The 54,826-nt window shown below is 70.0% G+C and carries 55 protein-coding genes (2 of these 55 only partly in view); 31 read left to right on the forward strand and 24 right to left on the reverse strand.

Annotated elements, in window-relative coordinates:
* Both DJ74_RS07255 and DJ74_RS07260 read left to right on the forward strand, forming a co-directional pair.
* Window positions 1–904: the 3' portion of a DNA topoisomerase IV subunit A gene (locus DJ74_RS07255; protein ID WP_094526813.1), read on the forward strand. The gene continues 182 nt to the left of window position 1, outside the view; the window shows 904 of its 1,086 coding nt (coding positions 183–1,086); its start codon lies off the left edge, out of view; it ends in the stop codon at window positions 902–904.
* Between the two features lie 13 nt (window positions 905–917).
* On the forward strand, window positions 918–1,940 hold the full coding sequence (locus DJ74_RS07260; RefSeq protein ID WP_141212681.1) for a PfkB family carbohydrate kinase: 1,023 nt from the start codon (window positions 918–920) through the stop codon (window positions 1,938–1,940).
* Window positions 1,941–1,981: 41 nt separating this feature from the next.
* Here DJ74_RS07260 and DJ74_RS07265 read toward each other — a convergent pair whose 3' ends face one another.
* Window positions 1,982–2,218, reverse strand: a complete 237-nt coding sequence (locus tag DJ74_RS07265; protein WP_094525514.1) for a CDGSH iron-sulfur domain-containing protein — start codon at window positions 2,216–2,218, stop codon at window positions 1,982–1,984.
* A gap of 104 nt (window positions 2,219–2,322) precedes the next feature.
* Here DJ74_RS07265 and msrB point away from each other — a divergent pair, with 104 nt between their 5' ends.
* Window positions 2,323–2,742 carry a peptide-methionine (R)-S-oxide reductase MsrB gene (msrB, locus tag DJ74_RS07270; protein ID WP_094525515.1) on the forward strand — a complete coding sequence of 140 codons (420 nt, stop codon included), beginning with the start codon at window positions 2,323–2,325 and terminating at the stop codon, window positions 2,740–2,742.
* Between the two features lie 138 nt (window positions 2,743–2,880).
* On the opposite strand, the gene DJ74_RS07275 is transcribed toward msrB, so the two are convergent.
* The 5 genes from DJ74_RS07275 to DJ74_RS07295 form a co-directional block, all read right to left on the reverse strand.
* On the reverse strand, window positions 2,881–3,669 hold the full coding sequence (locus DJ74_RS07275) for a sensor histidine kinase KdpD (RefSeq protein WP_094526815.1): 789 nt from the start codon (window positions 3,667–3,669) through the stop codon (window positions 2,881–2,883).
* Window positions 3,670–3,745: 76 nt separating this feature from the next.
* Window positions 3,746–4,900: an acyl-CoA dehydrogenase family protein gene (locus tag DJ74_RS07280; protein WP_094526816.1), complete on the reverse strand. Its 1,155-nt coding sequence runs from the start codon at window positions 4,898–4,900 to the stop codon at window positions 3,746–3,748.
* Window positions 4,901–5,056: 156 nt separating this feature from the next.
* Window positions 5,057–6,205: an N-methyl-L-tryptophan oxidase gene (gene solA, locus DJ74_RS07285; protein WP_094526817.1), complete on the reverse strand. Its 1,149-nt coding sequence runs from the start codon at window positions 6,203–6,205 to the stop codon at window positions 5,057–5,059.
* A gap of 90 nt (window positions 6,206–6,295) precedes the next feature.
* Window positions 6,296–7,438 (reverse strand): pyridoxal phosphate-dependent aminotransferase, encoded by a 1,143-nt coding sequence (locus tag DJ74_RS07290; RefSeq protein ID WP_094526818.1) that lies wholly within the window; start codon window positions 7,436–7,438, stop codon window positions 6,296–6,298.
* On the reverse strand, window positions 7,435–7,923 hold the full coding sequence (locus DJ74_RS07295) for an Lrp/AsnC family transcriptional regulator (RefSeq protein WP_094525520.1): 489 nt from the start codon (window positions 7,921–7,923) through the stop codon (window positions 7,435–7,437). The genes DJ74_RS07290 and DJ74_RS07295 overlap by 4 nt, the downstream gene beginning before the upstream one ends.
* Window positions 7,924–8,057: 134 nt before the next feature.
* Between DJ74_RS07295 and DJ74_RS07300 the strand changes: the two genes are divergently transcribed.
* Together DJ74_RS07300 and DJ74_RS19110 are read left to right on the forward strand one after the other, a co-directional pair.
* Window positions 8,058–8,924, forward strand: coding sequence for an aldo/keto reductase (locus DJ74_RS07300; RefSeq protein WP_094525521.1), 867 nt, complete (start codon window positions 8,058–8,060; stop codon window positions 8,922–8,924).
* A gap of 676 nt (window positions 8,925–9,600) precedes the next feature.
* On the forward strand, window positions 9,601–9,738 hold the full coding sequence (locus DJ74_RS19110; RefSeq protein WP_176451321.1) for a hypothetical protein: 138 nt from the start codon (window positions 9,601–9,603) through the stop codon (window positions 9,736–9,738).
* Window positions 9,739–9,925: 187 nt separating this feature from the next.
* Here the strand turns inward: DJ74_RS19110 and DJ74_RS19115 are convergent, their stop codons facing one another.
* Window positions 9,926–10,114, reverse strand: a complete 189-nt coding sequence (locus tag DJ74_RS19115) for a hypothetical protein (protein WP_176451110.1) — start codon at window positions 10,112–10,114, stop codon at window positions 9,926–9,928.
* On the opposite strand from DJ74_RS19115, the gene DJ74_RS07305 reads away from it, so the two are divergent.
* On the forward strand, window positions 10,046–10,714 hold the full coding sequence (locus tag DJ74_RS07305) for a helix-turn-helix domain-containing protein (protein WP_094525616.1): 669 nt from the start codon (window positions 10,046–10,048) through the stop codon (window positions 10,712–10,714). The two genes, DJ74_RS19115 and DJ74_RS07305, sit on opposite strands and share 69 nt — an antisense overlap.
* Before the next feature lie 160 nt (window positions 10,715–10,874).
* On the opposite strand, the gene DJ74_RS07310 is transcribed toward DJ74_RS07305, so the two are convergent.
* Window positions 10,875–12,230, reverse strand: coding sequence for an adenylosuccinate synthase (locus DJ74_RS07310; protein ID WP_094526819.1), 1,356 nt, complete (start codon window positions 12,228–12,230; stop codon window positions 10,875–10,877).
* Between the two features lie 336 nt (window positions 12,231–12,566).
* Between DJ74_RS07310 and DJ74_RS07315 the strand changes: the two genes are divergently transcribed.
* Complete coding sequence (locus DJ74_RS07315) at window positions 12,567–12,872, forward strand: hypothetical protein (RefSeq protein ID WP_004045854.1); 306 nt, start codon at window positions 12,567–12,569, stop codon at window positions 12,870–12,872.
* 163 nt (window positions 12,873–13,035) lie between these two features.
* Here the strand turns inward: DJ74_RS07315 and DJ74_RS07320 are convergent, their stop codons facing one another.
* The 3 genes from DJ74_RS07320 to DJ74_RS07330 all read right to left on the reverse strand — a co-directional run bounded on the left by DJ74_RS07320 (window position 13,036) and on the right by DJ74_RS07330 (window position 17,194).
* Entirely contained in the window at window positions 13,036–15,474 is a 2,439-nt protein-coding gene (locus tag DJ74_RS07320; protein WP_094526820.1) for a hypothetical protein, read from the reverse strand.
* Window positions 15,475–15,618: 144 nt separating this feature from the next.
* On the reverse strand, window positions 15,619–16,092 hold the full coding sequence (locus tag DJ74_RS07325; protein WP_094525524.1) for an NUDIX hydrolase: 474 nt from the start codon (window positions 16,090–16,092) through the stop codon (window positions 15,619–15,621).
* Window positions 16,093–16,222: 130 nt separating this feature from the next.
* Window positions 16,223–17,194: a transcription initiation factor IIB family protein gene (locus DJ74_RS07330; protein WP_094526821.1), complete on the reverse strand. Its 972-nt coding sequence runs from the start codon at window positions 17,192–17,194 to the stop codon at window positions 16,223–16,225.
* Window positions 17,195–17,505: 311 nt separating this feature from the next.
* Between DJ74_RS07330 and DJ74_RS07335 the strand changes: the two genes are divergently transcribed.
* Both DJ74_RS07335 and DJ74_RS07340 read left to right on the forward strand, forming a co-directional pair.
* Entirely contained in the window at window positions 17,506–18,693 is a 1,188-nt protein-coding gene (locus DJ74_RS07335; protein WP_094526822.1) for a Xaa-Pro peptidase family protein, read from the forward strand.
* 108 nt (window positions 18,694–18,801) lie between these two features.
* Window positions 18,802–19,971, forward strand: a complete 1,170-nt coding sequence (locus DJ74_RS07340; RefSeq protein WP_094526823.1) for a nitrate/nitrite transporter — start codon at window positions 18,802–18,804, stop codon at window positions 19,969–19,971.
* A 34-nt stretch (window positions 19,972–20,005) separates the two neighbouring features.
* Here the strand turns inward: DJ74_RS07340 and DJ74_RS07345 are convergent, their stop codons facing one another.
* Window positions 20,006–20,242 carry a hypothetical protein gene (locus DJ74_RS07345; protein ID WP_092566076.1) on the reverse strand — a complete coding sequence of 79 codons (237 nt, stop codon included), beginning with the start codon at window positions 20,240–20,242 and terminating at the stop codon, window positions 20,006–20,008.
* 378 nt (window positions 20,243–20,620) lie between these two features.
* Between DJ74_RS07345 and DJ74_RS07350 the strand changes: the two genes are divergently transcribed.
* The 13 genes from DJ74_RS07350 (at window position 20,621) to DJ74_RS07410 (ending at window position 34,037) form a co-directional block, all read left to right on the forward strand.
* Window positions 20,621–21,214, forward strand: a complete 594-nt coding sequence (locus DJ74_RS07350; protein WP_141212682.1) for a hypothetical protein — start codon at window positions 20,621–20,623, stop codon at window positions 21,212–21,214.
* Window positions 21,215–21,268: 54 nt separating this feature from the next.
* The gene (locus DJ74_RS07355) at window positions 21,269–21,691 is read left to right on the forward strand and encodes a universal stress protein (RefSeq protein WP_094525531.1); all 423 of its coding nucleotides are present in this window, start codon (window positions 21,269–21,271) and stop codon (window positions 21,689–21,691) included.
* 377 nt (window positions 21,692–22,068) lie between these two features.
* The gene (locus DJ74_RS07360) at window positions 22,069–22,707 is read left to right on the forward strand and encodes a hypothetical protein (RefSeq protein ID WP_094526825.1); all 639 of its coding nucleotides are present in this window, start codon (window positions 22,069–22,071) and stop codon (window positions 22,705–22,707) included.
* Window positions 22,707–23,456 (forward strand): ubiquinol-cytochrome c reductase iron-sulfur subunit, encoded by a 750-nt coding sequence (locus DJ74_RS07365; RefSeq protein WP_094526826.1) that lies wholly within the window; start codon window positions 22,707–22,709, stop codon window positions 23,454–23,456. The genes DJ74_RS07360 and DJ74_RS07365 overlap by 1 nt, the downstream gene beginning before the upstream one ends.
* Window positions 23,456–24,961, forward strand: coding sequence for a cytochrome bc complex cytochrome b subunit (locus DJ74_RS07370; protein ID WP_094526827.1), 1,506 nt, complete (start codon window positions 23,456–23,458; stop codon window positions 24,959–24,961). The genes DJ74_RS07365 and DJ74_RS07370 overlap by 1 nt, the downstream gene beginning before the upstream one ends.
* Window positions 24,954–25,151, forward strand: a complete 198-nt coding sequence (locus DJ74_RS07375) for a hypothetical protein (protein WP_094525538.1) — start codon at window positions 24,954–24,956, stop codon at window positions 25,149–25,151. The genes DJ74_RS07370 and DJ74_RS07375 overlap by 8 nt, the downstream gene beginning before the upstream one ends.
* The gene (locus tag DJ74_RS07380) at window positions 25,148–28,138 is read left to right on the forward strand and encodes a molybdopterin-dependent oxidoreductase (RefSeq protein WP_094526828.1); all 2,991 of its coding nucleotides are present in this window, start codon (window positions 25,148–25,150) and stop codon (window positions 28,136–28,138) included. Before DJ74_RS07375 ends, DJ74_RS07380 begins: the two co-directional genes overlap by 4 nt.
* Window positions 28,138–29,238 carry a 4Fe-4S dicluster domain-containing protein gene (locus tag DJ74_RS07385; RefSeq protein ID WP_094526829.1) on the forward strand — a complete coding sequence of 367 codons (1,101 nt, stop codon included), beginning with the start codon at window positions 28,138–28,140 and terminating at the stop codon, window positions 29,236–29,238. Before DJ74_RS07380 ends, DJ74_RS07385 begins: the two co-directional genes overlap by 1 nt.
* On the forward strand, window positions 29,228–30,079 hold the full coding sequence (locus DJ74_RS07390) for an ethylbenzene dehydrogenase-related protein (RefSeq protein ID WP_094526830.1): 852 nt from the start codon (window positions 29,228–29,230) through the stop codon (window positions 30,077–30,079). The genes DJ74_RS07385 and DJ74_RS07390 overlap by 11 nt, the downstream gene beginning before the upstream one ends.
* Window positions 30,076–30,885, forward strand: a complete 810-nt coding sequence (locus DJ74_RS07395; protein WP_094526831.1) for a molecular chaperone TorD family protein — start codon at window positions 30,076–30,078, stop codon at window positions 30,883–30,885. Before DJ74_RS07390 ends, DJ74_RS07395 begins: the two co-directional genes overlap by 4 nt.
* Window positions 30,882–31,805 (forward strand): phosphate ABC transporter permease, encoded by a 924-nt coding sequence (locus tag DJ74_RS07400; protein ID WP_094526832.1) that lies wholly within the window; start codon window positions 30,882–30,884, stop codon window positions 31,803–31,805. Before DJ74_RS07395 ends, DJ74_RS07400 begins: the two co-directional genes overlap by 4 nt.
* A complete protein-coding gene (locus DJ74_RS07405) occupies window positions 31,802–32,638 on the forward strand; it encodes a HEAT repeat domain-containing protein (RefSeq protein WP_094526833.1) in 837 nt (278 codons plus the stop codon). Before DJ74_RS07400 ends, DJ74_RS07405 begins: the two co-directional genes overlap by 4 nt.
* Before the next feature lie 70 nt (window positions 32,639–32,708).
* A complete protein-coding gene (locus DJ74_RS07410; protein ID WP_094526834.1) occupies window positions 32,709–34,037 on the forward strand; it encodes a P-loop NTPase in 1,329 nt (442 codons plus the stop codon).
* A 566-nt stretch (window positions 34,038–34,603) separates the two neighbouring features.
* Here the strand turns inward: DJ74_RS07410 and DJ74_RS07415 are convergent.
* From DJ74_RS07415 to DJ74_RS07435, 5 genes are all read right to left on the reverse strand, one after another.
* Window positions 34,604–35,206: a CDP-alcohol phosphatidyltransferase family protein gene (locus DJ74_RS07415; RefSeq protein WP_094525554.1), complete on the reverse strand. Its 603-nt coding sequence runs from the start codon at window positions 35,204–35,206 to the stop codon at window positions 34,604–34,606.
* Between the two features lie 26 nt (window positions 35,207–35,232).
* Complete coding sequence (locus tag DJ74_RS07420; RefSeq protein WP_094526835.1) at window positions 35,233–35,841, reverse strand: adenylate kinase family protein; 609 nt, start codon at window positions 35,839–35,841, stop codon at window positions 35,233–35,235.
* Complete coding sequence (gene hisC, locus DJ74_RS07425) at window positions 35,838–36,932, reverse strand: histidinol-phosphate transaminase (RefSeq protein ID WP_094525558.1); 1,095 nt, start codon at window positions 36,930–36,932, stop codon at window positions 35,838–35,840. Before hisC ends, DJ74_RS07420 begins: the two co-directional genes overlap by 4 nt.
* Before the next feature lie 61 nt (window positions 36,933–36,993).
* Complete coding sequence (gene hflX / locus DJ74_RS07430; RefSeq protein WP_094526836.1) at window positions 36,994–38,388, reverse strand: GTPase HflX; 1,395 nt, start codon at window positions 38,386–38,388, stop codon at window positions 36,994–36,996.
* 396 nt (window positions 38,389–38,784) lie between these two features.
* Window positions 38,785–39,528: a fumarylacetoacetate hydrolase family protein gene (locus DJ74_RS07435; protein WP_094526837.1), complete on the reverse strand. Its 744-nt coding sequence runs from the start codon at window positions 39,526–39,528 to the stop codon at window positions 38,785–38,787.
* Window positions 39,529–39,622: 94 nt separating this feature from the next.
* Here DJ74_RS07435 and DJ74_RS07440 point away from each other — a divergent pair, with 94 nt between their 5' ends.
* Entirely contained in the window at window positions 39,623–40,450 is an 828-nt protein-coding gene (locus DJ74_RS07440) for an enoyl-CoA hydratase/isomerase family protein (RefSeq protein WP_094526838.1), read from the forward strand.
* Between the two features lie 74 nt (window positions 40,451–40,524).
* On the opposite strand, the gene DJ74_RS07445 is transcribed toward DJ74_RS07440, so the two are convergent.
* Both DJ74_RS07445 and DJ74_RS07450 read right to left on the reverse strand, forming a co-directional pair.
* Window positions 40,525–41,664: an acyl-CoA dehydrogenase family protein gene (locus DJ74_RS07445; RefSeq protein ID WP_094525566.1), complete on the reverse strand. Its 1,140-nt coding sequence runs from the start codon at window positions 41,662–41,664 to the stop codon at window positions 40,525–40,527.
* Between the two features lie 70 nt (window positions 41,665–41,734).
* A complete protein-coding gene (locus DJ74_RS07450; protein WP_094526839.1) occupies window positions 41,735–42,808 on the reverse strand; it encodes a zinc ribbon domain-containing protein in 1,074 nt (357 codons plus the stop codon).
* 175 nt (window positions 42,809–42,983) lie between these two features.
* Here DJ74_RS07450 and DJ74_RS07455 point away from each other — a divergent pair, with 175 nt between their 5' ends.
* From DJ74_RS07455 to DJ74_RS07465, 3 genes are all read left to right on the forward strand, one after another.
* The gene (locus DJ74_RS07455) at window positions 42,984–43,706 is read left to right on the forward strand and encodes a metal-dependent hydrolase (RefSeq protein WP_094525568.1); all 723 of its coding nucleotides are present in this window, start codon (window positions 42,984–42,986) and stop codon (window positions 43,704–43,706) included.
* Window positions 43,707–44,018: 312 nt separating this feature from the next.
* The gene (locus DJ74_RS07460; RefSeq protein WP_094526840.1) at window positions 44,019–45,416 is read left to right on the forward strand and encodes a sugar porter family MFS transporter; all 1,398 of its coding nucleotides are present in this window, start codon (window positions 44,019–44,021) and stop codon (window positions 45,414–45,416) included.
* Between the two features lie 123 nt (window positions 45,417–45,539).
* Entirely contained in the window at window positions 45,540–45,938 is a 399-nt protein-coding gene (locus tag DJ74_RS07465) for an OsmC family protein (RefSeq protein WP_094525572.1), read from the forward strand.
* Between the two features lie 80 nt (window positions 45,939–46,018).
* Here DJ74_RS07465 and DJ74_RS07470 read toward each other — a convergent pair whose 3' ends face one another.
* Together DJ74_RS07470 and DJ74_RS07475 are read right to left on the reverse strand one after the other, a co-directional pair.
* A complete protein-coding gene (locus tag DJ74_RS07470) occupies window positions 46,019–48,583 on the reverse strand; it encodes a PAS domain S-box protein (protein ID WP_094526841.1) in 2,565 nt (854 codons plus the stop codon).
* A 50-nt stretch (window positions 48,584–48,633) separates the two neighbouring features.
* Complete coding sequence (locus DJ74_RS07475) at window positions 48,634–48,819, reverse strand: hypothetical protein (RefSeq protein ID WP_094525576.1); 186 nt, start codon at window positions 48,817–48,819, stop codon at window positions 48,634–48,636.
* Window positions 48,820–49,022: 203 nt separating this feature from the next.
* On the opposite strand from DJ74_RS07475, the gene DJ74_RS07480 reads away from it, so the two are divergent.
* From DJ74_RS07480 to DJ74_RS07500, 5 genes are all read left to right on the forward strand, one after another.
* Complete coding sequence (locus tag DJ74_RS07480) at window positions 49,023–49,307, forward strand: hypothetical protein (RefSeq protein WP_094526842.1); 285 nt, start codon at window positions 49,023–49,025, stop codon at window positions 49,305–49,307.
* A gap of 79 nt (window positions 49,308–49,386) precedes the next feature.
* Entirely contained in the window at window positions 49,387–49,941 is a 555-nt protein-coding gene (locus DJ74_RS07485) for a thioredoxin family protein (RefSeq protein ID WP_094525580.1), read from the forward strand.
* A gap of 97 nt (window positions 49,942–50,038) precedes the next feature.
* On the forward strand, window positions 50,039–50,731 hold the full coding sequence (locus DJ74_RS07490; RefSeq protein ID WP_094526849.1) for a hypothetical protein: 693 nt from the start codon (window positions 50,039–50,041) through the stop codon (window positions 50,729–50,731).
* A gap of 2 nt (window positions 50,732–50,733) precedes the next feature.
* A complete protein-coding gene (locus tag DJ74_RS07495; RefSeq protein ID WP_094526843.1) occupies window positions 50,734–51,147 on the forward strand; it encodes a hypothetical protein in 414 nt (137 codons plus the stop codon).
* 110 nt (window positions 51,148–51,257) lie between these two features.
* The gene (locus tag DJ74_RS07500) at window positions 51,258–51,581 is read left to right on the forward strand and encodes a hypothetical protein (protein WP_094525584.1); all 324 of its coding nucleotides are present in this window, start codon (window positions 51,258–51,260) and stop codon (window positions 51,579–51,581) included.
* Between the two features lie 4 nt (window positions 51,582–51,585).
* Here DJ74_RS07500 and DJ74_RS07505 read toward each other — a convergent pair whose 3' ends face one another.
* From DJ74_RS07505 to DJ74_RS07515, 3 genes are all read right to left on the reverse strand, one after another.
* Window positions 51,586–51,891 (reverse strand): PRC-barrel domain-containing protein, encoded by a 306-nt coding sequence (locus tag DJ74_RS07505; RefSeq protein ID WP_094525585.1) that lies wholly within the window; start codon window positions 51,889–51,891, stop codon window positions 51,586–51,588.
* A 175-nt stretch (window positions 51,892–52,066) separates the two neighbouring features.
* On the reverse strand, window positions 52,067–54,301 hold the full coding sequence (locus DJ74_RS07510) for an LUD domain-containing protein (RefSeq protein ID WP_094526844.1): 2,235 nt from the start codon (window positions 54,299–54,301) through the stop codon (window positions 52,067–52,069).
* Window positions 54,294–54,826, reverse strand: partial view of an LUD domain-containing protein gene (locus DJ74_RS07515; RefSeq protein WP_094526845.1) — the 3' portion only. The gene runs 16 nt beyond the window's last position; the window shows 533 of its 549 coding nt (coding positions 17–549); its start codon lies off the right edge, out of view; its stop codon occupies window positions 54,294–54,296. The genes DJ74_RS07510 and DJ74_RS07515 overlap by 8 nt, the downstream gene beginning before the upstream one ends.

Here is a 54,826-nt window from a genome sequence, read left to right on the forward strand (position 1 = left end):
CTCGGTTCGGGGCGCTCGGAAGCTTTTGAAGGCGGCGTACACGATCGAGTTCCTCGCCAATCAGCTCGACGAGGGGCGCTCCTCGACGCTGCGGGAGCTGTACTACCTCTCGGAGTCGTGGGACAACGACGAGGCCCAGTTCAAGTCGCAGGACGAGTCCAACGACCTCGTGGAGGACCTGGAGATCGTCACGGGGGTCACCCGCGAGGACTTCCACATGCGTCCGGAGGAGTCGGGGGCGACCCTGATGGGACCGCTGGAGATCCGCGAGCAGACCCGCCGCGGCGAGCGCGAGATCCACTGCCAGGAGGACGTCGGCGAGGGCGGGTACCAGATCCCGAACAACCCGGACATGATCGAGTTCCTCGACGACGACATCGACTTCGCGCTCGCGGTGGAGACCGGCGGGATGCGCGACCGGCTCGTCGAGAACGGGTTCGACGAGGAGTACGACTGCCTCGTCATCCATTTAAAGGGCCAGCCGGCGCGAGCGACCCGCCGCATCACGAAGCGCGTCCACGACGAGCTCGACGTCCCCATCGCCGTCTTCGCCGACGGCGACCCGTGGTCCTACCGGATCTACGGCTCCGTGGCGTACGGCTCGATCAAGTCCGCGCACCTCTCGAAGTACCTCGCGACCCCGGAGGCGCAGTTCGTCGGGATCCAGCCCGAGGACATCGTCGAGTACGACCTCCCGGCCGACCCGCTCTCCGACTCGGACGTGAACGCCCTCGAGTCGGAGCTGGAGGACCCGCGCTTCCAGACCGACTACTGGGAGGAGCAGATCGAGCTCCAGCTCGACATCGGGAAGAAGTCCGAACAGCAGTCGCTCGCGAGCCGCGGGCTCGACTTCGTCACCGACACGTACCTCCCCGAGCGGCTCGGAGCGATGGGCGTGCTCTGAACGGAGGTGTCGCATGCCCTACGATCGGCTGCGGCGGCGTCTCACTGAGTCGGGGTCTCCGACTGTGACGACGCTCCCCGACGGAAGCGTCGACCACTTCTGTACGGTCGCCGAAGACGACGCCGAGTCGCCGGAGACCCGCGACGCGTTCGGCCGGGAGATCCTCGGAGATCGGTCGTCGTTCTCGTTCGCCGTCGAGGCGACCGAGCCCGGCGGCCAAGCGGTCAACGCGGCGAAACAGCTCCACGCGCTCGGCGGATCGGTCACCTGTTACGGCCACCTCGACGCGCCGGTATTCGAGTCGCTACCCTTCGATACCGTGTCGATGGGGGCTCCGGCGGTCGTGTACGTGTTCGGCTTCAGCGATCGGGACGTGATGTTCGTCGAGGCCGCCGACGTCGCGGAGTGGACCCTCGCGGAGGTACGCCGAGTCGCTGATCTCCCGGACGTGTTCGGGGGTGACGCCGTCTGCTGTAGTAACTGGGACTCCGTGGCGGGGCTCGAAAGCGCGTTCCACCGGCTGAGCGACGCGGACGTCCCGCGGATCCCCTTCGTTTTCGACCCGGGCGATATCGTCGGGTGCGGGCCCGACGAGATCGGTGCGTTGCTCGACGCAATGGCCGCTCTCCAAGACGCGTTCGACGTGGTGTACTCCGCCAATCGGCAGGAAGTCCGGGCGACGGCCGCGCCCCTGTCCGGACCGTTCGACCACGACCTCGCCCGACTCGCCGCGATCCGAGCGGAGACGGGCGTCACGGCCGCGGTGATGCACGCGAGAGACGAGGCCGCCGCCGCCGTCACGTCCGACGATCGTCTGCGGGTCAGCAACTACAGCGTCGAGCGTCCGGTCCGACACACCGGTGGCGGCGATCGATTCACCGGCGGGCTCGGCCACGCGCTGGCGTGCGGGTGGGATTGGGACGTCGCGCTGGCGTGTGGAAACGCCTGTGCGGTCTCCTACGTCGAATCCGGCAGTACCGGCGGTCCGAACGAGATCGCCGCATTCCTCGACGAGAGGCCTCCCGTCGACTCCTGAGCGAACGCCTCCCCGCTACCACCCGACCGTCTCAGGTTCGCTTACCGGTCTTCGGACGCGATCTCGTCGATCTCGCGCCGCTCGCCGTCGGCGTCGTCGTTCGCGTACTTATATACGACGCCGTCCGCCTCGTCGGCGGTCGCGTTGTGCGACCCGTCACAGAGCGGCTTCGAGTCGGAGAGGCCGCACTGACAGACGTATATCTTGCCGTCGTCGCCGGTGTCGGACTCGTCGAGTATCGCCGGACCGCGCTCCTCGTGGGTGACTTCGCGCGCCATGTCACGTCGATCCGTGCCCGCAGGCATACGGTTTGGGGCCGGTCCGGGCGGGGCGACCGAGACCCCGCCGGAACCGCCTTGGGCGTGGGGCCCGTACTCGGCGTATGAGCGAGACCGAGGAGGGAGACGCGGTCGACCCGGGAGAGCTGACCGACGAGGAGTGGCGCGAGCGGCTCTCCGAGGAGGAGTACCGCGTGCTCCGCGAGAGCGGCACGGAGGCGAAGTTCTCGGGCGAGTACGTCGACCACCACCCCGACGACGGGGAGTACCGCTGTCGGGCCTGCGGGACCGTCCTCTTCGACGCCGAGACGAAGTACGAGTCCGGCTGCGGCTGGCCCGCGTTCTACGCGGCCGAGGAGGAGTCGGTGACGACGACGGTCGACACGAGCCACGGGATGCGCCGCACCGAGGTGCGGTGCGCGAACTGCGATTCCCACTTGGGCCACGTGTTCGACGACGGCCCCGAGCCGACCGGGAAGCGGTTCTGCATCAACTCGGTCGCGATGGAGTACGACGACGAGTGAGCGCGCTCGGTGCGCCCGGGGAACCGACGCTGGTGGCGTTGATCACGCTGGCGGCGTTGATGACGCTGGCGGCGTTGGTGGCGGCGCTGGCGGCGCGGACGGAGAGACTGGCGGAGAGACCGGCGACGCCCTCGCGCCCTACTCCGCCAGCGAGAGCCTGACGACGAACACCGCCCCCTTCGGCTCGTTGTCCTCGATCCACACGTCCCCGTCGTAAATCTCGACGAGCGACCGGACTAGGTACAGCCCGATACCGGCGCCCGGGCTGTCGAGTCCCTTCTCTCCTTTCCCGAACACCTCGTCGCGCTGGCCCTCGGGGATCCCGGGCCCGTTGTCGGCGACGCGTACCTCGACGACGCCCTCGCCCTCGTCGAGGGTCGCCGACACCGTCACCGTCGGCGGCGTCTCGTCGTTGTGCTGGACCGCGTTCCGCAGGAGGTTCCGGAACACCGAGCTCAGCATCTCGTCGGCGACGACCTCCTCGTCGGGGAACGATCCCTCGACGGTGAACACCGCCTCCGAGTACGCCGAGCGGACCTCCTCGACCTGCTGGGAGAGGACCCTATCGAGCGCGACGCGGCTCGGGTCGGTGTCCTCCCGGAGCATGACCTCGGCCAGGTCGCGGACCGTCGTGGTCAGCGAGACCGCGCTCTGGGTGTTGCGCTTTATGACCTCTAGGTACTCCTTCCCGTCCTCGTCGACGTGGTCGTCGAGCAGTTCGGCGTACGCCCCGACCAGCTGGAGGTCGTTGCGGATGTCGTGGCGCATCACCTGGTTCAGCAGGCGGAGGTCGTCGCGCTGGCGCTTGAGGCGTTCCTCCGGGGTCACGCCGTCGGCGTCCGCGTCGCCGCTCGCGCTCCCGGCCGACTCGGCGTCCGCGCCGTCGCTCGCGCTCCCGGCCGGCTCGGCGTCCGCACCGTCGCTCATGTCAGTGACGAAGGGCCGCCGCCGGTTTTTATATACCGGTCGCGAGCGGGGGGCGCGAGCGACCCGACGGAGTCGCTCACAACCCCTCGTCGAGCAGTTCGCGAGCGATGATGTTCTTCTGGATCTCGGTGGTCCCCTCGTATATCTGGGTGATCTTCGCGTCGCGGTAGAGCCGCTCGACGTCGTGATCGTTGACGAAGCCGGCGCCGCCGTGGACCTGGACCGCCTCGTCGGCGACGTCGACGGCGACCCGCGAGGCGAACTCCTTGGCCATCGACGCGAGCGCGGTGAGATCGGCGGCCTCGTTGTCGACCGCCCACGCGGAGCGGTAAGTGAGCCAGCGGGCGGCCTCCGTGTTCGTGTGCATCTCCGCGAGCTTGTGTTTGATCGCCTGGAAGTCGCTGATCGGGCGGTCGAACTGCTCGCGCTCCTCCGCGTACTCAAGTGCGCGCTCGGCCGCGCCGCGGGCGATCCCGACGCCCTGCGCGGCGACCGCGGTGCGTGTCTCGTCGAAGAACTGCATCAGCTGGAGGAATCCCATCCCGCGCTGGCCGATCAGGTTCTCCTCCGGCACCCTGACGTCGTCGAAGCGGAGCTCCGCGGTGTCGCTCGCTCGGATACCGAGCTTCCCGGTGATCTTGTCGCGGGTGAGCCCGTCGCGGTCGCCCTCGACGAGGATCTGCGAGTAGCCGGAGTAGCGGTCGTCGATCTCCGGGTCGGTCTCGCAGACGACGACGAAGTAGTCGGCGACGGTGCCGTTCGTGATCCACATCTTCGACCCGTTGATCACCCACTCGTCGCCGTCCTTCTCCGCGCGGGTCTCGACCGACGTCACGTCCGAGCCCGCCTGCGGCTCCGAGATCGCCGAGCCCATCACCGCGTCGCCGGCGGTCACCTCCGGGAGGACGCGCTCCTTCTGTGCCTCCGTACCGAACTCCATCAGCGCCTCGGCGCCGAACCCGGCGCTGGAGACGCAGAGGCCGATCCCGGGGTCGGCCGCGAACAGCTCCTCGGTCAGGATCGCGTTCTCCACCGACGAGTACCCGACGCCGCCGTACTCGACCGGGACGTGCGGCGCGAGCAGGCCCATCTCGGCGGCCTTCTCCATGACCTCGTGCGGGTACTTTTCATCGACGTCGTACTCCGTCGCGACCGGCCGGATCTCCTCGTCGGCGAACTTCCGCACCTCGTCGCGAAGCTGTCGTTGCTCGTCGGTCAGCTGGAACTCCATGTTCACCCGATCCGCCGAATTCATCATAATTATTCGTAAATGACGAGGAATCCGGAGCGCGTTTATCACGGCGTCCCGGCACGGCGGGCGTCGGATCGCGCCGTGTCTTCCGGTCGGCGCCCGTGTCGACGGATCGTCGACCGCGAGCGGTCGGGGTTACCCCCGTCCGTCACCGACCCCGTCGAACCGATCGAGAGCGAACGGGTCTGCGTCGACCGGCGGGTCCGAGTCCGTGGCGAGCGCGGCGGCGACCTCGCCGACGACCGGCGCCGTCTTGAACCCGTGTCCGGACATCCCGACCGCGACGACGACGTTCCCACCGTCGGGGAGCGTGTCGATGATGTAGTCCCCGTCCGGCGTCTGCGACAGCACGCACGCCCTCGTCCCCAGCACCGCCCCGTCACCGGTCGGCGCGAAGTCGCGGGCGAACCCGCGCGCCGCCTCCGTCTCGGCCAGTCCCGCGTCGTGAATCTCGTCGGGATGGACGGCGCTCCCCTCGGCGTGGGTCGCCCCCACCTTGAATCCGGGAACGCGATGCCGGGGGAGGCCGTAGAAGTGCCGGCCGTCCTCGGTGTCCATCACGAACACCGGAAACGAGTCGGGCGCGAACGCGGCCGGGGTCCGCGGCCGGATCCGACAGGCAACGTGCCGCTCGCGCTCCACCAACCCCTCCACCGCGGCGACGTGGTCGGCGGCCCAAGCGCCCGACGCGACCACGAGCGAGTCGGCGTCGTAGTCCCGTCGCGGCGTCCGAACGCGGACCCCGTCCTCGCCCGCGGTCCAGTCGACTACCGGCTCGCGGGCCCGCAGCTCGGCGCCGTCCGCCATCGCCGCCTCGGCGAGCGCGACGAGACACCGCTCCGGGTCGAGGAGCCCGCCGTCGGGCTGGAACACGGCTCGGTACCCCTCGGGGAGGTCGTAGGCCGGAAACCGGTCGTTGACAGCGGCCGCGTCCAGCACCTCGTGGTCGATGTCGTGGGTGTGACAGGTCGCTCGCGCGCCGGTGAACGAGTCGCCCGACTCGGGCCCGACGGTCAGGGACCCGGTTCGATAAAAGAGGTCGGCCTCCGCGTCGCGGTCGAGTCGCTGCCACGCCCGTCGGCTCCGGCGAAGCATCGGCACGTACATCTCGCCCTCGTGGTAGGCGAGTCGGAAGATGCGGCTCGGTCCGTGCGAGGTCGCCCGCGGGTTCGGGAAGTCGCCTCGCTCCAACAGCAGCACGTCTCGACCCTCGCCGGCGAGCGCGCGGGCGGCCGCACACCCCACCACGCCCGCACCGACCACGACTGCGTCGTACTCGCCCATACCCGCTCGTGGCGGGCGACCGCGTTAGTCGTTTGGCTCCGAGAAGCGAGACCGACCGGGCGCGCTCGGCGGGCGCTCGGCGGACGCTCGTCAGTTACGCCCGTTGACGAACGTCGCGATCCGGTCGGTCGCCTCCTTCAGCTCGCGCATCGAGGTCGCGTACGACACCCGGAGGTGGCCCTCGCCGCCCGCGCCGAAGACGGAGCCGGGGACGACGGCGACGCCCTGCGCCTCCAGCAGCTCCTCGGCGAAGACCTCGTCGTCGCCCCCGCAGTCGGGGAAGGCGTAGAAGGCGCCGCCGGGCTCGAACGTGTCGAGGCCCATCTCGTTGAACCGGGAGACGACGAGTCGGCGGCGGCGGTTGTACTCGTCGACCATCTCGGTCACTTCGTCGTCGCAGCGGTCGAGCGCCTCGATCGCCGCGTACTGCGGCGTCGTCGGCGCCGACAGCATCGTGTACTGGTGGATCCGGTTCATCGCGTCGATCGCCTCGGTCGGTCCGAGCGCGTACCCGAGCCGGAGGCCGGTCATCGCGTACGCCTTCGAGAAGCCGTTGACGACGACGGTGCGCTCGCGCATCCCCGGCCGCGTGACGATCGAGGCGTGGTCGGTCCCGTACGTGAGCGCGGCGTAGATCTCGTCGGCGATCACCCGGATGTCGTTCTCGCGACAGAAGGCGGCGACCGCCGCGTACTGCTCGTCGGTCATGGTCGCGCCGGTCGGATTGTTCGGGTAACAGAGGACGAGGAGGTCCGCGTCGGCGGCGCCCGACGCCTCCAGCGCGCTCCGCGTGAGCGCGAAGTCGTCCTCGGCCCGCGTGGGGACCGTCAGCCGCTCGCCGCCGGCCAGTTCGATCCCCGGGCCGTAGGAGATGTACGTCGGCTCGTGGACCGCGACCGTGTCGCCGGGGTCGACGAGCGCGCGGAAGGCGAGGTCGACCGCCTCGCTCGCGCCGGTGGTGACGAGCACCTCCTCGGCCGGGTCGTACGGCTGGTCGTAGCGCTCGTGTTGGGCCGCGATCCGCTCGCGGAGGGCGGCCATTCCGCGGTTCGACGTGTAGGAGGTCTTCCCGCGTTCGAGCGAGTCGATCGCGGCGTTCCGGGCCGCCCACGGCGCCGAGAAGTCCGGCTCGCCGACGCCCAGCGAGATCACGTCGTCGCGCGCCTCCGCGAGCTCGAAGAACTTCCGGATCCCCGACTCGGGGAGGTCGCGCGCGCGCTCCGAGAGCCTCATGGCGAGACGGAGAGGCGGTCGTCGTCGTCGCCGTCCTCGAACCGCACCCCGCCGTCCTTGTACGTCTCCATGATGTAGTGAGTCACCGTCTGGGTGACCTCCGGCATGGGCGCGACCTGCTCGGAGATGAACCGGGAGACGTCCTGCATCGTCTCGCCGAGCACCTCGACGGCGAAGTCGTAGTCACCGGAAACGAGGTGGAGGGCGTCGACCGCCGGGAACTTCGCGATTCGGTCGGCGACCTGCTCGTACCCCGTTTCGCGGTCGAGCTCCACGTTGATCTCGACGACCGCCCGGATCTTCCCCTCGTCGACGCGGTCCCAGTCGATGACCGCCTGGTAGCCGTGGACCACGTTGTCCGCCTCCAGCGCCGCGATGGCCTCCTCTACCGCGGCGGCGTCGAGGCCCGTCTGGGCCGCGATGTCGTCGATGTCCTCGCGGGCGTTCCGCGCCAACACGTCGAGTACCTCGCGCTCGGCGTCCATACTTTACGATCACGCGGGGGCGGTTTATGAGTAGCGACGCGCGCAAGACGGGCCGTCGGCCGCGGCGCGCCGGTCGGCGCTCTCCCCCCTCCGCTATCCTTACGACTTTGGGGGCCGCACGCGTACGCCCGGCCATGTCACCAGCGACGACGACCCGGAGCGAGACGTTCGACGTCGGCGGCGACCTGACCGTCAATCGCCTCGGCTTCGGCGCGATGCGAGTCACGGGCGAGGACATCATCGGGCGGCCGGCCGACGAGGAGGAGGCCAAGCGGGTCCTCCGGCGGGCCGTCGAGCTCGGCGTCGACTTCGTGGACACCGCCGACTCCTACGGGCCGGGCGTCAGCGAACGCCTGATCGGCGAGGCCCTCGGCGACCCCGACGACGTGGTCGTCGCCTCGAAGGCCGGGCTGCTCCGCAACCGCGAGGGCGACTGGCTCCCCCACGGCGACCCGGACTTCCTGAAGAATCAGGTGCTGTGCAGCCTCGACCGGCTCGGGGCCGACACGATCGACCTCTACCAGTTCCATCGGCCCGACCCGGACACCGACTTCGAGGCCTCCGTCCACGCCTTCGCGGAGATGAAGGACGCCGGGCAGATCGCCCACGTCGGCCTCTCGAACGTCACCGTCGAACAGCTGGAGACGGCGACGGAGATCGTCGATATCGCGACCGTCCAGAACCGGTACAACGTCGGGCACCGAGACGACGAGGACGTGCTCCGCGCCTGCGAGCGCGACGACGTGGGGTTCATCCCGTGGGGGCCGATGTACGCGGTCTTTCAGGAGGGGCCGGCCGCCGTGCTCGACGAGGTCGCCGAGCGTCGCGACGCCACGCCACAGCAGGTCGCGCTGGCGTGGCTGCTCGAACACTCCGACGTGACGCTCCCGATCCCGGGCACGTCGAGCGTCGAACACCTCGAAACGAACGTCGCGGCCGCCGACCTCTCGCTGACCGACGAGGATATGGCAGCTCTGGACGAGATCGATCTGCGGGCGTAGAGCGCCGACGAGCGATGCGCCCCGATTCCTGAGCCCTCTCACGGCGTCCGGCCTCGGGTGCGTCGGCGTCAGTTCCCCGCGCTCGGGACGGCAGTCGCCGTGCCGGGGTGTCCAGGATCGTTCGGCGGCTAGCGGCGCGGGCGCTCGGACCTCACGGTCCGGAACGGCCGTCTTCGGCGACGACCGGCGCGGGCCGTTCGCGTGGACCGTCGATACCCGCCGCCGCTTCAGGAGCACCGTTCGGGCGGCCAGAGCGGCCGTCGCCGACGAGTGTGTCGAGCGAGCTAGCACCGCGGACGGAGGTACGCACGGCCCGCGTCGGAGGACTCACGTCGAACGACGCGACCCCCGTACCGTGAACGACGGCGTCCGGGTGCGGGTCGGTAACGACGGAGCCGATCGAGCCCGTTGGAGCACCCGATCGCTTTGACGTCGAAGGTCTCTCTCGGTCGGAGACGCGCCGACCCCCGGGCGATGACGGTCGCGACCCACACCCCTCGTTCGCCGTCCGTTGTCACGATGGCCGCCGTTCTCACCGACCTCGACCGCCCCGCCATCGTGTACGGCAGGTGGCCGCCAGTGGCGGCCGGCAGGGGCGCGATCGGCCGTTAGTATATAAGTGAGTTATACTCATAAGCCGGAGACCGATGGGCCGAGGGCTCCACGTTCCACCCGTATGACACGGAACGACCGCGTCCGCGACGGCGACGACAGAACCGAACCGAAGTTCTACCTCCCTGCCGCGTCCGCTCGCCCGGCCGCACTCGATTGGTTTGACCGGGTCCGCGCGACGCTGTTCAAGCCGCCACGGTGACGAGTCGAGAACGCTGCGAACGGGTCCGCCGGAGGGTCTTCGAACAGCCGAACCGGACCGGTCGGTTCGGGCCGACACCGTGTCGGTCCCCAAGTCGCCCTCCCGGTCCGAACCGCACACGTATGAGACATAGGTATATCACCGCGACCCGCGTATCCGAAGGCCGTGCCCAACCGGGCGACGGGACTCACCGAACGACCGCCGCACTGACGCCGGTCGCGAGCGTTCGATCGTCGATTTGCGCCGACCACCTCGGCACCCGTCGCTCACGGAGGTGGAACTCCGGAGGCAGTTCCCTCACAGAACGATGAGCGATATTAAAGCGGTCGTCCGAGTCGAGCACGCCGACATCGTCCTCACGGGCGCGGTCCGTCACGACAGCAGTGCGAGCGTCGAATCGGTATCGGAGGCGGGCACCGATCCGACGTCCGGGCGGTTCTTTTACCGCGTGGAATCGTCCGATCTCCGTCGGTTCGAGAGGGGATTGCGGAACGATCACACAATCGGGGCGTTCGAGCGCCTGCGTGAAACCGGCGACGGGAGGGCGATTTACAGCGTGGAGTATTCGGACGAAGCAACGATCGTCTCGCCGGTCGTCTCGGCGGCGAGCGGTGTCATCCTCGACATGGAAAACGAGGGTGGCGCGTGGAACCTGACGGTGTGGCTGCCCGAGCGAGCGAATCTGACTCGCCTGTGGGACTACGCACGACGGAATGACATCAGTATCGAGCTCGTGCGTGTCAACGAGTACGATGGCATCGGTACCACGGACGCGGGACTGACCGACAGCCAGCGGGAGGCGCTCCTCGTCGCGGTCGATGCGGGGTATTTCGAAGAGCCCCGAGACGTGACTCTCAGTGACGTCGCCGCCGACCTGGACATCTCTCAGCCCGCGGCTAGCGGGCTCCTTCGGCGCGGAATCAAGCGACTGATCATCTCCTCTCTGATGGACGACAGCGAAGAGCCGAACAGGTGAGCCCCCGTCGCAAGTGCGAGCGTGTCGCGAGGACTCCGGGACGTACCGTGCGTGTGACCTCAGTGTCCGGAAAGTCGGATGGCCAGAGAGAGCCGTCTGAACGGCCAGTTCACACCCGTCGAACGCGTCGCACCAAACGACGTATGCCCGCGACGGGGGCCTACGCGTCGAACGGGTTCACCAGCTCGACCGTCTCCTCGCGGTCGGGACCGACGCCGACCGCGTAGACGGGCGTGTCGGTCTCGTCGGCGACGAACTCGAGGTACTCGCGGGCCGCCTCGGGGAGCGCGTCGTAGCCTTCCTCGGCGACCGCGGCCGAGTCGAACTCCGCCCAGGTGTCGAGGGACTCGTACACCGGTTCGCACCGCTCCCATCGGTCGGTCGTGGTGGGGACGGTATCGATCTCCTCTCCATCTAGCTCGTAGCCGGTACACACCTTCAGCCCGTCGAGCCCGGCGAGCACGTCGACGTGATTGACCGCGAGCCCCGTGAAGCCGGAGACGCGCGCCGCGTGGCGCAGCATCGGGAGGTCGAGCCAGCCGATCCGACGGGGGCGACCCGTCACGGTGCCGAACTCACCGCCCTTCTCTCGGATGTCGTCGGCGAGCGCCTCCTCGTCGGCGTCCCCGTCGAGCTCGGTCGGCATCGGCCCCTCGCCGACGCGGGAGAGGTACGCCTTCACGATCCCGACGACCTCGCCGTCGCCGACCTTCGTGACCCCGAGCCCGGAGCCCACCGCGGCGGCGCCGGCGGTCGGATTCGAGGACGTGACGAACGGGTAGTTCCCGTGGTCGACGTCGATGTGCGTCCCCTGAGCGCCCTCGAAGAGGATCTCGTCGCCGGCCTCGTGGCGGCGGTGGAGGTAGTCCGAGCAGTTGACCGTCATCCCCTCGTCGGCGAGGCGCTCTCCGATCGCGGCGAACTCCTCGTGGAGCGCGTCGACGTCGAACGCCTCGGCGCGCTCTTCATCGCCGTCGATCTCGAGCCCGTACACGTCCTCGACGATCGCGCGCTTCTGCGGGACGGCGTACTCCAGTTTCTCTCGGAGCACGTCGGGGTCGAGCAGGTCGGCGACCCGGACCCCTCGGCGGCCCGCTTTGTCCTCGTACGTCGGCCCGATTCCGCGGCCGGTCGTGCCGACCTCGTCGCCGGCGTCGTCGTCGGCCTTGACCTCCTCTTCGATCCCGTCCAGCACGCGGTGGTACGGCAGGATCACGTGCGCCCGGCGGGCGACCCGCACGTCCGGGTCGAGCCCGCGCTCGCGCAGGCCGTCTATCTCGCTGAACAGCGTGCGCGGGTTGACGACGCAGCCGTTGCCGAGGACGCCGACCGTGCCGCGGACGGCGCCGCTCGGTACCAGCGAGAGCTTGTACTCCGCGCCCCCCTCGACGACGGTGTGGCCGGCGTTGTCGCCGCCCTGATAACGGACTACGACGTCCGCGTCCCCTCCCCACCGGTCGACGAGCGCGCCCTTGCCCTCGTCACCCAGCTGGGAGCCGACGATGGTGAGTGTCATACGGCCCGGTGGTTCCTTCCGGGGGGTAAAACAGATTACGGTCCGCGGACGCGATCACCCCACGAACGTGCATCAGATTGCGGCGTACTCATATGAGGTATGCCCGTTCGTGCGATAGATCCCCGTCTGACGGGCTCGCGACGGGCGAAGCGACGAACTCCGCCACCGATTCGCGGGGCCGCTGCTCGCGGAGTCGGCCGTCGATTCGCACGACCACTCGGTCCCCGATCGATCGAACACGTTAACTACTGCCACGTCGAAGTCGGGGATCGAGCGACCCGGGGGCGGCCGACGACAGCAACTTTTAAACAGGGGCATGACGAGTTAACATGTGCCATGATAGATCGACTAGAGAAGGAGGTAGACATGCTGGAACGACACCTCCAAGTCCTGCGGATGGTCATCGAAAACGAGCCGATCGGCATCGTGAAGATGTCGAACGAGACGGGATACCCCCATCACAAGGTCCGGTACTCCCTGCGCGTGCTCGAGGAGGAGAACCTCATCGAGCCGTCGAGCCAGGGCGCCATCACCACCGAGCGAACCCACGAGTTCGTCGACGAGCTCGACGAGAAGCTCGACGAGACGGTCGACAAGCTCGGCTCCATGCGGATCGACGACGCCGCCGAGCTCGAGAACTGAACGCCTCCGTTCGTACGCGCCGCCGGCCGCGGGTCCGCGTTTCGATCTCGGGTCACCGCAGCCGCAGTTGTCTCGCGCCCCGACTCTGATTACCCGCCGCGGTTTCTCTCGCCGCCCGCCCGGAGTCACGGGTCGCCGTCTCTCCGCCGCGAACAGCGCCGAGCTACAGGTCGGGGACGGTCATGTGGAAGCCGCCGTCGCGGGCCTCGACCAGACAGAGGTGGTACCCCTGCTTGCGCGAAAGCTTCACGAAGCTGGCGCGCTTCGACCGGCTGAACAGCCCGCCGCCGACCGCGTCGCTCGCCGTCTCTAACGCGCCCGGCTCGAAGAAGCTCTCAGTCACCGCGAACGCAGCCGCGAACGAGTCGTTCGACTCCGCGATGTCGCGGCCGTTGCCCACGAGGGACTCCAGCGTCCCCTCGGCGGTCGGGTCCCGGCTGTCGTTGAGATCGGCGACGAACAGGGGGTTCCCCATCCGGTCGCGCAACACGAGGTCGAACGCGCGCTGCTCTCGCGTCTCCTCGCCGTTCTCGCGGATCGCTATCGACACCGAGCCGCCGATCTCCGCCCGGTCGACCTCGGGGATCGCGTCGTACAGGTCGCGGAGAACGCTCTGGTTGCCGGTCCCGCTCACCTCGAACGGGAGGTCCTCGACGAGCCAGCGGGTGAAGCCGTACTCGATCGTGTCCCGCAGGAACTCCTCGTACGGCCGCCCGTCGACCGTGAGCCCGTCCGTCTCGAAGCTCGTGTGATGCTCGATCCGCAGGTTCTCGCTGAGCGCGTCGCGGTCGACCGCCCCGTCGTGGGCGTCCTCGAGCGTCGCGCCGCCCTTGGAATCGTACCGCACGAAGAGGTTCGTCCCGCTCCGCGCCTCCGCGGGAGACAGCGAGCGGTCGCCCTCGGGGAGCCGGTCGCGGGCCGCGGCGAGCTCCTCGCGCAGGCGGTCGCGCTCCTCGCGGAGCGTCGAGAGCTCCGACTCCAAGCGGTCCACCTCGGCGGCCAGCTCGTCGCGCTCGGCCTCGACGTCGTCCCGGTCCGCGACGGTCTCGTCCAGCTCCGCCGCCAGCGACTCGCGCTTCCGCTCCGACTCCTCCAGCGCGCTCTTCAGCTGGCGCAGGCGATCTTGGCCCCGTCCGTCGCCGGTCGATCCGTCGGCGCCCCGCGAGCGCTGCGACACGGCGGACCGGTTCGAGTCGGCCTCGGCCGTCGACCGCGGATCCGGAGAGTCGTCCCCCGCGGACTGCCCGCCCGGTTCGGGATCGTTTCGCCGCGCGGCGCCGTTCGATCCGCGGGACCGCCGGGAGCCGCTGGCGGAGCCTCCCCCGTTTCCGTCGCGGCCGGTCGGCGGGTCGCTCGATTCCGACGGGTCCAACGCGGGGATCGACTTCTGTTCGCGCCACTCCTCCTCCTCGGAGAACACGTCGTCGCTCGGGTGCGGCTCGCCCTCGGGCCGGTCCGAGTCCGCCGAGACGGCGGCCGCGTCGGAGGGCTCGCGATCGTCGCGGGCGTCCGACGTGGCCGCGGCCTCTGCGTCGCTCGCCGGTTCGTCCGCGCCGGCGCCCGCGTCGAGGGCGGCGTCATCAGCGCTTCGCGCCTCGTTCGCGCCACGTTCCGCGTCTGCGCTGCGCTCTCCGTTGGCTTCCCGTCGTTCGCCGTCAGTATCTCGGCCGTCGGTATCGCGACCGTCAGTATCTCGGCCGTCGGTATCGCGACCGTCAGTATCTCGGCCGTCGGTATCGCGACCGTCAGTATCTCGGCCGTCGGATCCGCCGACCCTGACGGGCGACGGTCCGTCGTCGCCGCCGGCTTCGGTCTCGTCCCGACCAGCGGGACTCTCGCGGCTCTCGTCCGCCCTCTCGCTTCCGGCGACTCCGTGGCGCGCCGGGCTCCCGTCGGCGTCGTCGGCCGCCGCGTCACCGGGCTCGTCGGCCGCGGTGACGTCGTCTCGATCCGAGTCGCCGTCGCGGCCCGCAGCGCTCGGCTCGGGGTCCGCCGCTGCCGACCCGTCGAGGGACGGTTCGGCTGTCGAGGCGGCCCCGGACTCGGCTGCTCCGGCGTCGCCGTCGGACGGGATCTCCCTGACGCTCAGGTCGACCTCGTAGACGGTGTAGATGCCGACCTCGTCGTCGGCCAGCGAGAACGCCTTCTCGCCCGTCTCCAGGCGTCGCGAGTTGCCGACGTACGCGGCGGTCATCGACTCGCCCGCCGTGTACGTGACGTAGTAGTCGCCGGAGAGCACGTTCTCCGACAGCTCGACGTAGCCCGTGAACCCGCCGCGAGAGAGCTTCTGGTCCGCCTCCGAGAGCGGGGTGTCGTTCGTGTAGTACTGCGCCCGGGGCTCGCCGCCCCGCTCCTGCATGGCGAACAGGACCGGGAGGACCGGTTCGGGGGCCTCGTACAGCGTGCCAGAGGCCTCCGAGAAGTCCGCGAGGTCGCCGTCGACCGCGCCGACGACGCGGCCCTCGAACACGAACAGCCACGCCGTGCCGTCGGTCACCGCGCCGGAGAATCCGCGGTCGACGAGGCGCCCGAGTTCGGCGAATCCGCCCGAGAACCCGCGGGAATCCCACTCGGTGATCTCCGATCGTCGCTGCGCGTCCATCTTGGTTTATGTCGCCTGCAACGACCCAAATACCTTCCGGACCGTGAGACGCCCGTCTGACGCCGATCGAAGCCGATCCAGTCGGTGCCGACCGGCGCGCAGGCCCGGGGTTTCCGGCGATCGCTCCCGCGGGTCGTCGGCCGACTACGGCTCCTCGACGGTCGCGATCGCCTCGCGGCCGAGTTCGATCACGTCCGGCTGCAGCTCGCTCGCGGCCAGTTCGGCCGGCGTGTACCAGCGCCACCCGTCAGAGTCGACCTCGTCGTCGCCGTTCGGCGCGATATCGCGGGAGTCGACGCGGGCGTAGTAGAGGTGGTCGACGTGTTGGTGCCCCACGGCCCCGTCCTCGCGGACGTTGATGTCGTGGAGCATGAGGTGGGCCGGCTCCGGGAGCCCGCGCGTGTTCGGCCCCTCGATCGACGACTCGGTCGCGACCAGCTCGGCCTCCAGCCCGGTCTCCTCGCGGACCTCGCGGAGCGCCGCCTCGTGGGGGAGCTCGTCGCGGTCGACGTGGCCGCCCGGCGGGAGCCGGATCCCGAGCCGGTCGTGCGCGTGGAGCGCGGTCGCGCCGTCGTTGACGACGTACGTCGTCGCGGTGAAGTGACGGGTGGTCTCCATACGCGCCGCTCGGCCCGCGGGGGCTTGGGCGTTCTGAAAGGGGAACCGCGTCCGGACGCCCGAGCGTCCGGACGTCGGTCAGAAAGGGCGGAGCGTCGACCGCGTGCGGTCGTCGTGTCCGGCGCGCCGATCAGCTCAGCGCGACGCCGTCCTCGGCCTCCAACAGCTCGTGGTACCGGTTCCTGATGGTCACTTCGCTGATGTTCGCGACGTCGCTGACCTCGCTCTGAGTCACCTTCTCGTTGACCAGCAGCGAGGCGGCGTACACCGCCGCGGCGGCGAGGCCGACCGGCGACTTGCCGGAGTGGATCCCCTGCGACTTCGCGGTGTCGAGCAGCGACCGGGCGCGGCGCTCGGCCTCGTCTGAGAGGCCGAGGTCGGAGGCGAACCGCGGGACGTAGCTCTCGGGGTCCGCGGGCTGGATCTCCAGCTTGAGTTCGCGGACGACGTAGCGGTACGTCCGGGCGATCTCGTCCTTCTCGACGCGGGAGACGGCCGCGATCTCGTCGAGGCTGCGCGGCGTGCCGGCCTGCCGGGCGGCCGCGTACAGCGAGGCCGTCGAGACCCCCTCGATGGAACGGCCGGGCAGGAGGTCCTCGTCGAGCGCGCGGCGGTAGATGACCGAGGCGGTCTCGCGGACGTTGTCCGGGAGGCCGAGCGCCGAGGCCATGCGGTCGATCTCGCCGAGCGCCTGTTTCAGGTTCCGTTCCTTGGAGTCGCGGGTGCGGAACCGCTCGTTCCAGGTGCGGAGCCGCTGCATCTTCTCGCGCTGCCGGCTGGAGAGGGACTTGCCGTAGGCGTCCTTGTCCTGCCAGCCGATGTTCGTCGAGAGCCCCTTGTCGTGCATCATGTTCGTCGTCGGGGCGCCGACGCGCGACTTGTTGTCCTTCTCCTTGGAGTCGAACGCGCGCCACTCCGGCCCGCGGTCGATCTCGTCCTCCTCGACGACGAGCCCGCAGTCGACACACACCGTCTCGCCGTGCTCGGTGTCGGTCGCGAGCTGGCCGCTGCACTCGGGACATCGCAGTTCCTCGTCCGACGACTCGGTCTCCTCCTCGTCGTCGACGTGCTCCGCCGTGTACGTTCGAACGTTTTCGCTCATTGGTTGGTTCAAATGGAGGGAACGAGGGGACCGAGAGACGCGTCTCGGTTAGTCTCCTCACTAACGGGTAAGGCCTGAGAGTATTTAAATCCTTGTGCCGATATCGATTCTGAAAACCTACGGAAGAGGCCGTCGTGAACGTCACCACGGCAAAAATAGCCGTGATTTTTCGGCGGTTCGACGGCCGCGTGCTCTGCGCGCCGGCTCACCTATCGCTGCTATATAGATATTTCGTGATATACCGGCGATTCGACGCGGCCGCTCGGTTCCGCGAGGGCAACCGATTTGGGCGTCGCCCGAGCACCTCGCGTATGAACCGCACACGCCTCGACGAGACGCTCGCCGCCCTCGAGACCGACGGCTACCTGCTCGACGCCTCGCAGGAGGACGCGAACCAGCTGTACCTCTCCGGGTTCACCGGCCCGGACCCGTTCCTGACGCTGTACGCCGACGGCGAGGTCCACGTGCTGGTCTCGGGGCTGGAGTACGGGCGGGCGCGGTCGGAGGCCGCCGCCGACACCGTCGAGCGCCACGCCGACTACGACTACGAGTACGGCGGGCGCGAGGAGCGCTACGACATGTACGCCGCGTTCGTCCGCGACAAGGGCGTCGAGTCGGTGTTCATGCCGCCGCGCGGCCCGGTCGGGACCGCCGACGCGATGCGGGAGCGCGGGGTCGACGTCGCGGTCGACGGCGACGACCTCCTCCGGGAGGTCCGCGCCGTGAAGACCGACGAGGAGGTCGACGCGATCCGCGAGGCCCAGCGCGCGAACGAGGCCGCGATGCGCGCCGCCGAGGACCTGCTCGCGAGCGCGGACGTCGCCGGCGAAGCCGCGTCCGCCGACGCCGACGTCGAGCCCGGGACGCTCCTGATCGCGGACGGCGAGCCGCTCACCAGCGAGCGCGTCGCCGAGGAGATCGAGGCGACGCTGCTCCGTCACGGCTGCGCGCTCGACGAGACGATCGTCGCCGGCGGCGCGCAGGCGGCCGACCCCCACGACCGCGGCTCCGGCCCGCTCCGAGCGAACGAGGCCATAATCGTCGACGTCTTCCCGCGGTCGAAGGCGACGAAGTACAACGCCGACATGACCCGGACGTTCTGCGTCGGCGAGCCGCCGGCGGCGCTCCGGGAGTGGTACGACCTCACCGAGCGCGCGCTGGCGGCCGCCCTCGACGCCGTCGAGCCGGGCGCGACCGGCGAGGACGTCCACGCCGCGGCCTGCGAGGTGTACGAGGAGGCCGGCGAGCCGACGTTCCGCACCGCTCCCGAGACGGAGACGGGGTTCATCCACTCCACCGGCCACGGGATCGGGCTCGACGTCCACGAGTCCCCCCGGCTCGCGAGCGGCGGCGGGGAGCTGGAGCCCGGTCACGTGATCACCGTCGAGCCCGGCCTGTACGACCCGGACGTCGGTGGGGTCCGGATCGAGGACCTCGTGGTCGTCACCGAGGACGGGTACGAGAACCTCACCGAGTACCCGATCGCGTTCGAGGTCTGACGGGGCTCGGCGGTCCGGTCCGCGGTGCGTGCGAGGCGACCGCACACCACACTCGGCCCGACTGGCCGCGACCGGAACCCGCTTTGACCCGGGTCGAGAACGGCGACCGTGAACTGGCGGTACCGGCACACGGCGCTCGCCCTCTGCACGCTCGCGTTCACCGCGACGATGGTCGCGCGGCTGGCCATCAGCCCGCTGGTCCCGCGGATCACGGCGCGGTTCGGCGTCACGAACGCGACGGTCGGCCTCGCGCTCTCGGGGATGTGGCTGGCGTACGCGCTGGCGCAGTTCCCCTCCGGCGTGCTCGGCGACCGGTACGGGGAGCGCACGGTCATCCTGACCGCGGTCGCCTCGCTCCTGATCGCCGCCTCACCGTCGATCGCCGTCTTCATCCTGTTCACCGTGGCGCTCGGCGCGGGCGCCGGACTCCACTACTCCGTGGCGACGACGTTCCTCGCGAAGCAGTTCGACGACATCGGCCGCGCCATCGGCGTCCACGTCGCGGGCGGCCCGATCGCCGGGCTCGCCGCGCCGCCCCTCGCCGCGCTCGTCGGCTCCCGGTACGGCTGGCGCGCCGGCATCCTCCTCGGCGTCGCCGTCGCGGTACCCGTGTTCGCCCTGTTCGCGTGGCGGGTGCGGCCCACCGAGCCGATCCGCCCGGATCAGCCGATGCGCGAGCGGTTCGCTCTCGCGCCGCTCCTCGAACTGCTCTCGCGGCCGCCGATCCTCTACACGACCGCGCTGGCGACGATGGGCGCGTTCTCGTGGCAGGCGACCGCCTCGTTCCTCCCGACGTTCCTCGACGTCGGGAGCGGGCTCTCGACGGCGCTGTCGGCGCTGCTGTTCTCGCTGTACTTCCTCGTTCACGGCGGGACCCAACCGGTCACGGGCTCGCTCTCCGACCGGTTCGGTCGCGACGTGACGGCGATGGGGACGATGAGCGCGGGGATCGCCGGCTACGGGCTCCTCGTCGCGACGGCGCGCTTCGACCTCGGGCTCGGCCCCACCGTCGCCGCCGTCTGTCTCGTCGGCGTCGCGATGTCGTGGGGCGCGCCCGTTCAGTCCCGGTTCATGGACCTCCTCTCCGACGCCGAGCGCGGCGCCGGGTTCGGGCTCGTCCGAACGGCCTACATGGTGCTCGGCGCGTCCGGTAGCGTCGTCGTCGGGACCGTCTCCGACGTCGCGGGCTGGGGCGTCGCGTTCGGCCTGCTCGCCGGCGTGATGACGCTCGGGCTGGTCACGCTGCTCGCGAACCGAGCGCTGGGGCTGGGGTACTGACGGGAACGAAAAGTCGGGACGAGACCGAGGTCGCCTACAGCCGGTCGTCTTCGAGGCTTCCGGGGTCCTCGGCGGTGTCGAACATGTTGTTCTCCGCGCCGTCCAGCATCTCGTCGCGCGGCTCGTCGTCGACGACGCTCACGTTGTACGCCTCGATGCCGGAGGCGATGAGGTCCTCCGCGGCCTGTTCCTCGGAGACGAACTCCTGGTCGGCGAGCTGCTGGAACTCCGCGTAGACGTCGTCCGAGAGGTTCAGTTCGAAGGTTGGCATACCCCCTCGTTCCGGCCGGACGCTTTTAAACGTTCCCTCGGCGGAGACGCCGGAGACCCGGGCAAATCGAGGGCCGCGACGCACCGGAGCTCACCCGGTGGCCCGCCGTGAGCAACGATCCGAACAGAGTGGACGGGAATATTGGTCGCCGTTCGGTCGCGATCGCTTGGCCCGCGACCGCTCGACTATACGTCGCTGTCGCGTGCGGTCGAGCGAACGACCCCCGATACTTTCCGTCTCCCGTTCTATCATACGGTATGTCCCACTGGCGCCGCCGCAACGAGGCGGTATCGACGACTGCCGGTTACAGGGGCCAGACCGCCCGTGACTAATGAAACATCGGACTGGTCCGGTCGACTTCACCGGTCACGGATCGCGTTGGTACTGTACTTTCGGCGGCTGTTGTCGCCGCCGCTTCCCGGAGACGGACTGCTGTTGTTCGGCTTTCTCGAAGGCGTTCTCGGATGGGGAATCTCGTGGCTGTTCAGTCGTAACCCGGGTCTCGCTCCGTTCGGACTGATCCAGTCGATCGTCGTCGTCTGGATGGTGTTGACCGTCGGAATCGTGTTCTTCGGCGTGACGTATACCACACCGACCGTACGGCGGAACCGCGTCTGGTTAGTTTGGGGTGGCCTGAACGTCGCCGCGACCGTCATTAACGTCGCCGCCCTCGCTGACCTCGTCCCGTCCGCGATGTTGCAGTACGCGTACTGGCACCCGTGGTTGGCGGTACTCGGAATCGGCTACCTCGTCACCGCACTGTACAATTGGGAGAGCCCACAGATACGACACCAAGAGCGCGTCGTCTACGCCGCGACCGGCGTGGTGACGCTCGGTCTCCTCGCGGGGAGCCTCGGCCCGCTACGCGCGTTCGTCACGCTGAACATCTTCGCGATCGGTGCGGTCGTTCACCTGGTTCCGATCGGCCACGACGTGCTTGCCGACGCAGTGCTTATCGCCCGTCGACAGTGACTCAACGACCGCCATCCGAACGACACCGACCGACGATTCGACGGATCCCACAGAATGTACGAGACCATCCTCTTTCCGACGGACGGCAGCGAGGCGACGACCAGCGCCGCGACACACGCATTCAGCCACGCAGAGCGATACGACGCGGCGATACATGTGCTCTCGATCGTCGAACTCGCGAGCGGTCTCGGCACCGCCGGGCGTGACGAAGCGGAGCTCGCCGAGCGGCGAACCGAACGAGTGTCGGCGGCTGAGAAGATTGTCTCGAAAACCGCGCCCGACGATGTCGAGGCGACCATCGCTGTCGAGGTCGGTAGCCCGGCGAGGGTGATCACGGAGTACGTCGACGACAACGATATCGACCTCGTAGTGATGAGTACAAAGGGCCGAAGCGGAGCGGAACGCATCGTCTTCGGCAGCATCACCGATGAGGTCGTCCGGCACGCGAACGCTCCCGTGCTCGCGGTTCGACGATAACGCGTCCGCCAACCAGTAGCGCCGTCGCTTAGCGGTCCGAACTCGGTCTGGCCACGTCGACCGTCTCGGAGCCCTTCGCTCGTGACGGCGACCCTGCTGTCCCAGTTGTTCGACGACGACTCGGAAGACACCGACGCCGGCCCGGTGGTTTTGCGACCGTATTTAAACCGCCGAACAGTTCGGGAGTAGCTAGTTGTTCGTTTCCGGTCCAACGTTACAGTATGTCAGAGATCTGTCTACCGTAAGTAACACCGACCAGACGCCCACAGGGAATCGAGATCTCACGAGCGATCACCGCGGCGGACGGTGGGCCGGCGCCGCGGGAGCGCGTTCGCGCCGCTGAGCCGGCTCATCGACACGACACACGATACAACACAATGGACCGACGAACGATTGCCATCCTCCTCATCGTGCTCGCCGTGCTGCTGCCGACGTGGTACGTCGGGCTCCACGGCGAGCCGCCGTCAGAGGAGGTTCGGATCGACCAGAGCGTGAGCGAGATGCAACCGCTGGAGGGGTTCGTAGACACGCCGAACAAGCTCTCGCCGAGTCAGGTTGGCGTGATCGTCTGGGTCGCGCTGCTGGGCCTCTTGGGAGCCATGGCCTTTTTTCACCGCTTCATGAACCGGGCCGCGCGGCCCGACGCGAGCGGTGGGGGCCCGGGCGATGCGGCCGACACAACCGAGGCAGCGGCCACAGACGGCGGCGGACTCGACGCACCGCCGCCGGAGGGAGTGAATCGAGCGACGTTCCCCTGGCTCGAGACCGAGGACCGGTGGGTCGTCGAGTACCACGACGCGAGCGACGCCATCGAGGGGCTCGTCGCGATGGGCGGGCTCACCGCCCTCGCCATAGTGTTCTCTGCGCTGCTCACCGCCGAGTACCTCACGCTCGCCCGGACCCAGTACTTCGGGATCTACGCCTTCGGGCTGTTCATGTCGCTGCTGGGCTCGACGGTGTCGTACTACGCGTGGTTCATGCCTCACGTCGAAGTCGCCGAACGGAGGGACCACTGATGGAAGACGACGTAACCGACCCACGACCGACGGGAGACGGAACCGGCGCCCCGCCGAACGCCGCGTCGCACGGAGACGAGGGCCCTGGCGGGCGGACCGACGCCGGCGACGGCGAGCTGTGCGACGCGTGCCCGGATAACGACGACGGGCCCGCGGTCAATCCGAGCATCTACCGGCCGTATTGGCGGGACGCGCGCGCCGAACTCAAGCGCCGTGACTACGCGAAGGTCCTCGCGACCGTCGGGGGGATCACCGCGGTCGGGAGTCTCGCAGCCCCCGTCGCCGGGCTCACTCGGGTGTTCGACACGAAGTATCGGGGACCGGTGTACGAAGACGGGATCCCCCTCGTCGACGACGTCGGCGAACGGATCACGGAGGACCGCATCGCTCCGGGCGAACAGCTCACGGTGTTCCCCGAGCCGCGTCCGGGGATCGAAGACGCCCCGACGCTGCTCGTGCGCTTCGAGGAGTCGGCGTACAGCGACGACGTGCGCGACGAGTACACCGTCGGCGGGTACGCCGCGTTCTCGAAGGTGTGTACTCACGCGGGCTGTATGGTCGCCGACCGCGACGGCGACGTGCTCGTCTGCCCGTGTCACTCCGGGCGGTTCGACCCGGTAACCGGCGGAGAAGTCGTCGGTGGGCCGGCGCCGCGGTCGCTGCCGCAGCTCCCGATCACGCTCTCGGGCGACGGCTACCTCGTCGCGACGGGCGACTTCCGGGGGCCGGTCGGCCCGGGGGGTGAGTGATGTCCCGGATCGACGCCGCGACCGACCGGGCCGAGTCCGCCTACGACTGGGTCGACTCGCGGCTGGACCTGGAGGGCGAGAGCGACTTCCTCGGGAAGGCGTTCCCCGCGGAGGACTCCTTCCTGCTCGGCGAGGTCGCGCTGTTCTGTTTCGGCATCCTCGTCTCGACCGGGACGTTCCTCGCGTTCTTTTACGAGCCGAGCACGGCCGCCGTCGAGTACGGCGGCAGCGTCGCGCAGTACCAAGGCCAAGAGGTGCCGGCGGCGTTCAAGAGCGTCCTCAACATCACCTACGACGTGCCGTTCGGGATGTTCCTGCGGCGCATGCACCACTGGGCGGCGCACCTGTTCGTCGCCGCGATCGCCTTGCACATGCTCCGCGTGTTCTTCACCGGGGCGTATCGCAACCCGCGCGAGCCGAACTGGCTCGTCGGGACCGGCCTCGCCGGGCTGGCGATGTTCGCCGCGTACACCGGGTACTCGCTCCCGTACGACGAGTTCGCGAGCACGGCGGTCGGCATCGGCTACAACGTCGCCGCCTCTGTCCCGATCGTGGGCGACCCGCTCGCGAGCATCGTGTTCGGCGGGCAATTCCCGACGAGCGCGACGATCCCGCGCCTGTTCTTCCTCCACGTCTTCCTCATCCCGGCCGCGATCGCGGGACTCATCGCCGTACATATGGCCATCCTCGTCCGGCAGAAACACACCGAGGCGCGGCGCGACGGGGACGTCGCCGCCGCGGGGACCGGCGCGGACGTGAGCGGGGGCGCCGCGGGAGCGGGCGGCGACGCTCCGAGCGCGAGCGGGGGCGCCGAAGCGCCGGACGGCGGCGCGCGCCTGATCGACCGCGACGACGACAGCGTCGTTATCGGGCTCCCCGCGTTCCCGAACCAAGCCGCCGTGAGCGCGGTCGTGTTCTTCCTCACGATGGCCGTGCTCTCGCTACTCGCGGGGCTGCTTCCCGTTCACAACATCGCCGAGTACGGCCCGAACGACCCGGCGTCGACGCCGTCGCTCGTCATGCCGGACTGGTTCCTGATGTGGGGGTACGGATTCTTAAAGCTCACTCCCTCGTGGCTGAGCTTCGACGTGCTCGGGATCCACATCAGCTCGGAGTTCGTGGGCGGTCTGCTCTTGCCCAGCCTGGTGTTCGTCGCCGTGGCGGTCTGGCCGTTCATCGACCGCGCAGAGAAGCCGGAACACTTCACCCGGAACTACCTCGACCGCCCGTTCCCGACCGCGGTCGGCATCCTCGGGGTCACGCTCGTCATGGTGGCCTCTATCGCCGGGATGGACGTGATCCTCGCCGAGATACTCGGTACGTCGACGGCGGTGCTCCGACCGTACCTGACCGCGACGCTCGTTCTCGTCCCGGCCGCGGCCGGCACCCTCACCTACGCGATTCTCGGCGGCTTCGCGGACGATTCGGGAGAGGGCGGCGCGGAGCCGACGATATCGGAAGACGACGGAACCGCGTCGGCCACGGAGGGATCGAGCGATGACTGAGTCGAGCGCGTTCCGGCTGGCCGAGCTGTCGCCCCGCCGGTACCGCTGGGCGGATCGAGCGACGAAACTGGCCGGCGTGGGACTGATAGCCGCCGGGCTGGACGCGGGCGGCGGTACCCCCGAGGGCGTCGCGTTCGCGGCGCTCGGCGTCGCGCTCGGCCTCGCAACCGTTCTCATAGAGAAACAATGACAGACAAGACAGACACACCGAACGAATCGACACGCGACGGCAGCGGCGCCGCGCGCCGCGACTTCCTGAAAGGGGTCGGGGCGGCGGCCGCCGTCGGCGCCACCGGGCTGGGATCCGCGCAGGACCTCACGGAAATGACCGCGCTGGACGTCGTCGACGACCCGATCGGGAGCTACCCGTACCGAGACTGGGAGGACCTCTACCGCGAGGAGTGGGACTGGGACGACAAGGCCCGCTCGACGCACAGCGTCAACTGCACGGGCAGCTGCTCGTGGCAGGTGTACACGCGGAACGGGCAGGTATGGCGCGAGGAGCAGGCCGGTGACTACCCGCGCTTCGACGAGTCGCTTCCCGACCCCAACCCGCGGGGCTGTCAGAAGGGGGCGTGTTTCACCGACTACGTGAACGCGGACCAGCGCGTCACACACCCGCTCCGCCGGACCGGCGAGCGCGGGGAGGGGAAGTGGGAGCGGATCTCTTGGGACGAGGCGCTCACCGAGATCGCCGAGGAGGTCATCGACACCGTGGAAGACGAGGAGTACGACGCGATCAGCGGTTTCACTCCGATTCCGGCGATGAGCCCGGTGTCGTTCGCCTCGGGGAGCCGCCTCGTCAACCTGCTCGGCGGCGTCAGTCACTCCTTTTATGACTGGTACTCCGACCTTCCGCCCGGACAGCCGATCACGTGGGGAACCCAGACCGACAACGCCGAGAGCGCGGACTGGTACAACGCCGACTACATCATCGCGTGGGGATCGAACATCAACGTCACGCGGATCCCCGACGCGAAGTACTTCCTCGAAGCTGGGTACGACGGCGCCAAGCGCGTCGGGATCTTCACCGACTACAGCCAGACGGCCATCCACTGCGACGAGTGGATCGGGCCGGAGCCCGGGAGCGACACCGCACTCGCGCTCGGGATGGCGCGCACCATCGTCGACGAGGGGCTGTACGACGAGGCGCACTTGAAAGAGCAGACGGACATGCCGCTGCTCGTCCGTGAGGACACCGGGAAGTTCCTCCGCGCGAGCGAGGTGTCCGGGCTCGACGTCGACGCCGACCGGCCGGAGAAGGTGTTCGTCATGCAGGACGCCGACGGCACCCTCCGCACCGCGCCCGGATCGCTGGGCGAGCGCGACGGCCAGAACGACCACTCCGTGAGCATCGAGCTCGACTTCGACCCCGAACTCGCCGTCGAGCGCACGGTCGACACGACCGACGGCGACGTCGAGACGCGCTCCGTGTGGTTGAACCTCCGCGACGAGCTGTCGGAGTACACCCCCGAGCAGGTCAACGAGATCACCGGCGTCGGCGAGCAGACCCACCAGAAGATCGCCCGCGAGTTCGCCGACGTCGATCGCGCGAAGATCATCCACGGCAAGGGGGTCAACGACTGGTACCACAACGATCTCGGAAACCGCGCGATCCAGCTGCTCGTCACGCTCACGGGGAACCTCGGCCGACAGGGGACCGGCCTCGACCACTACGTCGGTCAGGAGAAGATCTGGACGTTCAACGGCTGGAAGAACCTCTCGTTCCCGACCGGGAGCGTCCGGGGCGTCCCGACGACGCTGTGGACGTACTACCACGCCGGTATCTTAGAGAACACCGACCCGGACACGGCGGCGAAGATCCGGGAGTCGATCGACAAAGGGTGGATGCCGCTGTACCCGAGCGAGCGCGACGACGGCAGCCGCCCCGACCCCAGACTCATGTTCGTCTGGCGCGGGAACTACTTCAATCAGGCCAAGGGGAACATCGCGCTCGAAGAGGAGCTGTGGCCGGAGCTCGATCTGGTCGTCGACATCAACTTCCGGATGGACTCGACGGCGCTCAACAGCGACATCGTCCTGCCGACGGCGAGCCACTACGAGAAACACGACCTGTCGGTGACGGACATGCACACCTACGTGCACCCGTTCACGCCGGCGGTCGAGCCACTGGGGGAGTCGAAGACGGACTGGCAGATCTTCCGCGAGCTCGCCGCGAAGATCCAGGAGCTCGCCGAGGAGAGCGGCGTGGAACCGGTCGAGGACCGGAAGTTCGACCGACAGATAGACCTCCAGTCGATTCACGACGACTACGTCCGCGACTGGCTCGACGAGGAGCCCGGCGCCCTCGCGGAGGACAAGGCGGCCGCGGAGTTCATCCTCGAAAACTCCGAGGAGTCGAACCCGGAGGGCGCCGACGAGCAGCTCACGTTCGACGACATCGAAGAGCAGCCGCGGCGCCTCCTCGAAGCCGGCGACCACTGGTCGTCGGACATCGAGGAGGGCGAGGCGTACGCGCCGTGGAAAGACTACGTGCAGGACAAGAACCCGTGGCCGACGTTCACCGGACGGCAGCAGTACTACATCGACCACGACTGGTTCCTGGAGCTCGACGAGCAGCTCCCGACGCACAAGGAGGCACCGGTGTTACAGGAGAAGTCGGAGTACCCGCTCGGCTACAACACGCCCCACAGCCGCTGGGCGATCCACTCGACGTGGCGCGACGACAGCAAGATGCTCCGACTGCAGCGCGGCGAGCCGACCGTCTATCTCAACCCCGATGACGCCGAGGAACGGGGGATCGAGGACGGCGACACCGTGCGGGTGTACAACGACCTCGACTCCGTGGAGGTGCAGGCGAAGATCTACCCGAGCGGGGAGCCGGGAACGGTCCGGCACTTCTTCAGCTGGGAACGGTTCCAGTATCCCGACCGCAACAACTTCAACTCGCTCGTGCCGATGTACATGAAGCCGACGCAGCTCGTCCAGTACCCCGAAGACACGGGCGAGCACCTCCACTTCTTCCCGAACTACTGGGGACCGACCGGCGTGAACAGCGACGTTCGGATCGAAGTCGAGAAGGTCGAATCGGGGGCGGCGTCGATCGTTTCCGACTCGCTCGGGGCGTCGGAAGCGGGGTCAGCGTCGCTCCGTTCGGGGTCCGAGTCGCGCGGCGCGTTGGGTCGCATCTCGGACCTACTCGGAGGTGACGACTGATGAGTAAGACCACTGACGACACGGTTCACCAGACCGAAGACGGCGCCCGCCAGACCGAGGACGGCGACGTCCCGCTCGCGGAGGGCGTCGATCACCAGGTGGCGATGGTGATGGACCTGAACAAGTGCATCGGCTGCCAGACGTGTACGATCGCGTGTAAGACCAACTGGACCGAGTCCGGGGGACGCGAGTACATGTACTGGAACAACGTCGAGACGAAGCCCGGCGCCGGCTACCCGCGCGACTGGGAGGAGATGGGCGGCGGCTGGGACGAGGAGGGACAGTCCCGAACGCCCGGCGAACTCCCGGAGCAAGAGGACTACGGTCGCGCGTGGGACTTCAACCACGAGGCGATCATGTACGAGGGCAGCGACGAGCCGCTCCGCCCCATGGAGAACGCCGACTGGGGGCCGAACTGGGACGAGGACGAGGGCGCCGGCGAGTACCCGAACTCGTACTACTTTTACCTCCCTCGGATCTGCAACCACTGCACGCACCCCTCCTGCGTGGAGGCGTGCCCGCGATCCGCGATCTACAAGCGCGAGGAGGACGGCATCGTTCTGGTCGATCAGGACCGCTGTCGCGGTTACCGCTACTGCGTCGAGGGGTGTCCCTACAAGAAGGTGTTCTACAACGCGCAGACGAAGACCAGCGAGAAGTGCATCTTCTGTTACCCCCGGATCGAGGGGGAGGGGCCAGAGGGCGAGGTCCGGCCGCCGTCGTGCGCCGAGGACTGCCCGCCGCAGCTCCGGCACGTCGGCTTCCTCGACGACGAGGACGGCCCGATACACAAGCTCGTCAACGAGTACGAGGTCGCCTTGCGGCTCCACCCCGAGTACCGGACGGAGCCGAACGTCTACTACATCCCGCCGTACGCGCCGCCACAAACCTCGGAGAGCGGCGAGACGGTGGACGCCGACCGTATCCCGCGCAACTACCTGGAAGAGTTGTTCGGCCCTGAGGTGGAGTCGGCGCTCAACACGATCACCCGTGAGCGGGAGAAGGTCGAGCGCGGCGAAGAGAGCGAACTCATGGAGATCCTCTCGACCGTGAACAACGACGACCAATACCGGCTGGAGGTGTTCGACGATGACGGCTGACGATGCGACGACTCTCGGCGGAATCGGGTCGCGGGAGCTCGCCGTTGCGGCGGCGCTCGCGCTCGCCGTCGTGGTCGCGACCGCGGCGTTCCCGATGATCGTCGACGCCCGTGCGGCCTACGAGATCCCGGTCGAGCAGCAGTCGAGTGCCGGCGACCTCGCGGATCCGACCGGCGACGCGTGGCAGTCGGTCGAGACCGTGGACGTGCCGATGAGCAGCTCCGGCGCGGCGGTGCCGGGCGGATCCGACGCCGCGGTCGACTCCGCCAGCGTCGCGGCCGCACGGACCGACGAGCGGCTCTACCTCCGGCTGTCGTGGAGCGACGCGTCCGCGAACACGTCGACCGACTCGCTGCGGGCGTTCGCCGATTCCACCGCGGTCCAGCTCCCCGTTTCGTCCGAGGAACGGCCGCCGATCGCGATGGGGTCGACCGACAACCGGGTGAACGTCTGGTACTGGAACGGGGCCGACGGGACGGAGTCGCTGCTCGCCGGCGGCGCCGGGAGCACGACGCAGATTCCGGAGTCGGCGGTGGAGACGAACGCGGCACACAGCGGCGACCGCTGGACCGTCGTGTTCAGCCGGCCGCTTGCGTCCGACCGCGCGAACGTGACCGATATCGCCCCGAACGAGGACGTGAACGCCGCGTTCGCGGTCTGGCAGGGAGCGAAGGAGGAGCGCTCCGGCCAGAAGGCGGTCAGCGAGTGGTACTATCTCTCACTCGACCCGGACGATGGCGGGGCGCCGTACGAGACGGTGCTGTGGGCGTTAGCCGGCATCGCCGTCGTGTTCACCACGCTCGTGACCGTCGAGGGTATCCGCCGGACGAGGGGTGAGTGACCGTGTCGGGGTCGACGCCCGAACGCGACGGCTCGCGACTCGACACGGAGCTTCCGAGCGGCGCGGTCGACGAGGAGACCGCCGCCCGCGGGAACGTCTACGCGCTTGTGGCGGCGGCGTTCACCGAGCCGAGCCAAGGGCTTTACGAGCGGTTCGCGGACGGCTCGCTCGACGACGCCGTCGCGACGCTCGTCGAGCGGAGCGGCCTCGACGTCGACCCGCCGGACCTGACCGTCGAGGACGACCGCGAGACGCTCGCGGCCCGGTACAACGACCTGTTCGTGGTCGGCTACTCCGAAGTGATCGACGGGACCGACGGGACGGTCGAGAATCAGGGGCCGCCGGTGTCGCTGTACGAGTCGACGTACCGCTCGGAGGTGTCGTGGAACGACGTGAACCTCGACCTCGCTCGGGCGTACGAGCACTTCGGGTGCGAGATCGGCGGCGAGGAGCGCCGCCACCACGATCACGCCCGGCTGGAACTCGAATTCGCGGGGTACCTCTGTCGGCTGGCCGCCGCGGGCGACGCAACCGTCGGCGGCGACTCGACTGACGCCGCCGAACCGGCGAACCTCGACCGCGCGCGGCTCGACTTCCACGACAGGCACCTCTCCGTCCTCGCGTCGGGGCTATGGAGCGCCCTCGACGAGGAGCCCGGGACGAGCGTCTACGGCCGCCTCAGCCGGTTCCTCGACGCGTTCGTCGCCGCGGATATCGACGATCTGGCGGTCCGGCTCGACGCCGGCGTCGGCGGGGAGCGCGAGCACGCGACCTCGGACGGTCCGAACGGGGGTGAGAGGCCGTGAGCTCGCCGACGGGAAGCGTGAGCGCCCGGGCGGCCTCTCCGGGGGCCCTCGGTCGCTTCGGCGGCCGCGTCGGGGCGATCGGCCTGCTCGTCGCCGTCGCCACCGGGGTCGCGACCGCGGTCCGCGTGCTGTACAACGCCCCGTTCGAGCCGGCCGCGCTTCCGCCCCGACTGGTCCCGGTCGTCGGGACGGTCGCGGCGCTCGCGGCAGGGGTTGCGCTCGCGGCGGTCGCGCTCTCGACGAGGCGGTCCGCGGTCCGCGTCGGGCTCCTGTTCGCCGGTGTGTTCGGCGTGCTCGCGACGATCTCGGGCTCGGCGACGGTCGCCGCGGCCGTCGCGATTCCGGGCGGCGCGGCGCTGGCGTTCGCCCGCGCGCTGGGAGTGCCGGCGACCTACTTCGAGCTCCGGCGCGGAGCCCTCGCGCTGGCGTTCGCGCTCGCCGTCGGGCTCTCGCTCGTCGCGACGGCCGGCATGGTCGGTTCCGCCTACCGCGTGGCCGGATCCGTCGCCTTCCTCGCGGGAGTGACCCTCCTCGCGGTGCGGGCCGAGCGCGACCGGGTCGCGCTCGGTGCCGGTGCGTTCGCGTTCGCGGGTGTCGTCGCCGCGAGCGCCGCCGCCCCGTTCGTCACCGGGAGCGCGCTGCTCGTCGGATTCGCCGTCGTCGGGATCCCGTCACTGCTCGTCGCGACCGCGGCGTTCGGCGGTGTCGCCGCCGCAGTCGCCGGGCTCCGCGACGGTGACGCGCGGCTCGCGATCGGTGCGGTCCTCCTGCTTGCCGCGGGCGTCCCGGCGACGCCGGGGGCCGCGACCGCCGTCTGTCTCGGCGCCGCGCTCGTGGCGCTCGATGCCGACGAGCCGTTCGGCGCGCAATCGGGGGGCGCGCCGGACTCGACGGATTCGAGGGAGGTGAGCGCCCGATGAGAGACCCCGACGAGGCGACGGACGGCCCCACCGACCCCCGGGTCCACCCCGAGGAGAGCCCGGGGTTCGGCGAGGAACCCGACGGGCTCGAAGACATCGAGGTGAGCCGCGACGTGACGATCGGCGACGCGACTCCCCGAGAGCTTCAGGCGACGGACACGGCGCCGCTCCGGGGGACCGACGTCGCCGAGAAGATCGCGGACCTCGTCGACGGCGACCCCGTCGAGCGCCGACGAGCCGCGCTGGCGCTCGGCGAGGGGCGGCCCACCGAGGCCGCAGTCGACGCGCTGATCGAGCACGGCCTCGCGGACGACGACGCCGACGTGCGCCAGTTCGCCGTCGAGGCGCTCGGCGAACTCGGCGGCGGGCGGGCCGGCGAGGCCGCGGTCGCGGCGCGTGACGACCCCGACCCGTGGGTCCGCGCCGAGGCGGTCGTCGCGCTCGACCGGATCGGCCGGAGCGAGTACGCGCCCACGATCGAGGCGGCGCTCGACGACGAGCACCACGCGGTCGTCAGGAACGCGATGGTCTCGCTGTTCAAGCTGCGCGGCGAGGCGCTGTGCCCCGTCCTGCTGGAGCTGTCGCACGCTGACAGCGAGCGCCTTCGGGAGTGGGCGGTCCACCTGCTCGCGGGCGTCGACGCCGAGCGCGCCGCGGCCCGCCTCGACGCGGTCGCGAACGACGAGACGCAGTCGACGGTCGTCCGGAGCACCGCCGTCCGCGCGCTCGACGCCGACCCGGGGAAGTTCCGGCGGCAGTTCAGCGGCGGCACCGAGAACGACAGCGCCGACCTGCCCGGCGAGAGCACGCTCAACCGCCGGCCGGACCTGTGAACCGTTCGGGTCCGGAGCCGCCGATCGCAGCCGCGCCGACACCCCACCGATCCAAACCACACCGACACCAATGACAGATCCCACCGTTGATACCCCCGACGAAGCCGACGGAGCCGACGACACCGACGAACCGCTCGCTCAGGAATCGCCCGCCGACGCCGCGGAGGCCGCGCTCCGGAAGGTCCGAGACCCGGACGCCGGAGTCAGCGTGTTCGAGGCCGGAGTGATCGAGGACGTCGAGGTCGCCGACGGCACCGCGACGATCACCGCAGACCTGCGGGAGTTCCCGCGGGACGCCGCCGAGCGGGTGTCGGCCGCCATGGTGCAGGCGGTCTCTGACGCGCGGGGCGTCTCGAACGCGCGCGTCGAAGGGGCCGATCCGAAACCGGACCTCGACGGGCGGTCGTGTGGGATAGAGACCGCGGACCGGGTGATCGCGGTCGCGAGCACGAAGGGCGGCGTCGGGAAGACGACGGTCGCGACGACGCTGGCGTGCGCGCTCGCGGCGGGTAACAGCGATAGTCAGGACACCCCCTCTGTCGGACTCTTCGACGCCGACATCTACGGCCCGAACGTCCCCGAGGTGATCGGCGCGAGCGGCCCAGTCTACAGCGACGACGACGGCAACCCGGTCCCGGTCGACGCCGGCGGGCTGGAGGTGATGAGCATGGCGCTGCTCTCTGACGACGGCCCGCTCGCGTGGCGGGGCGCGATGGCCCACGACGCGCTCTCGGACCTGTTCGAGACGACCGCGTGGAGCGACCCGGACAGCGTCGTCGTCGACATGCCGCCGGGCACGGGGGACGTGACGCTGACGACCCTGCAGGAGGTCCCGGTCGACGGCGTCGTCCTCGTCACGACGCCGTTCCACGCCGCCGTCTCCGACACCGCCCGGGCGCTGGAGCTGTTCGAGGAAAACGACGTGCCCGTGCTCGGCGTCGTCTCGAACATGGGCGAGTTCGTCTGCGACGAGTGCGGAACGCCCCATGACCTGTTCGGCGGCGACGACCCGATCGAGGCGCTCGAGTTACCCGTCCTCGCGGAGCTCCCCTTCGACCCGGAGCTGCAGTCGACGCCGGCACCGAGCGCCGACGCGCTCCCCGAGTACGCGACAGAGCTCGCCGCTGCGATCGACGAGCGGTACGAGGCGGTGTGGTCGGTCGACCCGCCGGCGGACGCCGTCGACCTGCGCGGACTCGACCCGGAGACGCGCAAAGAGCGCGTCGAGAAGCGGTTCCGTGAGCTCGGCTCGGGCGAGGAGTGTTTCATCGTGAGCGACCGCGACCCGACGCCAGTCCGGGGGTTCCTGCTCGACCTGATCGACGCCGAGGAGCTCCCGAGCTTCCGCGTCAAGCGACAGAACCCGGAGACGTGGTTTGCGCGGGCGACGCGATCGTAATCGCCCGTCTCGTTTCTGTCGATCGTATCTCTCGTTTCTGCCGACCGTATCTCACGTTTCTGTCGACCGTATCTCTCGTTTCTGTCGACCGTATCTCTCGTTTCTGTCGGGCGTATCGGTAAGTGAGGCGTTCTCCACCGGTCCCGATCGGCACGGCCACGGCGGCGATCGCTTATAAGGAGTAGACGCGGTGGCGCGCGCCTCCGAGCGGCCGCCGATGGCGGCCGCTCAGAGCGCGTGCGAGGGAGGCGGCGGGCCGGCGCGGCTCCGCCCGCGCCGGGCCGTCCGCCGAGGCTGGGGAGGCGTGAGGCTGCGGTGCTATGTGGGTGGGACTCAAAGGGGCAGGCGACAAGAGCGACGCAGGAGACGCAAGCACCGCAACGAGAGAGCGTCAGCGATCGAGTGAGGTGCGCAGCGAGCGTGCGTCGCTCTCGTCGCCTGGGGCTTTGGACGCGTTCACCGCAGAGTCGTCGACCAGGGATAAACAGCCGATGGCAACACCGCGGTCCGGAATATAAACAACTGCATCATCACGCCGAGATTCGCACTCAGCTCGGCGGCCCGGTTTATAAATCGCTCCAGGCGCCGAGGAACCGCTGGACCGCGGTCAGGTGCCCGACCGCGGCGAACAGCGCGAGCAGGAGGCCGACGACGTTGAGTCCGACGACGATCGGCGTCGAGTAGACGGCGGCGACGAGGCCGACGATACCCATCAGCGCGAGTCGGTCGGCCCGACCGAGGAGTCCGCCGTACTCGCGCCCGATGCCGACCGCCTGGATCTGGGTGCCCATGTACGAGGTCATCAGGACGCCGGTGACGGCGAGGAAGCCGAGGGCGTACGCCTCGACCCCGACCGTGAACCCCGCGATGATCGCGATGTCGGCGTAGCGGTCGAGGACGTGATCGAGGAGGTCGCCGCCGTCCGAGGAGACCTCCAAGTGGCGCGCGAGCGCGCCGTCGACGAGGTCGAGCCACCCGTTGAGCAGGACGCAGACCGCGCCGACGGCGTAGAAGAGCGGTTCGCCGACCGCGAAGGCCCCCGCGGCCGCGACCGCGACGCCGAACGCGAGGGCGCTCACCTGGTCCGGCGAGAGCCCGAGCCGGGCGGCGGCGCGCACCCACGGGCCGAGCAGGCGGTCCGCCACCGAGCGGTACTGGTCGAGGGTCATCTACCGTCCCGACCGTCGCGGCGGGCTCATATATAATCGATGAAGTCGACGGTGCCGGCGCTCGGCTCGCGCTCGCCCTCGATCGCGGCGCGGATCTCGTCGGCCACGGCCGCGGGGTCGCGGTCGGTAGTGTCGATCTCGTAGACGTTCTCGACGCCGTGCTCCGCGACGGCCTCCGAGAGGATCACGTCGAGCGCCTCGCTCTCCGCGTTCTCGCGAGCCTTGCGAGCGAGAGCTCGAGACGGTTCATCCGGCTCGGCGTTCTCCTCGGCGGTCGCGTCCGACTCCCCGCGCTCACGGAGCCGAGTCTCGACCGTCTCCGGGCGACAGCGCAGGACAATCACGCGGTCGACGTCGAAGCGGTGGGCGAGGTGGGAGTCGAGCACGCCCGACCACTCCCCGAGGCGGTCGCGCACCGCGTCGAGGTCGGCGACGAGGGTGTCGCGCTCGACGTCGCGCTCGGTCCAGAGGTCGTCGTCGCCCTTGATGCGGTCGTTGAGGTGGATCACGTCGTACTCACCCTCCAAGAGGGCGGTCGCGGTCGACTTGCCGGTTCCGGGGGTGCCGGTGACGGCGACGCGGGCGGGGGCGTCGTCGGCGCCGGTGCCGGCGGCGTCTCGCTCGCTCCCGCTCACGCCCGAACACCGAGGCCGAGGTCGGCGAGCGTCTCGTTCAGTCGCTCGACCGCCTCGCGCGTCTCCTCGCGGGTTCCGGTCGAGATCCGGACGTGGTTCGGAAGGCCGAACGAGGTGCAGTCACGGATGATCACGCCGCGCTCTTGGGCCGCGTCGGCGACCCGCTCCGCGTCGCCGACCTCGGCGAGCACGAAGTTGCCGGCCGACTCGACCGTGGGCGCGTCGAGCTCGTCCGCGATGTGCTCGCGGGCCCACCGCGCCGACTCGATCGACTCCTCGACGTGGTCCTCGTCGTCGAGGGCGGCGAGCGCGGCCCGGCAGGCGAGCTCGTTCGCCGCGAACGGGGTGTTCACTCGGGCGTACGCCTCGCCCCACGCCTCTGGGACGACGCTGTAGCCGATCCGGAGCCCCGCAAGCCCGTACGCCTTCGAGAACGTCCGGAGCACCGCCACGTCGTCGCGCTCGTCGACCAGCGGGATCGCGCTGTCGACCGCGGCGAACTCGCCGTACGCCTCGTCGACGACGACGAGCGTCTCCTCGGCGGTCGCGTCCGCGATCGCCTCGACGTCGTCCAGGGGCAACGTCGACCCAGAGGGGTTGTGCGGGGAGGTGACGTAGACGATCCGCTCGCCGCCGTAAGCGCTCAGGACCGTCTCCGCGTCCTGCGCGAACCCGTCGGCCGCGTCGAGCGCGTACTCCGTCACCTCGCCGTGGTGGTACCGGGCCGACATCCCGTAGTAGGCGAAGCCGGGCGTCGGGACGAGGACGGCGTCGTCGGGCTCTAAGGCGGCCCGCGCGAGGTAGTCGATCGAGCCGTCGGCACCGGGCGAGACCCAGACCTGCTCGGTCGCCACGTCCCACTTCTCCGCGATCTTCGCGGTGAGGTCCGTGTGCGAGGACTTCGGGTACTGGTGGACGCGGTCGGCGTGCTCGCGGATCGCCTCGACCGCCGCCGGGCTCGGGCCGTGCGGGTTCTCGTTCGAGGAGAGCTTGATCAGGTCGTCGGGGTCTATCCCGCGTTCGCGGGCGACCTCCTCGACGCCTCGTCCCGGGACGTACGGCGAGTGGTCCGAGAGATCGCGTGGTTCCATGACCGTTCGTCCGGGACGGTCGGTCTTAAGGGTGGCCGAACGGATCCCGGATCGGACCCGCTCACCGGAGGTCCGCGGCCCGTCGCTCCGCCTCGGCGACGACCGACGGTCGACCCGCGAACGCGACCGTCACGCCGTCCGGAGCGTACGTCACGTCGCGGACCTCACCGCTGTCGTGCGCCCACGACAGCAGCGCCTGCGCCGCGCCCGAGTTCGGCAGTCGGAGGGTCGTCGCCTCCGTCGGCAGCGCCGAGCGGAGCGCCTCCCGGACCGCGTCGACCCCCGCTCCCGTGAGCGCGCTCGCCGGGACGGCCGGTTCGAGCGCCTCGGCGACGGCGTGGCCGTCCGCGTTCAGGTCCGCCGCGGCGTCCGCGAGGGCCTCGCGGCGGGCGCGGAGCTCGCGACCGTCGAGTAAGTCGACTTTGTTGAGCACCGGGACGACCGGGCCGGCCGTCTCCTCGACGGCGGAGAGGGTCGTCCGGACGCGGTCGCCGACCGTCTCGGGATCGTCGGCGGCGTCGACGACGAGCAGGACCGCGTCGGCGTCGCGGACCGACTCGATCGTCGCCCGGAACGACCGGACGCTCCGGTGCGGGAGCGCGTCGACGAACCCGACCGTGTCGGTGACGAGGGTCCGTCGGCCGCCGAGCGTCGCCCGACGGGTGGTCACGTCGAGCGTCTCGAAGGGGCGATCGGCGGCCGAGACGGACTCGTCGACGTCGGCGTGAGTTCCCGGATCGTCGTGGGTTCCCGGACCGTCGACGTCGTCGGCGAGGCGTCGGAGCAGCGTCGATTTGCCGGCGTTGGTGTACCCGGCCAGCGCGACCGCGTCGAACCCCGCCCGCCGGCGCTGCTCTCGCCGCTCGCTCCGGGCCTCCGTCACCTCGCTGAGGGCGCGTCGAGCGTCGTCGATCCGACGCTCCACGTCGAGGACCCGTCGGTCGTCCTCGTTGTGGTACCGGAGGTCGGTCGCGTAGTCGCGCGCGATGAGCTCCCGGAGCCGCGGCTTCAGGTACTCGAGGCGGGCGAGCTCGACCTGTAGCTCGGCCGCGCGCGAGCCGGCCCCCTCGGCGAACAGGTCGAGAACCAGCCGCGTCCGGTCGATCGGTTCGACCCCGTCCGGGAGCAGGTCGGAGAGCGACGCCGTCTGCCCGGGCGAGAGTTCGCCGTCGTAGATCACGGCGTCGACGTCCTCGACCGACGCTCGGCGCATCAGCTCCTCCGCCTTGCCGCGGCCGAGTCCGTACGTCGGGTCCTCGCGGCGCCGCTGGGTGACCTCGCCGACGACCTCGTACCCCGCCGAGCGGGCGAGCCCGCGGATCTCGTCCGTCTCGGGGCGAACGTCGGCGTCGCGCGCGGCGATCAGCGCACGGCCGGCGTCGAGGCGGTGCGTCCGGCGTCGGTCGTTGTCGGTTCCGTCTCGCGTCTCGTCGTCGGATTTCTCGTCTCGTGACATCGGGTCGTCGGGCGCTCGCGTCGGCCCGGAGAGGGGTTCGACACCGCCGACCGCGGACTCGCGACGTCCGGCACGCGGCGGCGACGACGAACCGTGTTCTGGAGCGATACCCTGCGCGATCGAGAGGCGTCGAAGGTCGCCGGAGAGCGGACCGCCCCGGAACGGAGGGCGATTGTCTCCGAGACCGAGTCTCTCGGTCGCACTGGTCGGGCGCTGGCCGGGGCCTCCGAAGCGGGCGGAGACGGGTGCGCGGAGTCGTCGCGAGCCGCGGTCAGCGCGAGAACGAGATGGACTTCACGTATTGGTTACCGAACCGACGATACATAAGCGTTCACCGGAAACGAGGTGTGCGATCGGGGCCCAGGGAGCGCCGGACGGCGCGATCCCGTCCGCCGCTCAGGGGACGCGCACGTCGTGTTCGAGCGTCCCGACGCCCTCTATCTCCACCTCGACGGTGTCGCCGTCGGAGAGCGCGCCGACGCCCTCCGGCGTGCCCGTCGCGATGACGTCGCCGGCCTCCAGCGTGAGGTACGTCGTGATCTCTTCGATCAGGGTCGGCACGTCGAAGATGAGGTGCTCGCGGTCGCTCGACTGCTTCGTCTCGCCGTTCACTCGGAGCTCGACGCCGGCGTCCGCGGGGACCTCCTCGGGCGTCGCCATCACCGGACCGAGCGGCGCGGCGTTGTCGAACGCCTTCCCGCGCACCCAGTTCTGCTCGCGGTTCTGGTCGTCGCGGTTCGACACGTCGTTCATGCAGGTGAACCCCGCGACGACGTCCATCGCGTCGTCGGCGTCGACGGCCTTGCACTGCTCGCCGATCACGACCGCCAGCTCGGCCTCCCAGTCGATCCGGTCTTTCCCCTCGGGGACGGTGACCGTGTCGCCGTGGCTCGCCAGCGCGTTCGGCGGCTTGAGAAAGAGGAGCGGGCGATCCGGCACGTCGTTGCCGAGCTCGGCCGCGTGGTCGGCGTAGTTGCGCCCGATACAGACGATCTTCGTCGGGTCGGTCGGCGGGAGCACGTCGATCGCGGGGTCGTCGAGCGCGTACTCGTCGCCGCCGAAGGCGACGGCGTCGCTCTCGGGATCGTAGGTGCCTTCGCGGATCGATCCGGCCGGGTCGCGGAACCGTGCGCAGTGCATGTGCGGCGTGGGGCGACGCGGATAAAAAGCGTTCCCGGTCGACGCAAGGCGGCCGACCGCACACCTATTTGTGGAGGCCGGCCCGCCGTCCGGTATGGCCGACGTCACAGCCGACGGAGAAATCGACGCGGAAGCGCGCGACTACGACGACGTCCGGTACGCGGTGAGCGAGGGGGTCGCGACGGTCACCATCGACCGCCCGGACGTGTACAACGCCTTCACCCGGACCACGGTCCTCGAACTCAACGACGCGGTGCGGCGGGCCGAGCGCGACGACGGCGTGTACGCGACGGTCCTCACGGGCGCTGGCGACGGGTTCTGCGCCGGGGCGGACACGACGGAGATGCCCGACTGGGACGATCAGTACCCGGAGGAGTACGGGGCGTTCCTCTGGCTCATCCAGCAGCTCGTCTGGCGGCTCCGGACGGCCGCGACGCCCTCGGTCGCCGCGGTGAATGGCCCGGCGATCGGCGCCGGCTGCGACTTCGCGCTCGCCTGCGACCTGCGCACGATCGCCGACGACGCGGTCATGCGCGAGGGGTTCGTCAACGTCGGGCTCGTCCCCGGCGACGGCGGCGGGTGGCTCCTTCCCCGGCTGATCGGCGAGTCGAAGGCCCGCGAGTACCTGCTCACCGGCCGGGACATCACTCCAGAGGACGCCGTCGACATCGGGCTCGCTACGGAGCGGGCCGAGGACGCTCTCGCGGCCGCCACCGCGCTCGCCGAGGAGATCCGGGACAAGCCGAGGACCGCCGTCCGGCACACGAACCGGCTGATCGATCCACAACAGAGCTTCGACGAGTACTGTCGGAAGGCGGCCGAGTACCAGTGGGACTGCGTCATCGACCCCGAACACGAGGAGGCGGTCGCGGCGTTCAACGAGAAGCGCGAGCCCGATTACGGCCGGTCGTACGACGAGTAGCGAGGGCGGACGCAAGCGTCTGGGAGGTGACTCGCCGCGCTACCGCACGAAGACCGGCAGCGGGCCGACCGGCGCTACCGCGCCGAGACCGGCGGCACGCCGTCCTCCTTCAGCGCCCGAGCGATGGTGTTCAGCTGCATCTCGTCCGTGCCGGCCGCGATACGGCGGCTCCGCGCGAAGCGGTAGAGGTACTCCAGCGGGTGGCCCCGCTGGTAGGCGCGGGCGCCGACGATCTGGACCGCCTCGCTCGCGACCTGCTCGACCATCTGCGAGCAGTGGAGCTTCGCGGTCGATGTCTGGAGCCGCGGCGGGGCGGGGTCGTGGCCCTGCGCGCCGGCGGCCGACATATACACCAGCGACGCCGCGGTCTCGACGTTCCGGTACATCTCCGCGAGCCGCCACTCGATCCCCTGGAACTCGTCGAGCGGCTGATCGAACTGCTCGCGGTCGGTCGCGTACGCCAGCGCCTGCTCCAGCGCGGCCTCCGCCCACGCGACCGTGAGCACCGAACTGCCGAGCCGCTCCCAGTTGAGCGAGACCAGCTGCTGTTTGAACGCCTCCGTCCCCCGAGTCAGGACGTGCGTCTCGGGGATCACGACGTCGTCGATCGTGAAGTGCGTCTGCGCGTACCCGGCCATGTTCGTGTACACCTCCTCGATCTCGACGCCGGGGTCGTCGTAGGGAATCACGACCGACCCGAGCCCCTCGGGGAACCTGACCCAGGCGACCGCCGCGTCGCCGAAGGGGACGCCGCCGACCCAGGTCTTCTCGCCGTTACACACGAGCTTCCCGTCCTCCTCAGTCACCTCGGTCGACATCGACCCCACGTCCGAGCCGGCGTCGGGCTCCGAGATGGCGATGGAGACGAAGCTCTCGCCGGCGGTGACGGCGGGGAGGTACTCTTCCTTGACCGCGTCGGACCCGAAGAGGTCGATCGCCCGCGGTCCGACCATCCCCTGCATGTAGGTGAACCACCCCGTGTCGGGACACTCTCGCCCGACCGCCTGTGTGAGGAGCATCGCCGCCACGTCGGAGCGGCCCTGCCCGCCGTACTCCTCGGAGATGGACGGGCAGTAGAGGTCCGCCTCGGCGAGCCGCCGGAGGTTCTCCCACGGCACGTCGCCCCCCCAGGTGTAGGCGTCCTCGGCGAACTCCGCGGCGACCGCTTCGGCCTGCTCGGCGAACTCGCGCTGCGCGGCTGTTAGCGCCTGCATGGGCGTTGTTGTCGGGCAGACGCTGATAAGCGGTCTGGTCCGTCCCCCCTCGACCGGTACGCCGTCCGCGTCAACCGTCGCGGGCGCGGTCGGTCGCCGCCCCCGATCCGTCGCCATCGGCATCGTCAGTCGATCCGACGGTCTCCCAGTCGCCAGTCGATCCCCCGGCCTCGACGCGATCCGTCGGCTCGACGCTCTCGGCGCGGCCGTCCGCCGCTCCCTCCGACCCGCCGAACAGCTCCTCGCGGGCGCAGTCCTCGCAGTAGCGGTTTCGCTCGATCGCGTGCGTCCGGACCGGCACGCCAGCCGCGACCGTCTCGTCGCGGCGGCGGCGGACGACCCCGCGCTCGAAGGACTCGCCGCAGACGACGCACGGGGACTCTGTGCGCTCCGTCGCTCGGATCACCCGGTGGTCGACGGTCCGGATCCGACCGAACCGGGAGAGCCCGTGTCGCCGGCGCAGACGTCGCTCCGCGGGCGGCGTCAGCGCGAGGCCGACGAGCGCGAACGCGGCGCCGAACGCCGCGCCGGGGAGCGCTCCCTGTCTCGCTGAGACGACGGCGATCCCGAGCCCGATCAGCAGGAGGATGCCGCCCAAGAGGTACCCGGAGAGGGCCACGAGCGGGTCGTCGTTCCCGTCTGGCGCGGGGAGTTCGCCGTCCGGAATCGGGCCGTCGGAGACGCTAAGCCGCCGCGTTTCGGCCAGCTCGGAGTAGTGGTACCAGCCGTACAGCAGGTTCCCGACGCCGCCTGTCGTCAGGAGGAGGAGCACGTGGACGGGGATCGAGCCCACCCCCCTGTCGACGAGTACGACCCGATCGCCGCGGTCCTCGACGAGTTCCCAGCCGTCGTCGAGGTGGTCGCTCACCCGGGCGCGGAACGCGCGGCGCGCCTCGGTATCGACCGCATCGTCGGGTCGACGGGTCACGCGACCGCCTGCTCCGGGCCGCGCCGCCCCGCACTCGGCGCAGAACTCGTCGTCGGGCGCGAGCCGCTCGCCGCAGTCGGCGCAGTACGCGACGCCGCCGCCGGTCCGCACCTCGGCGCCGCAGCCGGGACAGAAGTTCGCGTCCGGCGGGAGGGTCCGGCCGCACTCGCGACACGCGTCGGTGGATGGGGGGCTCCCGGTCCGCTCGGAGGGCATGATCTACCGGTTGAGTCGGAGCGGTGTTAATTCCTCTCCCGACGCGTCACGGACCGACGGGACGAGGGCCCGGTCGAACGCGCGAGTCGCGACTCAGGAGTCCGACTCCCGTCCCCGAGAGCGGGTCCGCGGCGTCGACTTTTATTACTGTTCGCCGAGAGGATCCGGACGAACCATGGAACTCACCTGGCACGGCCACGCGACGTGGCACGTCGTCGTCGACGACACGGAGCTCCTGATCGATCCGTTCTTCGACAACCCGAAGACCGACGTCGATCCTGCGGAGCTCGATCCGGACTACCTACTCTTGACGCACGGCCACGGCGACCACGTCGCCGACGCCGCGGCGTTCCCCGACGCGACCGTGGTCGCCACGCCGGAGCTGACCGCGTACGTCCAGGAGGAGTTCGGTCTCGAACACTCGGTCGCGGCCGGCGGGATGAACATCGGCGGCACCGTCGAGTGCGGCGACGCGTGGGTGACGATGGTCCGCGCGGACCACTCGAACGGGATCGAGAACGACCCCGACTACTCCGCCGGGATGCCCGCCGGCTTCGTGGTCGGCGACAAGAAGCCGACCCAGGAGTCCGACCCCGACTGCACGACGTTCTACCACGCGGGCGACACGGGACTCATGTCCGAGATGGTCGACGTGATCGCGCCGTACCTCGAGCCCGACGCCGCCGCGCTTCCCGCGGGCGACCACTTCACGATGGGGCCCGCGGGCGCCGGCATCGCCGCCGACTGGGTGGGCGCCGACGTGGTGTTCCCGATGCATTACGACTCGTTCCCGCCGATCGAGATCGAGACGCGGGAGTTCGTCAACGAGGTGAAGGCCGCGGGTGCCGTCGCCGAGCCCGTCGTTCTCGACGGCGACGAGACGTACACGCTGGAGTAACGTCCGGCGACGGACGGATCCCCTGTCGGGCCGCCGCCGGTCACGAACCCGAATCTACGGCCGTATCCCTCTCTCGCACCGAGACCACCGAGTTAAGGCCACGTGCCCGCTGAACCGAGGCCGCCAGCCCGCGGAGCGTCTTCGGACCGACGCCGTGAGCCGATAAGATACTACTCAGTATAAAATAAATATTACTGGAGACGGCGTAGATTCCAGCAATCTCCGCCGACAGAAATTTATCTAATTTATTTAAATTAATAATAAATCAGAAGGCTTCTAAATAAAAGATGAAAACGGACGGGTTGATACGTCATGTCAACCGCTGATATCCGGGCCGTGATCCGCGGGGACGCCGGTCGCTTCGTGTACGTCGTCTCCGCGCTCGCGGCGCTCAACGGGCTCCTCTTCGGGTTCGACACCGGGATCATCTCGGGCGCGATCCTCTTTATCGACACCGCGTTCGAGCTGAGCGCGCTGGTGGAAGGGATCGTCGTGAGCGGGGCGATGGTCGGCGCGGCGGCGGGCGCGGCGATCGGGGGGCGCATCTCCGATCGCATCGGTCGCAAGCGGTTCATCCTCCTCTCGGCCGGCGTCTTCTTCGCCGGCTCGTTCCTCATGGCCGTCGCGCCGACGGTCCCCGTCCTCGTCGCCGGCCGGATGATCGACGGCGTCGCCATCGGCTTCGCCTCGATCGTCGGCCCGCTGTACATCTCGGAGATCGCGCCGCCGTCGGTCCGAGGCGGACTCACGTCGTTGAATCAGCTGATGGTGACGGTCGGAATCCTCTCGTCGTACTTCGTCAACTACGCGTTCTCGGGCGCCGGCGCGTGGCGCCTGATGCTCGGCGCGGGGATGGTCCCCGCAGTCGTGCTCGCCGTCGGGATGGTCCGGATGCCCGAGAGCCCGCGCTGGCTCTACGAGCGGGGACGGACCGAGGAGGCGCGGGCGGTGCTCCGACGAACGCGCGACGGCGACATCGAAGACGAGCTCGCGGAGATCGAGGCGACCGTCGAGGCGCAGTCGGGCAACGGGATCCGCGATCTCCTCAGCCCGTGGATGCGCCCCGCACTGATCGTCGGACTCGGGCTCGCCGTCTTCCAGCAGATTACCGGTATTAACGCGGTGATGTACTACGCCCCGACGATCTTGGAGTCGACCGCGTTCGGGAGTTCGCAGTCCATCCTCGCGTCGGTGGCCATCGGGACCGTGAACGTGGTGATGACGGTCGTCGCGATCCTCCTCATCGACCGCGTCGGTCGCCGACCCCTGCTGCTCGTCGGTATCGGCGGCATGGTCGGGACCCTCGGCGTGGCCGGCGCGGTGTTCCAGTTCGCGGACCCGACCGGCGGGCTCGGCTGGTTGGCCACCCTGACGCTCGTGGCGTTCGTCGCTTTCTTCGCGATCGGGCTCGGACCGGTGTTCTGGCTCCTCATCTCCGAGATTTATCCGCTCGCCGTGCGGGGGAGCGCGATGGGGATCGTCACCGTCGTCAACTGGCTCGCGAACCTCGCGGTCGCGCTCTCGTTCCCCGTGCTGCTCGACGGGATCGGCACGCCCGCGACGTTCTGGCTGTTCGGCGGCTGCAGCGTCGTCGCGCTCGTCTTCACCTACCGGACGGTCCCGGAGACGAGCGGCCGAACGCTGGAGGGCATCGAAGCCGATCTCCGGGCGGCCACCGGAGCCGGCGCCGACGAACGGCCGGACGACTGACCGCGGACCCCTCCCGCGAGGCGATTCCCTTCCTCGCGACCTGTCGCTCGCGCGCGTTTCCACTGGCCGGCCCGTCACGTGTCGGTAGCCTTTAGCGGGCCGGGAACGAACCCACGGGTGACCATGTCTGACATCGAGACGTCCACCGTCTCCGAGGAAGGGTACGCCTGCACGAGTCAGGTCGGCGACTTCGACCTACAGATCGACGCGACCGACGAGACGGGGCCGAATCCGAACGCCGCGCTCGTCGCGACGTACGCCTCCTGTTACCTCCCCGCCTTCCGCGTCGGCGGGAGCCAGCGCGGCGAGGAGGACCTCGGGAAGATCCAGATCGACGCGAGCGCCGACCTCGACGACGACGACGACCTGGCGGCCGTCGCCTTCGACGTCCACGTGGAGGCCGACCTCGACGACGAGACCGCGTCGGACATCGCCGAGCGCGCCGAGGGGATCTGTCACGTCCACAGCGCGCTGCGCGAGGGGCTTCACGCCGACGTGAGCGTCTACCCCGGCGCCTTCTGAAGACCGGGACCGCCGACCGCGTTTTTTAAATACGCCGCACCCGCGCCGAGCGCCGGCCGCGGGCCCGGATCGCCGGACGCCTACGGCCGGTCGACGCCGCGGAAATCGAAGCGCGCGCCGCCCGACTCGCTCTCGGTCAGCGTCACCTCCCAGCCGTGGGCCTCGGCGATGCGCTCGACGATGGCGAGCCCGAAGCCGGTGCCGGTGTCGGAGGTGGTGTAGCCGCTGTCGAACACCTCGTCGCGGCGCTCCTCGGGGATCCCCGGCCCGTCGTCGGCGGCGTAGAAGCCGTCCTCGAGGTCGCCGACGACCACCCGGCCGCCGCCGTGCTCGGCCGCGTTCCGGAAGAGGTTCTCAAAGAGTCGCTTCAGACGGCTGCGGTCGGCGAGCACCTCGCGCTCGGCCTCGAAGTCGACCTCGAGGGCGGCGTCGCCGGTCTCGTCGCCGCCTCCGGGGCCGTCGCCCTCGACCGATCCGAACGCGTCTGCGCCGTACCGATCCGCTACCTCGCCGAGGGCGACGCGTTCGACCGGCCCCACCGCGTCGCCCTGTCTGGCGAGCGTGAGGACGTCCTCGATCAGCCGTTCCATCTCGTCGAGCGCCCGGTCGCAGCGGTCGAAGTAGGAGTCGTTCCCCGTCTCCCTGGCGAGTCGGAGATAGCCGGAGAGCACGTTGAGGGGGTTCCGGAGGTCGTGCGAGACGATCGAGGCGAACTCGTCGAGCCGCTCGTTCTCGCGCTCGATCCGATCCTCGTACGCTTTCCGCTCCGAGATATCGCGGCTGCTGGCGAGGAACCGGTCCTCGCCGTGAACGTCGATCCGACGGACGTGGACCTCGACGGGGAACGTCGTGCCGTCCGCCCGCGCGAACGTCGTCTCCAAGCGAATCGTCTCGTCCATCTCGATATCCTCCCACATCTCGACGGCGTCGTCCGGGTCCATCTCCCGGTCGACGTCCCACACCTTCATCCCGGCCAGCTCGTCGGGGTCGTAGCCGAGCTCCGCCGCCATCACTCGGTTCACGTCGACGATCTCGCCCGTCTCGTCGTGGATGTCGACCATGTCGGGCGAGCCGTCGTAGAGCGCCTCAAGCCGCGCCGAGGTGCGTTCGAGGCGACGCTGTCGGCGGCGCCGGTCCGTCACGTCGCGGGCGATCCCGAGCACGCCGTCGAACTCGCCGTCGATGACGAGGCGGCGCAGGCCGAAGTCGACGATCGACTCCGGCAGCCCGGGGAAGTCCACCTCGACGGTGCCCGACAGGGTCTCGCGGTCGCCGGCGACGAGGGCCGCGAAGGGGTCGCCGTCGCGGCTTTCCCGGATGCGGTCGATCAGTCGGCTCGGCCCGCCGACGAGCTCCTCGCGCGACGCCTCGTACACCTGGGCGATCCGGTCGTTCGCCAGCTCGAAGCGGGCGTCGGCGTCGTACACCGCGACGGCGTCGGGGAGCTCGTCGACGAGCCGGCGGTAGCGTTCGAGGTCTCGCTCGCGCTCCTTCTCCTCGGTCACGTCCATGTGGATCCCCACCGCGCGGACCGGGTCGCCGTCCTCGTCGCGCTCGACGACGCGGCCGCGGTCACGGATCCACCGCCACTCGCCGGACTTCGACCGCATCCGGTGGTCGCACTGGTACTGCTCGGTCTCTCCGGCGAAGTGCGCCTCCAGCGCCGACCACGCCCCGCCGACGTCGTCCGGATGCACGCGGTCCTCCCACTCCGAGAGCTCGAGGGCGATCTCGGAGCGATCGTACCCCAACATCGCGGCCCACCGCTCGTCGAACCGGACCTCGTCGCTGCGGAGGTCCCAGTCCCAGACGCCGACGTCGGCCCCCTCGATCGCGAGCCGGAGCCGCTCGGAGAGCTGGCGGAGCTCGCGCTCCCGTTCCTTCTCCTCGGTCACGTCGCGGAAGTAGACGGAGAGCCCGGTGTCCGACGGGTAGACGTTGACGGCGAGGTCGGCCCCGACCGCGTCGAAGCGGTACTCGAAGTCGCGGGGCTCCCCCTCCTCCATCGCCGTCCTGAGCTCCGCTTCGAGGACCGTCCCGCGGGCGCCGGGGAACCGCTCCCAGATCGGGTCACCAAGGAGGTCGGCGGCGTCGCGCTTGAGCATCTCCCTGGCTCGCTCGTTGAGGTACGTGAGCCGCCACTCCCCGTCGATCCCGCAGAAGGCGTCCGTCATCCGGTCGAGGTGTTCCGCGAGCCGCCGGTCGGTTCGCGCCTCCGACACCGCGTCAGCGATCCGCGACGCGAGCGTCGCGTACGGATCGTCGACGCCGTTCTTCGGGAGGTACGCGTCGACGCCGGCGGCGACGGCCTCGCTCGCTACCCGCTCTGACCCCTGACCCGTGAACAGCACGAACGGGAGGTCGCCGCGCCGCTCGCGGACGCTCCCGAGGAGCTCGACGCCGTCGATTCCGGGCATCTCGTAGTCGCTGACGACGCAGTCGAACGCGCCCGACTCGATCGCGTCCAGCGCCTCGGTCGGGTCGGTCTCGGGCGTCACGTCGAAGCGGTCGTCGCGCGCCTCGACGAGCGACGCGGCGGTGTCCGCGAACCCCGGCTCGTCGTCGACGAAGAGAACGCGGATCGGGGGCGAGGAGGCACCCGAGGCCGCGATCCCGGCCGGTCCGCCTGCGTCCTCTCCCGTCATTCGTAAGTGTACTCCTTATCCGACATGTTAACCGTTCCGTATTCTGTCCGTCACCCCCCCGCGTACTCGACGACCGCGCTCGACGCGACGTAGCCGATGGCGGCGAGGAGGAGCCCCGCGACGAGCGCGAGCGCGAACTCCCGACCCAGCGCGTACGCGAGCAGGAACCCGGCCATGCCGACGGCGTTCGCGCACAGCAGCCGGAGCGTTCGGTAGTTCGGCTCGCGGGTGGCCATGGGCCGTCTACGCCGGCTCCGTTCAAAAGCCCTGAGTCGGCGGCAGCCAGCAGTCGGACCGGAGGTTTAAGAGGGGATCCGAGGCCAGCGCTCGCGTGCCAGCGAGCGATCGGCGACCGCGGGGAACAGTGAGAGCGCGCCGGCGCGACCCGTGCCCGGAAGACGGAGATGAACGTCCGGAACGCGGCGGGGGCGGCTCGGTGATGCGCCCGCGACGACGTGCCGAGTCGGGCGCGCCCGGCCCGCGACCCGCCGCGGGCGGGGTCGTCGGCGTCGTCGGCGCCCTCGGTGCGTCGGTAGCGGTCCTCGCGGCGACCGCCGGACTGGTCGCGGCGGTCGCGCCGGCTGTGGGGGCGGACCCGCTCCGGCCCGGCGCGGTCGCGCTCCCGAACTGGACGCCCATCGCCGCCGTGGTCGCGTTCGCGATCGCTTGGCTGACCGCGATCGGCGCGGCGCACGCGATCGCGACGGCGTTCGCACGGCGGTGATCGGTCGGTGACCGCCCGTAGTCGGTCGCCCGTCGGTGACCGCGGAACGGTTTTACTTCCGCCGGCGGTATCGACGCACATGGTGATGAAGGAGTCCGACTCGGCGCTCGACCGCGGCGACGCGGCCCCCGACTTCGAACTGCCCGGCGTCGACGGGGAAACCCACCAGCTCGACTCGTTCGACGCGGACGCGCTCCTCGTCGTCTTCACCTGCAACCACTGCCCGTACGCGCAGGCGAAGTTCGACCTCCTCAACGACCTCGCGGCCGAGTACGACGACCTGGCCGTCGTCGGGATCAACCCCAACGACGCCGACGAGTACCCGGAGGACTCGTTCGAGGCGATGCGCGAGCGCGTCGCCGACGGGACGATCGCCTACGACGCGTACCTCCGCGACGAGACCGGCGAGGTCGCCGAGGCGTACGGGGCGGTCTGTACGCCCGATCCGTTCCTGTTCGGCCGCGAGGACGACGCGTGGCGGCTCCGGTACCACGGCCGGCTCGACGACGCGCTCAACCCGGACGACGAGCCGACCGAGTACTACGTCAGAGACGCGGTGGAGTCGGTGCTCGCGGGCGAGGCGGTCGAGATCCCCGACCGCCCCTCCCGGGGCTGTTCGATCAAGTGGCCGTAGACGACGGCGACCTCGGGCCGCCCCGCCCGATGGGCGCGGACGGCGTGCCGCCGGAGACGGGTTGAAAGGGGTCGGGGCCGAATGCGTTCGTATGGGAATGAAAGGCGACGGCGAGGCGGACCTCCACGAGATCGACCGGTTCGACGGCGGCGTGGGGTGGATCGCGTATCCCGAGGAGACGATGGAGCGCGCGAGCCACGCGGTCGCGGTGCCGAACGAGGAAAGCGAGAGCAACGACGTCTGGGTGTTCGACCCCGTCGACGCCCCCGGGCTCGACGACCTGCTGGCCGAGCTCGGCACGGTCGCTGGCGTCGTGGTCGGGCTCGACCGCCACAAGCGCGACAGCGCCGCGATCGCGACCCGTCACGGCGTCTCGGTGTGGGTCCCCGAGTGGATGACCGGCGTCGCGAACGAACTCGACGCGCCGGTCGAGCGGTTCGGCGATCGGCTGGCCGACACCGGCTTCGAGGCGTTCCGGATCCGCGACTCCTCGCTGCCGCCGTGGCAGGAGGTCGGGTTCTTCGACGGCGAGACCCTGATCGTCCCGGAGTCGCTCGGCACCTCGTCGTACTTCCGCGGGGACCGCGAGCGGATCGGGGTCCACCCGATGCTCCGGCTGACGCCGCCGACGACGGCGCTCTCGGGCCGCGATCCCGACCGCGTGCTGGTCGGGCACGGCGTGGGCGTGCTCGACCGCGCGGCAATCGCGATCGAGGACGCGCTCTCGAACTCGCGGGGGAAAGCGCCGGGGCTCTACGCGAAGACGCTCCGGTCCGCGATCGGGATCTGACCGTGATCCACGTCACCCGCGACCTGCTGACGGTGCTGCTCGAACGCGCCGCGGAGCGCGACCCGAACGAGACGAACCTCCGGCTCTCGGCCACGCGCGCGGGCGACTTCGACGCCGACACCGGTCTCGACCCCGAGACGCCGGTGGTGACACATTTCACGCCGGACGTCGGCGGGTCGGTGAACGCGGTGTTCGGCGTCGACCTCGGCACCCCGGCGGGTCACGGCGGGGGGCGGTTCCTCTCGCATCCGGGCGGGTTCCTGGGCGTCTCGAAGACGGACGACCTCGCGGCGGTCGTGCTCGTCGCGGTTCCGCCGTACGACGAGGAGAGCGTCGCCGCGTTCGACCGCTCGGGCGACGGGATGGAACTCGCCCTGCTGGACGCGGCCCCGCCCGAGGAGTCGATTCCGGAGTGAGCCGCGTCGAGCGCCCCCGGGGCGAGCCGGTCGAGACCGCGTCCGAACGACGCCGAGCGAGTTCGGCGCGGGCATGGGTTTAAAAAGGACCGAGCGAGTACGACCCTCCGATGGCAGCACGCCCACCCGGCGGCGGTTCCTCAGAGCCCGACGCGATCGAGTTCGGCATCGCCGTGCTCGACGAGCGGGTCGAGGAGGCCGGCGTCTCGTTCCCCGCGACCGACGAGGAGATCGTCGACGCGCTCGAGGACGGCGCGATTCCGTACGACGCCAAGGGCCGCACGATCCGAATCTCCGAGGCGCTAAACGAGGTGCCACAGACCCGGTTCGAGAACGAGACCGAATTTCTCGACGCGCTGTACCCGGTGTTCGACCGCAAGCGTCGGGAGGGCGGCGGCTTCCTCACCAGCCTCCGCGACGCGCTCCCGTTTTAATCGGCTACGCGGACTGGCCGATCTCGGCTTCCTCTTCGTCGTCGCCGCCGGTGTCGAGCCGTTCGATGATGTCGTTGATCAGCACGACGTCGCCGACGGCGCGTACCCACCGGTACGGGACGATGACGCCCGTGTTCCTTTCGACGCGCCCGGCGAACAGCTCGTGGTTGAGCTGCGCGAGCGCGAGTCCGGTCACCGCCTGCGCGTCTAGATCGAGGCGCACGTCCTCGATCTCGCCGACGAAAACGCCGTTGTTCGAGTACACCTCACGACCGACGAGCGACGTGATCTCCTGTGGGGCCGCGTTCATATCACATACGGTCAGGAGCGCGCCTATTAAGCGTTCGTTGTCGAACGACGCCCGTCAGACGGGCGTCTCGGCGGTCGGGGGCGATGAGGCCGGCGGCGAGGGTCGGCGAGAGTCGATGAGAGACGGCGAGGGTCGGCGAGCGTCGGAGACGACCCCGACCGCCCGTCCCGGCCGCTCACTCCCGCGGCGCGACCAGCTCCACGGGGTGCATCGGCGCGTCGCCGAGCAGCGCGTCGATCTGCTCGGTACAGGAGGTGCCGGCGGCGACGACGGTGCGGTCGGTGTCGCCGAACTGCTCGCGGATAGGCTCGCCAACGTCCATGCTCAGCTCGTAGTAGTCGTTCTTGTAGCCGAACGAGCCGGCCATCCCGCAGCACTCGGTGTCGGAGACGCGCACATCGTAGCCGAGCGCCTCCATCACCGCGGTGGCGTGCTCGCCCACGCCGATCGTCCGCGCCTGACAGTGCGGGTGGTAGGCGACGCGCTTGCCGGCCGCCACCGGGCCGGTGCCCTCGGCCGGCGCGCGGAGCGCGGCGGGGTCCCCGCCGTTCTCCAGCAGGCCGAAGACGTACTCCATCACGTCGTAGCTGGCTTCGGCGAGCCGCTCGTGGGAGGCCTCCGGGAGGAACTTCTCGTACTCGCTCCGGAACATCGCGAGGTCGCTCGGCTCGATCACGACCACGTCGCGGCCGGCGTCGACGTGAGTCGCGAGCCCGGCGTACACGTCCTCGGCGGCCGACTCCGCCGTCGCGATCATCCCCTGCGAGAGCGGCGGGCGGCCGCTCCCCGGGAGGTCCGGGACCCGCACGTGGACGCCGAGCGCCTCCAGCGCGCGCACGGCCGCCTTCCCGCGGTCGACGTCGACGTAGTTCGTCGCCGTGTCGGGGTAGAGCACGGCCTCGCGCTCGGCCTCGGCCGCCGGCACCCGGGCGCCGCCGCGGGCCGCGAACCAGTCGACGAGGGGCTCGCTCGCGAACTCGGGGAGGTCGCGGCGGCGGTCGATCCCGGCGACCCGCTCGGCGAGCGCACGGAGCGGCCCCGCGTCCGAGAGCCGGTTCGCGACCGGCGCGGTCCGGCTCCCCCACTTCGCCAGCGTCTCGTAGTTGCCGACGAGGCGGGTGGCCAGGTCGAGCCCGGCCGGCTCCTCGTCCGGGACCAGCTCCTCGAACATCCAGTCCGTCTGGCCCGGGTCGGCCTCGCCGCGGTTGATGCGGTCGCGGACGACCGTGTTGATCCACGGGATGTCGATCCCGACCGGACACGCCGGGACGCACCGCGAGCAGCCGGTACAGAGGTCGTTGAACTCGGCGGCGACGTCGAGCCCCTCGATGCCGGCCTCCCACCCGGTCGCGATGCCGCCGGAGTAGGTCTCGCCGCCGAAGGCGTGGCCCCCGACGCTCTGGAAGTTCCCGCAGGCGTTCGAGCAGGCGGAACACCGGATGCAGTACAGCGTCTCTTTCAGCTGCTCGTCCTCGCGCATCTCCATCCGGCCGTTGTCGATGAGCACGAGGTGGAAGTCGCGGTCGTCGCCCGAGCCGTCGGCGAGGGGCTCGTCGTCGCTCTCGAAGTCCGGCACCGGCGAGTCGACGGGCGGGGTCAGCGTGGAGATGTACGAGGTCACGTCCTGCCCGGTCCCGGAGCGGCCGATGAGCTCGACGAACGGCGAGAAGTCCTCGACGGTCGGGACGAGCTTCTCGACGCCCGCGACGGCGACGTGGGTGTCCGTCGCGCTCACCGTCTTCCGGGCGTTGCCCTCGCTGGTGACGAGCAGCATGGTGCCGGAGTCGGCGGCGACGAAGTTCGCTCCCGTCATCCCCACGTCGGCGCCCTCGACCAGCTCGCCGAGCCGCTCGCGGGCGAACATCGTGAGCTCCTCGGCGGTCTCCGGCGGGTCGTCGAGGTCGAACCGCTCCGCGAACAGCTCCGAGATCCCCTCGCGGGACTTGTGTATCGCCGGCGCGACGATGTGCGAGGGCGCCTCGTCGGCGAGCTGGAGCACCCACTCGCCGAGGTCCGTCTCGATCACCTCCACGCCCTCGGCCTCAAGCGCCTCGTTCACCTCGATCTCCTCGGATGTCATCGACTTCGACTTCACGAGGCGGTCGGCGTCGCGCTCCTCGGCGGTCAGCTCGGTGACGTACCGGTTCGCGTCCGCCGCGTCGTCGGCGACGTAGACGGTGCCGCCGTTGGCCTCGACGGACGCTTTCACCTCGTCGATCAGCTCCGGGAGCCGAGCGATCGCGTCCTCCTTGATCTCGCGGGCCTCCGCCTTCAGCTCCTCGTAGTCGTCGAGCCGCCCCGTCGACTCGTACCGTCCCCGATTGAACCCGCGGGTGTTCTCGGCGACCGCGTCGCCCTCGGTCGCCATCAGCTCGCGGATGCGGTCCCCCTTGGCCGCGTCGCTACTCATCGGCGGCCACCTCCGACGACACGGAGTCGCGTCCGCCGGCGTCGCCCTCCCGCAACAGCACCACGTGCACCTCCTTCGGTCCGTGTGCGCCGTGGACGAGCCCGCCCATATCGGCGGTCGCGCTCGGCCCGGTCGCGAACACCACGTCGACCGACTCGTCGCGCGCCTTCGGGCCGAGCCACTCGAACGCGTCGGGCATGTCCGGGACGAGATCGGCCTCGCGGAGGACGACGACGTGGCGGTCGACGAAGAGGCTCACCGGTTCCGTGCCGGCGGCGTCGGCCTCGATCGCGACGCTCCCGTACGCGGCGACCCCGAGCGACGCGTCGGTGACGCCGGTGTGGGCCGCGCGGAACTCGGCCGTGGTCGGGTCCGTCTCGATCCGGTCCGGAAGGGAGCCGGCGTCGAGCTCGACCCCGACCGCCGGGTCGCCGGCGGCCTCGTCGATCAGTTCCCCGCATTCGCTCTCGGTCCCCTCGGTCACGATCACGCCGAGGGAGTCGAGACGACGCTTGAACGTCGAGC

The organism is Halorubrum sp. Ea8 (assembly GCF_002252925.1).
In the GTDB taxonomy this organism is placed as follows: Archaea; Halobacteriota; Halobacteria; order Halobacteriales; family Haloferacaceae; genus Halorubrum.

What these genes read in the sequence shown, in the direction of transcription:
- DJ74_RS07260 (WP_141212681.1), top strand. Translation starts at nt 918, where the DNA reads ATGCCCTACGATCGGCTGCGGCGGCGTCTCACTGAGTCGGGGTCTCCG.
- DJ74_RS07265 (WP_094525514.1), bottom strand. Translation starts at nt 2,218, where the DNA reads ATGGCGCGCGAAGTCACCCACGAGGAGCGCGGTCCGGCGATACTCGAC.
- msrB (WP_094525515.1), top strand. Translation starts at nt 2,323, where the DNA reads ATGAGCGAGACCGAGGAGGGAGACGCGGTCGACCCGGGAGAGCTGACC.
- DJ74_RS07275 (WP_094526815.1), bottom strand. Translation starts at nt 3,669, where the DNA reads ATGAGCGACGGTGCGGACGCCGAGCCGGCCGGGAGCGCGAGCGACGGC.
- DJ74_RS07280 (WP_094526816.1), bottom strand. Translation starts at nt 4,900, where the DNA reads ATGGAGTTCCAGCTGACCGACGAGCAACGACAGCTTCGCGACGAGGTG.
- solA (WP_094526817.1), bottom strand. Translation starts at nt 6,205, where the DNA reads ATGGGCGAGTACGACGCAGTCGTGGTCGGTGCGGGCGTGGTGGGGTGT.
- DJ74_RS07290 (WP_094526818.1), bottom strand. Translation starts at nt 7,438, where the DNA reads ATGAGGCTCTCGGAGCGCGCGCGCGACCTCCCCGAGTCGGGGATCCGG.
- DJ74_RS07295 (WP_094525520.1), bottom strand. Translation starts at nt 7,923, where the DNA reads ATGGACGCCGAGCGCGAGGTACTCGACGTGTTGGCGCGGAACGCCCGC.
- DJ74_RS07300 (WP_094525521.1), top strand. Translation starts at nt 8,058, where the DNA reads ATGTCACCAGCGACGACGACCCGGAGCGAGACGTTCGACGTCGGCGGC.
- DJ74_RS19110 (WP_176451321.1), top strand. Translation starts at nt 9,601, where the DNA reads ATGACACGGAACGACCGCGTCCGCGACGGCGACGACAGAACCGAACCG.
- DJ74_RS07305 (WP_094525616.1), top strand. Translation starts at nt 10,046, where the DNA reads ATGAGCGATATTAAAGCGGTCGTCCGAGTCGAGCACGCCGACATCGTC.
- DJ74_RS07310 (WP_094526819.1), bottom strand. Translation starts at nt 12,230, where the DNA reads ATGACACTCACCATCGTCGGCTCCCAGCTGGGTGACGAGGGCAAGGGC.
- DJ74_RS07315 (WP_004045854.1), top strand. Translation starts at nt 12,567, where the DNA reads ATGATAGATCGACTAGAGAAGGAGGTAGACATGCTGGAACGACACCTC.
- DJ74_RS07320 (WP_094526820.1), bottom strand. Translation starts at nt 15,474, where the DNA reads ATGGACGCGCAGCGACGATCGGAGATCACCGAGTGGGATTCCCGCGGG.
- DJ74_RS07325 (WP_094525524.1), bottom strand. Translation starts at nt 16,092, where the DNA reads ATGGAGACCACCCGTCACTTCACCGCGACGACGTACGTCGTCAACGAC.
- DJ74_RS07330 (WP_094526821.1), bottom strand. Translation starts at nt 17,194, where the DNA reads ATGAGCGAAAACGTTCGAACGTACACGGCGGAGCACGTCGACGACGAG.
- DJ74_RS07335 (WP_094526822.1), top strand. Translation starts at nt 17,506, where the DNA reads ATGAACCGCACACGCCTCGACGAGACGCTCGCCGCCCTCGAGACCGAC.
- DJ74_RS07345 (WP_092566076.1), bottom strand. Translation starts at nt 20,242, where the DNA reads ATGCCAACCTTCGAACTGAACCTCTCGGACGACGTCTACGCGGAGTTC.
- DJ74_RS07355 (WP_094525531.1), top strand. Translation starts at nt 21,269, where the DNA reads ATGTACGAGACCATCCTCTTTCCGACGGACGGCAGCGAGGCGACGACC.
- DJ74_RS07360 (WP_094526825.1), top strand. Translation starts at nt 22,069, where the DNA reads ATGGACCGACGAACGATTGCCATCCTCCTCATCGTGCTCGCCGTGCTG.
- DJ74_RS07365 (WP_094526826.1), top strand. Translation starts at nt 22,707, where the DNA reads ATGGAAGACGACGTAACCGACCCACGACCGACGGGAGACGGAACCGGC.
- DJ74_RS07370 (WP_094526827.1), top strand. Translation starts at nt 23,456, where the DNA reads ATGTCCCGGATCGACGCCGCGACCGACCGGGCCGAGTCCGCCTACGAC.
- DJ74_RS07375 (WP_094525538.1), top strand. Translation starts at nt 24,954, where the DNA reads ATGACTGAGTCGAGCGCGTTCCGGCTGGCCGAGCTGTCGCCCCGCCGG.
- DJ74_RS07380 (WP_094526828.1), top strand. Translation starts at nt 25,148, where the DNA reads ATGACAGACAAGACAGACACACCGAACGAATCGACACGCGACGGCAGC.
- DJ74_RS07385 (WP_094526829.1), top strand. Translation starts at nt 28,138, where the DNA reads ATGAGTAAGACCACTGACGACACGGTTCACCAGACCGAAGACGGCGCC.
- DJ74_RS07390 (WP_094526830.1), top strand. Translation starts at nt 29,228, where the DNA reads ATGACGGCTGACGATGCGACGACTCTCGGCGGAATCGGGTCGCGGGAG.
- DJ74_RS07405 (WP_094526833.1), top strand. Translation starts at nt 31,802, where the DNA reads ATGAGAGACCCCGACGAGGCGACGGACGGCCCCACCGACCCCCGGGTC.
- DJ74_RS07410 (WP_094526834.1), top strand. Translation starts at nt 32,709, where the DNA reads ATGACAGATCCCACCGTTGATACCCCCGACGAAGCCGACGGAGCCGAC.
- DJ74_RS07415 (WP_094525554.1), bottom strand. Translation starts at nt 35,206, where the DNA reads ATGACCCTCGACCAGTACCGCTCGGTGGCGGACCGCCTGCTCGGCCCG.
- hisC (WP_094525558.1), bottom strand. Translation starts at nt 36,932, where the DNA reads ATGGAACCACGCGATCTCTCGGACCACTCGCCGTACGTCCCGGGACGA.
- hflX (WP_094526836.1), bottom strand. Translation starts at nt 38,388, where the DNA reads ATGTCACGAGACGAGAAATCCGACGACGAGACGCGAGACGGAACCGAC.
- DJ74_RS07435 (WP_094526837.1), bottom strand. Translation starts at nt 39,528, where the DNA reads ATGCACTGCGCACGGTTCCGCGACCCGGCCGGATCGATCCGCGAAGGC.
- DJ74_RS07440 (WP_094526838.1), top strand. Translation starts at nt 39,623, where the DNA reads ATGGCCGACGTCACAGCCGACGGAGAAATCGACGCGGAAGCGCGCGAC.
- DJ74_RS07445 (WP_094525566.1), bottom strand. Translation starts at nt 41,664, where the DNA reads ATGCAGGCGCTAACAGCCGCGCAGCGCGAGTTCGCCGAGCAGGCCGAA.
- DJ74_RS07450 (WP_094526839.1), bottom strand. Translation starts at nt 42,808, where the DNA reads ATGCCCTCCGAGCGGACCGGGAGCCCCCCATCCACCGACGCGTGTCGC.
- DJ74_RS07455 (WP_094525568.1), top strand. Translation starts at nt 42,984, where the DNA reads ATGGAACTCACCTGGCACGGCCACGCGACGTGGCACGTCGTCGTCGAC.
- DJ74_RS07460 (WP_094526840.1), top strand. Translation starts at nt 44,019, where the DNA reads ATGTCAACCGCTGATATCCGGGCCGTGATCCGCGGGGACGCCGGTCGC.
- DJ74_RS07465 (WP_094525572.1), top strand. Translation starts at nt 45,540, where the DNA reads ATGTCTGACATCGAGACGTCCACCGTCTCCGAGGAAGGGTACGCCTGC.
- DJ74_RS07470 (WP_094526841.1), bottom strand. Translation starts at nt 48,583, where the DNA reads ATGACGGGAGAGGACGCAGGCGGACCGGCCGGGATCGCGGCCTCGGGT.
- DJ74_RS07475 (WP_094525576.1), bottom strand. Translation starts at nt 48,819, where the DNA reads ATGGCCACCCGCGAGCCGAACTACCGAACGCTCCGGCTGCTGTGCGCG.
- DJ74_RS07480 (WP_094526842.1), top strand. Translation starts at nt 49,023, where the DNA reads ATGCGCCCGCGACGACGTGCCGAGTCGGGCGCGCCCGGCCCGCGACCC.
- DJ74_RS07485 (WP_094525580.1), top strand. Translation starts at nt 49,387, where the DNA reads ATGGTGATGAAGGAGTCCGACTCGGCGCTCGACCGCGGCGACGCGGCC.
- DJ74_RS07490 (WP_094526849.1), top strand. Translation starts at nt 50,039, where the DNA reads ATGAAAGGCGACGGCGAGGCGGACCTCCACGAGATCGACCGGTTCGAC.
- DJ74_RS07500 (WP_094525584.1), top strand. Translation starts at nt 51,258, where the DNA reads ATGGCAGCACGCCCACCCGGCGGCGGTTCCTCAGAGCCCGACGCGATC.
- DJ74_RS07505 (WP_094525585.1), bottom strand. Translation starts at nt 51,891, where the DNA reads ATGAACGCGGCCCCACAGGAGATCACGTCGCTCGTCGGTCGTGAGGTG.
- DJ74_RS07510 (WP_094526844.1), bottom strand. Translation starts at nt 54,301, where the DNA reads ATGAGTAGCGACGCGGCCAAGGGGGACCGCATCCGCGAGCTGATGGCG.